This is a genomic window from Fructobacillus ficulneus, from assembly GCF_001047075.2.
GTDB classification, from domain to species: Bacteria; Bacillota; Bacilli; order Lactobacillales; family Lactobacillaceae; genus Fructobacillus; species Fructobacillus ficulneus.
Genome location: NZ_DF968001.1, coordinates 84,939 through 133,217, shown reverse-complemented (window position 1 = coordinate 133,217; position 48,279 = coordinate 84,939). Strand labels below are relative to the sequence as shown.

Sequence of the window (48,279 nt, the reverse complement as noted above, 5' to 3'; positions counted from 1 at the left end):
TGTCGGGCCTTTTCTCCTATGCTAAGTATTGTTTATGCTGTTCGATTTCTTGAGGGTTTAAGGCCACTCTAATGGTTGTTCCTGTTTCGTCATAGTCTTGGTCGAGCAAGACGTGGTTAGCTAAGATGCTTGCTACAACCCGTGAATCAGCAAATGGAATGTGAAGAGTAACTTCACTCATGTTTGCAAAGAGTTCTTTTTTGATATGGTCTAAGACAACATCTTGAGATTCACGGTCTTGGGCGGAAATGGTGATGTGATCACCGTCCACAATTGGAAAGGCCCATTCGGCCTTGTCAGCCTTGTTATAGAGGGTAATCATTGGCTTGTCCTTGATTCCTAGGCGAATCAAAGTTTCCTCTGTTGTCTTCATCATGTCGTGATAATGGTCATCTGAGATATCGACAACTTGAAGGAGTAGGTCGGCTTGAGCAGCTTCTTGCAAGGTTGATTCAAAGGCGGCCACTAAGTGGTGAGGTAGCTTGGAAACAAAACCAACCGTATCGGATAAGAGGAACTTGGTCTTATCTGGCAAAGTCAATTGACGGATGGTTGTGTTCAAGGTGGCAAAGAGCATGTCTTTTTCAAAGACTTGCTTGCTTTGGTCACTTTCGGCACCTTGGCCAAAGCGAGCCAAGAACTGGTTCATTAAAGTTGATTTTCCGGCGTTGGTATAACCAACGAGGGCGACAGTTGGCAATTCAGATGCCTGGCGCTTTTTAGATTGGATAGTTGCATCCTTTTGCAGTTCGCCAAGATCGCGCTTAATTGCGACCATTTCGTTGGTTAAACGACGACGTGATTGTTCCAACTTAGTTTCACCAGAACCACGACTTGTAAAGCCAGCGCCACCGGCACCGGTCTGCTGGTCCAAAGAAACAGACATTGATGTCCGCAAACGGGGAAGTTGGTATTGCAGACGGGCAAGTTGAACTTGCAACTTGGCGACCTTAGTCTGGGCCCGTTGGGCAAAGATATCTAAAATCAAACCAGTTCGGTCAACAACCGTTGCCCCGGTTTCATTTTCCAGATTACGGATTTGTGAGGGCGATAGTTCGTCGTTCGTTACAATCAAATCGGCATCGTAGGTCTGAACAGCAACCTTTAATTCCTCAACCTTACCCTTACCAAAGTAAGTAGCGGGGTTGGGACGGTCGAGAGCCTGCAAAAATGTTTCAACCGGCTGCAAGTTATTAGCCAAGGCTAGGTTTTTAAGCTCAGTTAGTTCGTAATCCAAGTTTTGTTTTTGATCGGTTTTAAGACCAGCCAAGAGGACCGGTCGGACCTGATCAAGGGTGGTATCTGTGTAATTGTTTGCCATAGTTACGCCTTTCTGTGTCTAAGCGCAAGAATAATTGAAAAACTTGGGCTGGGGATAAAAGTGGTGCATGCTGGTACTTATTCAAAGTTAGTGGTGATATCGTTAAAGGCAAGAATGTCGGCACCGTCGGCTGTTAATTTGAGATGCATAATACCACCGTTATGAACCGGCTGAGCAGCCATTTCAGGGTGACCCAAGTAGTCAGCAATTGCCCGAATGGTTGTGCCGTGAGAGACCAATAAGACCTTGTCACCATCTTGGTGTAGATCGCGTAGCTGGTTAAAACCGTTTTGAACTCGAGTCAAGAAGTCTTGGTATGATTCGGCCAAGTGGTAGGGGTCATGGGCAGCAAAATGGTCCATCACAGCTGGCATACCTAAGTCTTTTACCATGTCGGCGTAAGTGCTATAGGTTGCTGGTAAAGAAGCGTTGAGGTCGGTCAAAGTGACCTGTGAGTCGCGCCCTTCAAATGAACCAAAGTTTTCTTCGCGGAAGTTTGGCAAAGTAGTTGGTTCAACGGGTGAACCGGCTTGGTTTTCACTTAAAGCATAGCGAGCGGTGTGAATTGCTCGGGTTAAATCAGATGAATAGGCACCATCAAAATGAATCTTGGCAAGTCTCTGTCCAGCCTTGTGACCATCTTGAATACCAGATTCCGTTAAAGGAGCATCGGAAAATCCTTGGAATCGGCGCAAAAGATTGAAATAAGTTTGGCCATGACGAACCATGTAAATATCAATACCTGACATACGAAAAATAACTCCTTTTAAGTTGCAATTATGACTCTTCATTTATTAAGAATGTTCAGCTCTAGTGTACCACGAAAAATGCTGAGTCTAAATAAGGTCCTAGTTAATTTGGAAAAATAAAAACCCGCCTTAAGTCTGACTTAGGGCGGGTTTAAGAATTATTAATCGTTATCGGCATCTTTGCCTTTGAGCTGGAACTTTAGTCGGTCACGGTCCTTATCAGTCATTGAAGTCTTGTGCTCAGTGACGGTATGGTCACTGTCTTCTTCAGGTGCTTCAACTTCTGGTTCAGGGTCGAGTTCTTTAACAGCAAATTCAGGGATAAAGGCATTTTCGTAGTCTAAGGCTGTGACCTGGTAATCAGCAATCCGTAATGAATCACCGGTACGGAAGTCAGGGTCACGTTTTAAGACATAACCCGTTAAGGTTACGGCTTCATCCTCGTCTAGTTCCTTGACGTTGGTATGGAAGTAGCGTTGGAAGTCATACAAGGTTGTCTTACCAGAAACCTTGTAACGGCGGTCACCGAGCTTTTCGATGTATTCGTCGGACTCATCATCCATTTCATCACGGACGGAACCAAAGAGTTCTTCATAGATATCCTTGTCGGTAATAATACCGGCAGTTCCACCATATTCGTCGACAACAACTGCGATTGGTGATCGTTTGATGATCATTTCGTCCATGACATCGTGCAAGTCCATGTTTTCAGGAACAGCAGGGATGTCACGCATAATCCGAGCAACGGGTTGTTGACCAGAAATTCGGTTTTGACGGACAAGGTCGTAGTTAAAGACATAACCCAAGACCTTATCCTTATCATTGTCAGCGACAACTGGGAAGCGCGAGTGACGCTTTTGTAGGTACTCATCGAGACCAGTTGAAATGGTGTCATGGACATCGACGACATCCATTGATGTTCGGTCAATCATGACGTCAACAGCAACCTTGTCGTTCATTTCAAAGGCTCGTTGCATGAAGGTCAAATCTTCAGTATCCAACTCACCGGCTTCGGCAGCACTTTTTGAGAGTGACAAAATTTCGGTCTGTGAGTAGATGTCGTCATCATTGGTAACCTTGAAACCAAGCAACTGCGTCAAAGCATTTGAGAGGTGGTCAAGAATCCAAATGAAGGGGAAGAGCACAATATGAAAGAACCGCACAGGGCGAACAATTAAGAGTAAGACCTTAATCGGTTCTTGGATGGCGATGTTTTTAGGGACCAAGTCGGTAAAGACGGCATGGACAATCGTAAAGATCACAATTGCCGCAACTGATGAGACTGGTCGTGCCATGTCACTAGGAAGAACGTGGGTTGCGATAATTAAATCGGCCACAGTTTCTTCACCAATCCACCCTAAAATCAAAGAAGTCAGGGTGATTCCCACCTGAGCGGTTGAAAGAAACTCAGTCAGGTGGGAAACCATGTGGATGGCATGATTAATATTCTTAGATGGCTTGTCGCGGTCTTCTTGGAGAGCCTCCAAGGCTGATAAACGAACCTTAACCAGAGAATACTCCGTTAAAGTAAACAGCACCGCCAACAATAGGATGAAGATAATGATAAACGCATTCAATAAGAACGAGGGACCAGAATCCAAAGTTATTACCTCTCTTTTTTTAATAGATATTATTTCTATTATAACAAATTGTCTGGCATAACATACAGATTTATTAATTTTAGAATTGGTCTATTGGCGAATGGGGAGTTTTGTATTCACAAAGAAAAATTATTGATTATTATCTTTGATCGCAGGTTAGAGGACTTTTATGAGCGTTAAAAAACTGAGATTGGCCTGGGACTCCACTTTAGAAAAATAAAATTAATTTGTGAAGATAAAAATTTGTGATTTAAAAAGCCTATTAGAATGGCGTTTAGGCGAACAAATGTTTGTGCGGACAGTTTTAGGCCTTGAACTATCTAAGAAATCAGCTAAACTAGTAATTAGCCCAATTATTTCGGTGGTCGGAAAAGCCGTCTATACGAGTAGTTGACTGGAAAATATCGATAGAAAGTGGGACCTAATTATGAAACAAGTAACGGTCTTTACCAAAAATAACTGCATTCAGTGCAAAATGACAAAACGCTACCTAGACGGGATCAATGTTGCTTACCAAGAGATTAACATTGAAGAACAACCCGAATACCTAGCTCAACTAAAAGATGCCGGATTTAAGCAAACACCGGTTGTTCAAATCGAAGGGCAAGAAGCCTTTTCTGGTTTCCAACCAGCAGTCTTGCAATCATTAACAGCATAACCTGCTGAGAGTATCTTATTCCGCACTAGGTCATGATTGGTCTAGGCGGAATTTTTTCTTACATAATCTTTACCAAATAAATTGGAAGCTGGAGAATCTTCTATGTCATTACTTGACCTCGACCTGACAAAGGTCACATATTTTGATTTGAATAATGAAATCAACATCCCAAAGGATGGCCAAATTCAGCTGCAAAAGGACCAAGAGGCCCTCGCTGCTTTCATGAAGGAAAACGTTGAACCAAACTTGAAAAAGTTCGATTCAGTGGCAGACAAATATCAATGGTTGATTGACAATGCTTTTTTGGATGCAACCGTTGTTCATAAGTACGACATGGCTTTCATTGAAAAGCTCTATGACTTTTTGGATGAACAAGACTTCCAGTTTCAATCGTTCATGGCGGCATTCAAGTTTTATAACCAGTACGCTCAAAAGACAAATGATAAGGCTTACTATGTCGAATCATATACTGATCGGGTGGCCTTCAACGCCCTCTTTTATGCTAATGGTGATGAAAAGTTGGCCATGGACTTGGCCAACGAAATGATTCACCAACGCTACCAACCAGCCACACCTTCATTCTTGAATGCTGGTCGGGCCCGTCGTGGTGAATTGGTTTCATGTTTCGTCTTGCAGTCAAGCGATGACATGAACTCAATCGGCCGGATTATTAACTCGGCACTTCAATTGTCAAAGTTGGGTGGGGGAGTTGGAATCAATCTCTCAAACTTGCGTGAAGCCGGTGCACCCGTCATGGGCATTGCCAACTCTGCCGGTGGAATTGTTCCTGTCATGAAGTTGTTGGAAGATTCTTTCACCTTTTCATCACAGGTCGGAGCGCGTCAAGGGGCCGGAGTTGTTTATTTGAACATCTTCCATCCTGACTTGATGACCTTTATGGCCACTAAGAAGGAAAACGCCGATGAAAAGGTTCGTGTTAAGACCTTGTCATTAGGCTTGATTGTTCCTGACAAATACTACGACTTGATTGAAAAGAACGAGCCAATGGCCTTGTTCTCACCGGTCGATGTCGAACGCGAATACGGCGTACCATTTAACTATGTTGATATTACTGCCGAGTATGACAACATGTTGAAGAACGACAAGATTACCAAGAAGATGGTTTCAGCCCGCGCAGTTGAAGAGGAAATTTCAAAGCTCCAACAAGAATCAGGGTACCCATACGTAGTTAACATCGATACGGTTAACCGGGCCAACCCAGTTGCTGGAAAGGTTGTCTCATCAAACCTTTGTTCAGAAATCTTGCAGGTTCAAACACCATCAACTATTGATGATGAACAAGAATATTCAACCCTTGGGGAAGACATTTCATGTAACTTGGGCTCAATCAACATCGTTAACATGATGAAGACGCCTGACTTTGCTGGTTCAGTTGAAGCGATGATTCGTGCTCTGTCATTTGTTTCGGACCAATCAAATTTGAACGTGGTTCCTTCTATTGAAAACGGGAACCAAAAGAACCATGCCGTTGGTTTGGGTGCCATGGGTCTGGCGGCCTTCTTCGCTCAAAACCAAATGATGTATGGGGACGAAGAATCACTGGACTTTACCAAGACATTCTTCATGACTTTGAACTACTACTCATTGATGGCTTCAATGCACATCGCCATGGACCGCAAAGAAACTTTCAAGGACTTTGACAAGTCAGCCTATGCTGATGGTACTTACTTTGAAAAGTACTTGGACCAAGATTGGGGTCCAACGACTGCCAAGGTTCAAGAATTGTTTAAGGGTTTGCCAGTACCTGGTCCTGCCGAATGGGCAGAATTGAAGGCCCAAGTCATGGAACATGGTTTGTATAATGCTTACCGTCATGCCGTGGCCCCAACGGGATCGATTTCATACGTTAACAACACAACAGCCTCATTGTTGCCAATCGTTAACCGGATTGAAGAACGTCAAGAAGGGATGATTGGGAAGGTTTATTACCCAGCTCCGGGTCTTTCCAATGAAACCTTGCCATATTATGTCTCAGCCTATGATACGAATATGAAAAAGGTTGTTGATATCTATGCTGCTGCTCAACCACACGTTGACCAGGGAATGTCATTAACATTCTTCTTGCGGTCAACGATTCCAGCCGGTTTGTACGACTGGAAGGATGGTCGGACAGAAAAGATGACCACTCGTGACTTATCAAAGTTGCGAAACTACGCCTTCAAGCAAGGAATCAAGTCATTGTATTATGTTCGAACTTATACGGATGACAACCAAGAAGCTGGTATTAACGAATGTGAATCTTGTTCAATTTGATTCTTAGATAAAGTCTAATTTACCAGGGTTTATCGGATTTTTATTAGAAAATTTAAAATTATTTTCAATTTGTGAAAAACATTCTGGATGCCCAGGTGTCTGGGGATAGGGCTTCACAATCGGTCGAGTTATCCTCGGCCATACATATTGTGCGGTTGACTGTTGTCAACCATCCTGTTATTTTATTAATTACAGGCCCAACTTAACGATTTTGTTAAGGTAGAGGCAGGACGACCTGCCAAGAAAGGAACGGTCAATGGCAAGATATCGGCTTTTATTCGCCAGTATTGAAGGGAACACTCAGTCTTTTATCAAAAAAATTACAGCTGTCGCTGAAGAAAACGGGGATCAAATTGATGCCCAAGTAATTGGTGACGAAAGTGATTATCAAACTGAGCAAGGCCCCTTCGTTGCCGTTGTGCCGACCTATCTGACTGGTGGGACGGGAACCGGGCCAGAAGTAGTTGAAATATTTACCAATGCCCTCGCGGACTATATTGATTTTGAAGATAATGCTAAGTCATTAGTCGGCGTGGTTGGTTCAGGAAACCGGAACTTTAATGACCAGTACATTTTGACAGCTAAGCGCTATGCCGAAAAGTACCAGGTCCCAGTTTTGGGGGATTACGAACTACGGGGCAGTGTTTACGATGCGGAAAAGATTTATCGTAAGCTTCAGGAAACATTAGGAGAATAAGACAAATGGTAGAACACGTTAATAACGGCTCATATACAGCCATTAACTGGAATGACATCGAAGATGCTTTGGATAAGGCCACTTGGGAAAAGTTGACTCAACAATTCTGGTTGGATACTCGAGTTCCAATTTCAAATGACTTGCGCAACTGGCGTGGTGATTTGAACGATACAGAACGCCGAGTTTATAACTTGGTCTTTGGTGGGTTGACTACTTTGGATACCTTGCAATCACAAGACGGAATGGCTTCATTGCGCCGTGATGCGGTTAACCAAAAGGAAGAAGCGGTCTTGAACAACATCCAATTCATGGAATCTGTTCACGCCAAGTCTTATTCATCAATTTTTGAAACGTTGAACGACAAGTCAGAAATCGATGCGACTTTTGACTGGGCCGACCACGATGAATTCCTTCAATACAAGGCCAATAAGATTAATGATGTTTACCAAACGGGAACACCATTGCAAAAGAAGGTTGCCTCAGTCTTCTTGGAAACTTTCTTGTTCTATTCTGGTTTCTACACGCCATTGTACTACCTTGGCCACAACCGGATGTTGAACGTTGCCGAAATCATCAAGTTGATTTTGCGTGATGAATCAGTTCACGGTACTTACATTGGCTACAAGTTCCAAATCGGCTTCAATAAGTTGCCCGAAAACGAACAAGAAGAAATGAAGGCCTGGATGTACGACTTGTTGTACGATTTGTACGACAATGAAGAAAAGTTCACTCATGAAATTTATGACCAAATTGGTTGGACGGAAGATGTTTTGACATTCTTGCGCTACAACGCCAACAAGGCCTTGATGAACTTGGGTCAAGAACCATTGTTCCCAGATAATGCTGACCAGGTTAACCCGGTTGTCATGAACGGAATTTCAACATCAACATCAAACCACGATTTCTTCTCAGGAGTTGGAAACGGTTACCTCTTAGGACAAGTGGAAGCCATGGATGATGACGATTACAAGAATTAATTTAACTGGCAGTAACTCATGACGAGTTGCTGCTTTTTAATTTGCCATTAGAAAAGGCGATGTTGGGTGACCTACAACATGGCCGGTTGCTATCAAGGGCAAATTAAAACCGCCCCCTTCGCAATGGAAAGAGGCGGTTAGTCTTTAAAATGAATTAAGCTTCTTGGTCTTTAAAAATCCAGAAATGGTTCTTTAAGTAAGTTGCAATGGCTGGATAAAGGCTAGCACACAAGATAACCCAGGCGTAGGCAAGTAAGAAACCGGCAATAGTGTCTGAGAAAAAGTGGGCTGAGAAATACATCCGTGAAAGCATTGTCATCAAGGCCAAGGTAATCATCAACCATTTTGCAACAATTCGCAGAACAGCAGAATTAATATTTGGTGTAACTAACAGGAACATGATGAAAATCGTGACCCAAATAGCTGCAACGTGTTGTGAGGGAAATGATGATCCCGTATCTGAAAGCAAGTGACCAATTGGACGCTCGCGGTGGACGATAACCTTGACGATTTGTGTGACCACGACACCGCCAAAGGCAGTTAGGATAACCCAGAGGGCTGGCAAACGCAAGTTAGCCAAGAGTAAGACAATGGCTAAGATGATGGCATAGAGCAAGCTCATAAGGGGTGAACCCAAGAAGGTTGCCGCTGACATGATGGCATCACCATAATTCGTCTGAATGTCAGCCATAAATGAGCGAATCGATTCATCCATTTGACCGGGGAAAGAAGCATTAGTCCCAATTAAAACAGCTAAGATAATAAGGAGCAAGGTCGCAAAAACAGCTCGGCGACCTTGCTTATTTTCAACGTTAATAATCATGTATTAATCTCCAAGAGCATTAGAATGCTACCAATATTATAAACGATTAAAAGTTATTCTGACAATAACTCTATTAAATTTAAGAGAAAATAAAGAAAAAACTAGCACAGGGCTAGTTTTCTTACTTAGTGTTAGGGATTTCTGTTGTCTTTCCCTTAGCCCATTGTTGCAATTGAGCAACAGCGGCTTGGCGCTTTTTCTTAGCTGAATCATGTCCAACCTTGCGTCCGCGGGCGAATGAATTCAAGGGCGTCTTAACTGCCATAATAGTAACTCCTTATATTAGTTGATTTAAATGTTTCGTACAGAAGTAAATTATACCTGATAAGAACGTGGTTTTCAAGTGTTATAATATTACTTATGGAGAATTGGAATTCAAAAACAATTGCAGCATTTCGTCGAGACCTACTAGCTTGGTATGACCAAGAGGGTCGGTCAACTTTACCTTGGCGACAGGACACTGATCCGTACCGGGTCTTAGTCTCTGAATTAATGCTCCAACAAACTCGGGTCGATACCGTTATTACCTATTTTAACCGCTTTATGGCTGCCTTGCCAACTGTAGATGATTTGGCAGCGGCACCCGAAGACCAGGTCTTGAAACTCTGGGAAGGGCTGGGCTACTATTCTCGGGCCAAGAATTTACAGAGGGCAGCCAAGTATGTGGTCAATGACTTAGACGGCGTGTGGCCACAAACCTATGAGGGTCTGCAAGACTTGCCTGGCGTTGGGCCTTATACGGCTGCAGCAATTGCCTCCATCGCCTTCAACCAAGTTGTTCCAGCAGTCGATGGTAACTTCTTCCGAGTCTTTAGCCGTCTTTTAAAAATTAACGATGATATTGCTCAACCAAAGACTCGCAAAGTCTTCTATGAAGCGATTGCTCCGATTGTTGACCCTGACCGTCCTGGTGACTTTAACCAGGCCATCATGGATTTGGGTACTACTTATATGAAGGCAAAGAACCCAGACACTCTTAATTCACCGGTTAAGGCTTATAATGCGGCCTTTCGAGATGGGGTTGAAGACCAGTACCCGGTTAAGACCAAAAAGAAGAAGCCGGTCCGCCAGGTTTACCAAGCCCAAGTGACTTATGATGATCAGGGCCGGCTATTGTACGAACAGCGGCCAGAGACGGGCTTACTAGCCGGTTTTTGGACTTTACCACTCAAACAAGTGGATTCAATTGAAAATTTAGAGGGGCAACAATTAACCATTAAGCCAGTTGTCCATATTTTCTCCCATCGTCGGTGGGAGATTTGGTTAGTTGCTTTAGATAATGACAAAACGGCTGACTTAGCGGCTAACCAGGCTTGGTTGAGTGTTGCTGACCAAGAGGCCTTAGCTTTACCCAAAGTTCAACATAAGTTATTGGCACGGTTAAAGGAGATGGATGATGTTTCCCAATGATAAATTAAAAAATGTCTTTTTTTGGACAATAGAGGCCTTGGCCTTAGCTTGCTTAATCTTTTTGATTTTTAATTTTGAATTTTTGATGCACCCAATTGCGGTTTTTTTGAACACTGTCTTTATGCCATTGTTGGTTGCCGGCTTCTTTTACTATGTTTTGAAACCAATCATGAAATTAATCGAAAAAATTAATATCAAGGGCTGGCAGATGTCACGAACATTAGCGGTCTGGATAACTTTTTCTTTGTTTATGATTGTTTTTGTGGGATCAATCATTATTTTCGTACCACTGATTCTTGGTGAAATTACCAATTTGGTGAACTCAATCCCAGACTTTATCCAGCACGGACAGAATTTTGCTAATGATATTGTTAAGGAACCATGGTTCAAGCGTCTGCACATTTCTGTTTCGGATAAGGACATCAAGAACTCCGTCAGCAAGTATGGGACGTCCGTTCTGTCGATGACCGCCGGAACTTTGCAGTCAGTGATTACGGGCGCAACTTCCTTCACTATCAATGCTTTGATGGTCCCAATTATTCTCTTTTATATGCTCAATGATTCCAACCATTTTTTGCCGGCCGTGAAGAATTTCTTCCCTAAAAATAAAGTGAAGGATGTCTATGAATTAGGTCGACAACTTGATCGAACGATTGAACGGTACATTTCTGGTCAGGCCATTCAAATGGTCTTTGTTGGCTTTGCTATGAGTATTGGCTATCTCTTAACGGGGTTGCCATATATTTGGTTACTCGGCTTCATTGCTGGTGTGGCCAACATTGTACCTTATGTGGGTCCATTTATTGGGGTCATCCCAGCCGTGATTGTTGCCTTATCAATTTCATGGAAGATGCTAATTGGGATTGGGATTGCCATGGCCATTGTTCAACAGGTTAACGGTTCAATCCTTTATCCAGCGGTAATTGGAAAGAGCTTGCAGATTCACCCGCTAACAGTGATGCTGTTGTTACTGGGAGCAGGAAACCTCTGGGGGATTGTTGGGATGATTATTGTTGTCCCATTCTATGCGATTGCTCGGACAATCATTCTCTATGTATATAAGTTGCATATGCGGCAAAAAGAGAGTGAAAACGAGACAAAAACAGAAATTGAAATTAAAGAAGAAACAGTGGAATAAGAGTTTTTAAAGCCAGGACATAATAAGTCCTGGCTTTTATTCTAGGGTAGTGAAAAAACTTAGAAATTTGCTGAAGTTTTTCTTGACGAATGAACCAAAATCCAGTATTATTAAATGGTTGTCAAAGCGACTTAGGATTGTTTGAAAGTCTTAATAAGTGGCGAAAACAAAGCTTTGCGGATGTGGCGGAATTGGCAGACGCGCTGGATTTAGGTTCCAGTGGAGTAATCCGTGCAGGTTCGATTCCTGTCATCCGTATCGCAACATTTGTTGAAAATGTTGTTGATATATCAGCTTCTATATGATAATATAGTATGGTATTGGTTTTGCCGACTTAGCTCAGTTGATAGAGCACCTCACTAGTAATGAGGGGGTCAGCGGTTTGAGTCCGCTAGTCGGCATCTTTGCTAAAATACAGCACAATTTAAAAACCGCTTTATATCAGCCTTAATGGTTGGTGTAGAGCGGTTTTTCTTTGTTTTTGAATATCTATTTTTCAGACGTTTTAAGACGTTTTAAGTAGTTTTTATTATTTTTTTACACGTTTTTTGCACGGTTTTCACGTTAAAAAATAGAAGACATGATGTTGTATGTCCTTTCATCTTCAGTCACCTTTTGAGCATCTAAAAGATGTGTATAGGTATCAATTGTAGTCGATATATTCTTGTGACCTAAGCGCTTTGAAACGTATTTAATATCAACACCCTGTGATAGAAGAAGACTGCCATGAGAGTGGCGTAAGGCATGAAAAGTGACTTCTTTTATTCCTAATTCTTTAATTGCTTTTTTAAGTGTCTTACCAGCGCCATAATTACTGATGTTGGCCACTCTTCCATCGATGCCTTTTAGTTGTGCTAATAGGTCATCATCAACTGTAATCACACGATTACTATATTCTGTTTTTGTTGATTTAACATGTCCATACTGATCTAATGCTTTATTGACTGAAATCACTTTGTTTTTGAAATGAATATCAGATGAATCGAGTGCCATGATTTCGCCAATTCTCATACCAGTATGGATTGATATATAAATAGCAAGATAAGAACTAGCATGTGGATATTCAGCTAATTTAGTTAATACATAATTATTCAATTTAATCAGTTCATCTGTTTCAAGAAATTTATCATCAGCTGATTTACCATTTAATCCGACTAGCTTAATTCTGATAGTAGGGTCTTTGTCGATTATTCCATCAGCATAGGCATCTTTTAGCGATTGGCTGATATGGTTTTTTCGTTTAGCAACAGTTTCTTTGGAATGGTCTGAACCGAAATCATTGATAAAGTTTTGGAAATCAGAACGTGTAAAATCGGTCAATATAGTATGTGGTAAATATTTTTTGATGTTATCCAGTGTGTTTTGATACTGATAGATAGTGGCGCTTTCCAAATCGTTTTTATAAGTATCAACCCAGTTTTCAAAATAATCAGATAATAGCATATCTTCATATTTACTTTTTGATGATTCAGCAACACCAGATTCAATTGATGATGCCCATAATTGGGCTTCTTTTTTTGTCTTAAAACCTTGTTTGCTTGGGCGCTTTTTCTTTCCATTTACCGTGATTGATGTGAATGCTCTCCAATTATTTGGGCTTAATTTTACAAAACTAGCCATAATATCTCCTTTTTGGTACAAATAAAAAGGCTTGCGCCCTAATTTGTTATGTATGCCCACAAGGGGGCATTGATTAAATACCTAATATTTGTTTCTTCTTAGCTGTGAACTCTTCTTCAGTAAGCACACCAGCATCAACTAATTCTTTTAGTTTTGTTAGATCATCTATGTTATTTGAACTGCTATCAGATGATTGAATGGTGCTTTGGTTTGAATTGATAATTCCGTTTAAATGTACATATAAAGAATCGGCTTTTTTAATATCACTATTTGAACCAGAAAAACTAATTGAATAAACATAACCAGAATTAAATCTAATAGAAAAATCAATTGATTTTATTTCACGATTTTCAGTAGAACTGCTTTTTGCAGTTCCAGAACCAACAATTGCCCCTACTGGACCAGCAATAATATCACCTACAATTGCTCTTGTAATTCCGTTCTTTTTCTTTGTGTTATAAGATACATCTTCATCAATTTTACGATCAAACGTTTCAATATCAGAATATTGAAATACTCTATACCATGAAGAATTATTTTTCGTTAAAAGAATTTCTTTAGTATCATCACGCATTAAAACATCTGAATAAATTGATCCATTGATAATAAAATCATTTTTTACATCATTAAATTTTTCTTGCTGTTCGATTTCGTTTTTTAGCTCTTCTTCTTTTTCTGTAGAAGATTTTTCTAATTGAACGCTTGCGCTAAATTTTTCATTATTTTCAATTAGATTTTTTAAATCTTCAATATGAGAAAGTAGTAGTGCGTTTTTAGTTTCAGAATCAATTTTAGTAATACCAAGATTTGCTACACAATTACCGCATATTTTTCTAACAAAATCTTGCTTAACTTTATTTACTTTAAAACCCTGAAAAGACTTTAACTTATTACCACATATTGCACAGTTCATAATAATACCTCCCGTATTTAAATTTTAACTTTATTATAGCTAATCGTCACTTCATCTGATAACCAACTAGGAACTTTGAAATAGTCCATGAATGTTAGTGGGGTAGTTGGCCTTTCGATGCCCATCAATAATTCAATGGCATGTCGATGTGCACATAGTTCTTCACCACGTTTGCCACACTCGCTGAAATAGTAGACGTTTTGTGATTCTGGATTACCAAATAAAATGTGGCTAATCTCATGGGCCAATCTGAAAGCATATGAAACCTTATCATATGAATAGTTCATAAATATTGTTCTGACCGACATGATGGCACAGTCGGATGTTGATTTGTCTAAATCATACACATCAAGAATAGTGATGTCATTCTTGTATGCAATGTTTTCTAACTGATCAACAAATTCATTCATCTAATTCTTCCACGCTTTCCTTGCTTCCGTTGTTCCATAACATAGCGAGCATAATCAAGTAACTTTTCCTTATCTTCTTCAGGTATCTCCATACCGTCAAAAGCAAGGATAACTTCATCGTCTAAGATGTCAACTTTAGAAGGTTTATTTTTTGTTTCATCTTCACCAGTTATTTCTGATACTTTTACATTTAAAGTCTTGGCAACCTTGTTCAAAGAGTCAATTCTAGGCGTTTCATTTTTCCACCTGTAGATTGCGTTTTCTCCTAAACCAGACTTTTGAGCAACTGTTTTTAGATTCATTCCCCTTTTTTTAGCAATTATTTTTATGTTGTCAAATATAGTCATATCAACGGTTCTCCCATTTTTGACGAAATAAAATTACTGAAAACAGAAAAATAGTGTTGACATAATTACTGTTTACCGTTATTATTAATTCATCAAGTAATTAAGCAATAAATAACCAAGCAAAAAACAAGCGATTAAATAAATGATTTGGCGGTCATGCAGTAGTCGTATATGTTTTTCTTGTTTATTTATTATACCCTGATTGTACTGTAAACAGTAAAATCAGTCAACAACTTGATGAAAAAATTACTGAAAGGAGAATAAAAATGACGGAATTGGAAAGTCTATCACGTAATGTTGAAAAGAAATTCAAGGATGCCTTGTGGGAACGCAACATTAAGCAAGTTGAATTGGCTGAAATGTTGCACACGTCACCTGCTCAATTAAGCCGAGCGTTGAAGGGCAACACAACACCACGTGATATTGAGATTCAGAAGCAAGCTGCCAAGATTTTGGGAATTGATTTGTAAGAAAGGAAAACAATATGTCTAAAAAAGAATTCAACAAAGAATTCATTATGAACGCAACAATCAGTAATTATAGCGAATTAGAAAAGTCATTAAAAAAAGCACAATCTGCAGCGACTGTGCTTCGCGAAGCAATTGATGAAATCAATCAATTTATTCCTGAATTATCTGTAATTGAACCAGATAATGAAACGACTTCAAATTCAGAATCAGAAGAAAAATGATAGTCATCAAAAGTTGAACTATTGCTCAAAAATTGAACATTTCCAACTGACATTTCTGATAAATCAATATCAACATCAGTTGCAATTTCAATAATTAAATTGATTAAATCTTCGAAATTGCCAATTAAATATTTAAGTTTATCTTCTGAAAACGGGTGTGTAAATTTTTCAAGATGACTGTTAAAAATGTCACTTCGGGCTTTGCTATAGAAATTATTCAAGTGATCATTTTCTATCCAGTCTGCTTGAACAAATTGATTATTATAAGCAACAATAATTGAGCTGTTTTCATACTTAAAATTAATTTTTGCGTTTTCAGTCAATTCAGAAATTGTGTTCAAAGCAATCTGGGCAATCTTAATTTGGTTAAGGTTTAATTTCATAATCTAACTCCTTTCAATTTACTAGGCACATCACTACCAGTAATAAAAGGATAACAGAAAACAGAAAGGAGGTTTGATTTGAAACAGCAAAAAGAATTCAAGGAAAACACGTTGAAATCAATTGGCAGTTATTTTGAGGATTGGAATTTAGATCAAATAAACGTCAAACGAGTTTTTGATGAAAAAAATAAGCCAACCAATAAGGTTGACTATATTCTTTCAATGTCACGAACTGAAATCAGTGAGTAGGTATGAACGTCCAGATAAAGATAATTTATCATCAAATTTTACACTGATCCAATTATCTTTAAACAAAGCTTGGGAAGCATCTTGCATGTCTTCAAAAATAATATTTTGTTGGTCTTTAAACAAAATTTCTGCTTTGGAAACGCCATCTACAAATTTGTTTTCATTATTTGTTTTATTTAAAAAAATAAACATATTTTATCCTTTCTAATTTACTAGGCACGTCACTGCCAGTAACTAAAGGATAGCAAAAAAATAAAAAAGAGGGGGTGACTCACATGAAGAAAGAAATCGAACCACTGTCACGTAACGGAGCGAGATGGTTTAACAGTATTGGAGATTTAGCAGAAGCAATGGAAACAACGAGAGACAACGTTCAGATATTGATTAACATGCCTGGTTGTCCATACACGACAGTTCCTGGTCGAGAAAAACCATTCTACGTAGAGTTTAAAATTGCGGAGTTCTTGGACAGCATTACTAATTACAATCCAAAAATGTAGAGGAGAAATAATGAGCGAATTTAACCAATTATGGTCGATTGTAGCCACGTTGGTCACACTGGTAGTCATCACAGTAACTGCGTTTGAAATTGGCTACTCACTAGGATGTGATGACAAAAAGAAAGCAAAATAAAAGCCCGCTTAGCAGAGCGAGCTTAGGCATAAATTATCGGGAAATAATTTTATGCCTCTATTGTACCACGGAGGACGTATGAGTAAAAACAGATTGAAAGAAATGCGCAAGAAACAAAGTAAAACGCTCAAAGAAATTTCAGAAAAAACTGGAATTAGTGATGTGAATTTATCTAGATATGAAAACAATAAAATTGAACCAAAAAAATCAACATGGGAAAAATTAGCTAAGTTTTACGGAGTCAGACCAGCATATCTAATCGGATGGGAGGACTAAATATGGCAACAACAGGAAATAGGGTTGCAGATGGTTTAGAGCAACATCTAGCTGACGAAGCGAAATGGGAACGTGAACAAGAACGTGAAGAGGTGGCAGAACTATGACAGAAGCAATTACACTTCCGTCTGAATTAATCCAAGACGGCAAGATTGAGTTTAAAAACTTAGATCAGTACCTATCCATGGTCGATAAGTATGTTGAATATGGCAACAACTTTGTCGTGACAGAAGAAACCATGAAGGGTGCTAAGGACGAAAAAGCGCTGATTAACAAGATGGTTAAGGAATCGGCTTCCAGGCGTTCTGATATTGAAAATAACATGCTCGCTCCTTGGCTGCCAGTCAAAGAAAAGATGATGAATGCCGAAAAGCAGTTGAAGTCGGCTTCGGACAACATCAAGGTTCAACTTGATAAGTATACAGAAGAGTGGAAAGAAAAGTGGCGTGCCAAAATCAAGCTGTACATTGACAGTCAGTATCAAGATACGCCATATGAACCACGGATTCCCATTGATGAAAAGTGGCTATACAAGAAGAACTTCAACGGAACTGAACCAAAGGACAGTTTCATTGATAACGAATTAACACTATCCATCATGACTGACAAAGCAAACCAGAAGACTGAACAAAATGAAATCAAGATGGTTAAGGAGTTTGCTAGTCAATTAAATGTCAACCCAGCCCCTTACATCAAACAGTTGGATAATCATTCGATGCCTGATGTGATTGAAGGCATGAAGTTCGATGTGCGGAGGGCTAACCAACAACGAGAAGCACAGGAAGCAGCGCAACGTGCAGAGCGTGAAAAAGCCATCTCACAAGCGCAAACAAAGCAAGTTGACGAAGAAACAGGCGAAGTAATCAAACCGGTTGAAGAACGCTATGATCGTTCGTTTAAGGTGTTTGCATGTACTCGTGATGAGTTGCAAGAAATTGCTGACTTCTTGAATGGAAAGGGTATCCAATTTCAAGGAACTAGTGAAGGTTAGGAGGTATCATGACTGAAACAAAATCAGTATTTAAGACACTGAGTGAAATTGATGTCAAAGACCATATCGAAAAAAAAGGAAACTTTAATTACTTGTCATGGCCATGGGCTATCTCAGAAGTTATGAAGAATTACCCTGACACAACTTATGAGGTTAAAGAAGCCGAAGATGGCGGATATTTATTCGGAAATCCTCAACGGGGATACTCGGTTAAGACGTCTGTCACAATTCAAGGGCGGACGCTTGGTATGTGGTTGCCTGTGATGGACATGCGTAACAAGTCACTAATGAAGCCGACTTCAACAGACGAGAATAAGGCTGTTATGCGGTGTCTTGTAAAGAATTTGGCTATGTTTGGTCTAGGCCTTTACATCTATGCAGGAGAAGACTTGCCAGACGTTGAACCTGAGAAGGTTTCAGAAGAACAGGTCAACATCTTAAAAATTACGATTAGTAATGCCGAAAAATTGACAGGGACAACACTCACCAAGTACGTCAATGATCATCTAAATGTTAGCAACTTAAATAACCTAACAGTCAATGACTATCCACGGGCAGAAGCGTTGGTGAACGACTTATTAGAACGAGCTAAAGCAAAGGCAGAAAGAACAGATAAAGAGGAGGGAACAGCATGATTAATCGAGTGGTATTGATTGGACGAATGACCCGTGATGTAGAACTTCGCTACACCCAATCAGGGGTAGCTGTTGGTTCGTTCTCATTGGCCGTCAATCGGGCATTTAAGAACAATGATGGCGAACGTGAAGCAGACTTCATCAACGCTGTTATCTGGCGAAAGTCGGCCGAGAACCTGGCTAACTTTACTGGTAAAGGTGCAATGGTAGCAATCGAAGGTCGGTTGCAAACACGTAATTATGAAAACAATTCCGGCCAACGTGTTTATGTCACAGAAGTCGTCGTTGACAACTTTTCATTGCTTGAAAACAAAGCGGAAGCGGAAAAGCGACGAGCAGAAAATGAATCATCACAGCATACCCAACAAACGGCAGTAAATAATACTGAAATCGACATCTCAGATGATGATCTGCCATTTTAAGGAGTAACAAATGGCACAGAGACGAATGTTAAGTAAAAAAGTGACTGATACAGATATATTTTTGGAAATGCCTTTGTCAGCACAAGCACTATATTTTCACTTGAATATGCACGCCGATGATGATGGATTCATATCAAACGTTAAGACAATTCAGCGGATGGTTGGATCTAGCGAAGATGACCGAAAATTGCTGGAAGCAAAACAATTCATACTCCCTTTTGATAGCGGAGTTGTTGTCATCAAAGATTGGAGAATTCACAACTATATCCAAAAGGATAGGTACAACAAAACCATCTACACCAGTGAGCGAGAGCAATTGGCCATCGATGAAAATGGTTCGTATACAAAATGTATACAAGTTGTAGACGGAATGGAGACACAGGTTAGGTTAGGTAAGGATAGGTTAGGTAAGGATAGGTTAGGTAATAGTAATACCACCATTCCCCTGAAGGGAAATGATATTCCTCCCAAGAAACCAGCCAGTAAGAAATTATCAAAAGATTTGGAACAAGAGAAAGCTGACTTTGAAGCGCTTTGGAAGTTATACCCTCGAAAAGAAGGTAAAAAGCCAGCATTCAAGCACTATCAAAAAGCGATTAAAGATGGAGTTACTAATAATCAGATTCAAGATGGAATCATTGCTTATAGCAAAACAGTGGCGAACACAGAAAAGTCTTATATCAAGCAAGGAGAAACATTCTTCAGCAAACGGTCTTGGGATGATGACTACAGTGTTGCTGGTGGAGAAGACCAGGAACGTTTGAAGAGTGCTTATGGTGATTGGGACTTCTGATTGGAGGTAACAGATGGACAGCCTATCAACAGCAGTTAAAAAAATGGATGAGGACCTTAGTAGCGTTGAAGCTTACAAAAAAGCTAAGGAACATCTGAGCGGTCTAACTCCAGAAGAAATGCAGACTTATATAAAAATGCGTGAAATGAAGGTTGATCAAGAGGCTTATCAAAAAATGATGGATGCTAAGCGCAAGACATTTGATACTTGGAGCGTTTGGGGTGGCTCTGGCCGACAAAAGTTCAGCTTAGATTTGTGGGACCCAAGCCAACAGGTAAACCGAGCCAAAGCTGAAGAGTTGAAATTACGCGCTAGGAAGCTCTCTAAGCGAATTATTGATGGTTCTGGTATCAACGTACTCCTGGCGGGTAAAGCTGGCACAGGGAAGACCGCAATGGCTCTGGCGATGGTTGAAGCGCTACGGGTTCACTCAGATAAAACAGTGATGTTTGTCAGCACGATTGCGCTATCAGATAAGATCCATAACTTTTACGACAATCAAGTACAGGAAATGGTTAATTACACCAAGAAATTGATGAAAGAGGTTGATGTCTTGGTGCTTGATGATTTCGGTTCAGAAGCTGGCGGAATGGGCAACAGTGATAAGACAGCTAGTGAACCGCTGCAGAAGTTTTTCTTCGAGGTTGCTGACGCTCGTCAGGCCAAAGATGAATTTGGTAAGCGGATCAAGACCAACATTGTCACGACAAACCAGAAGATTACAGGCGGTAACAACAGCCTGGAACATTCTTACCACGAAAAAATTATCAGCCGCTTAATTGCGAAGAAAGAAGCCAATCAACTTATCTTTGGCGGCATGGAGGACTTGAGGGAATGAAAGAACCAAAATTTGCCAAAAATTCTGAATTGCAGGAGATGGCAGAAAAACAGCCACACGATAGCCAAGAAGAACTGATGGCTAAGTTGATTTTCAGGAAGACACACCTATGATGAATCGACTAAGAGAACTGCGACAGGAGAATCATTACTCACTTGCAAACGTTAGTCGCTATGCAACCTCAAAGGGGTTGAAGATGAGTACATCTAGCCTGTCCAACATGGAAACGGGCGTGACGAGCGTGAGAGACGTACATCTGGTGTTACTAGCAGAGTTATATGGCGTTTCTGTCGATTATATCTTGAAAAACGAAAAGGAATCACTAGATGACGAAGAGGATGAGCGGATTTAATCTAGTTAATTTAAACGAATCGGCAGGTAAAGAACCAACTGTATCTGCACGAGAACTCTACAAAGCGCTGCAAGTTAATTGGCGTTTCCAAGAATGGTGGAAATCAGCTAGTCGAACACTAGTTGAAAACCAAGATTATACATGTGTAGGTGTACCTACATATGTTGGAAATGGCGGTAAGAGGGTAATTCAAGACTACCAACTTGACGTTCGGTCAGCTAAGCATATTGCCATGATGAGTCAAACAGATGTTGGCCATCAGATTCGTAACTACTTTATCGACATTGAAGAGCGCTTCAATGATCCAATGTACAAGATGAGCCAGATGGTTATCTTTGCGCAAAACCAGATGAAGTTAGTCATGGATGATGCCAACTTTGGAAAGCGTATCAAATCGAGTAAGGACACAAGCAGCATTAAAACACTGGCTGAGTTCTTAACTCAGAACGGCTTCCGAATTGGACAAAACACGCTATTCCAGTTGTTGCGAGATGAAGGTTATCTGTGCAGACGAAAGGGCGAGTCGTTCAATTTGCCCAATCATCAATTTGTGAAGCAAGGATTGTTCGAGGTCAACACGACCGAAACAATCATGGAAAACGGACAGGTTCGAGTCAATCGGACCACTAAAGTTACCCAAAAGGGTATGGATTACTTTTTGAAAAGGTATTGCACTAACGCAGTAGCTGAGGCGTAAGAGGTAAGAATGGAAGTTGCAGGCAAGTTGCTTAGCAAACGAGGCAACGTGGTCACAATTGAATTATCAGAGCCAGATAAGCTCATAGAACTCGATAAATTTGGTTCGAGTGTAGTTAGCCTGCTTTTCACAGACGGTCGCTCTGTGAGCCTGAAACAGCGTAATTTTGCCTATGCACTGATTGGCGATATTGCTAAGTCTGAGATAGGTGGTAAATACGCTGGAGAGCCTGAATTGATTAAGCGGGCGTTCTACTTCGCCATGGACAAGTTCTATGGAGTTGAGAACTTTAGCCTATCGAAATCAAAGGGAAACATGTCGGATGCCAATTCATTTATCGACATGCTACTGGATTTCTGTTTCAAGCACGATGTGACGTTAAGTTATCGACCGCTTGAATGGCTAGATGATCCATACATTGCCAAATTCGAGTATGCCTGCATGATGAAAAAGATGTGCGTTATCTGCGGTAGGCAAGCCGAGTTGGCCCATATCGACACAGTTGGATTTACCAACAGCCGAAAACAGATGGACCATGTTGGGTTGCGGGCCATGGCATTATGTCGTGAACATCATACGCAGCAGCATAATTGGGGCGATAAGAAGTTCCTAGGTATGTATCATTTGCAAGGTATCAGGATAACTGAAGAAATTGAAAAGCTTTATCCATCAGCAACTGGTTACAGTGATAAAAAAAGAGATGAGCGACATGAGAGGGAAGAAAATGACTAAGGCTACATTTTGGGTAAACAAGAACGGAGATGGATATTTTCCATTGTCTCCAGAAATTAATACGTCTGCTAATGAAACTGGATGCGTAACTGATATTACCGAAGCGCTTGGAGAAATGTACCAGGATGAAAAGCTACTTCTTGATTCTTATACGGGTCTTGATAATCGGATGAAAGAGCAAGGAATTGCTTATAGATTTACGACAAAATTGTTAGAAAATTTTGAACCTAAAATAATTGATCTAACAGACGAACAATACAAAAAGTGGAATATGAATTTGAAGATGTTGGAGGTCGAATAAATGGGCGAGTATGCAGCGAGACAAATAGCGGCCGAAATGATGGGATATGAATTTGAATATGATATCCCAGCCAATAAATTAGGCGAGTGGAACGATTTAGTAAACGACCTAGCATAAGGCTAAATACGGAAGAGGTGGAGTGATGAGAGAGATTAAGTTTAGGGCGTGGAACATAGAATTCGAAAAATACATTGGTAGCGCTGAATATGTAATTGACCCGTACAACGGCGAAGTTGGCGAATTGTCAGGTTATGAAATATTAGCAGTTGATCATAATGCTGTACTTGAACAATTCACAGGACTGCATGACAAGAACGGTAAGGGAATCTATGAGGGCGATATTGTAAAGTTGCACGTTGTTATCTTATCGCCTGATGACAAAATTGGAATTGTTGAATACATTCCAAAGTATGGGTACTGCATTAACTTTGCCGGCAAAGTTGCTCGGCAAGAATATTGGGCCGCTAACGATAATCACACCATTGAAGTGATTGGCAACATTCACGAGAATCCTGAACAATTGGAGGAGAAGTGATGGCATTACCAATTACCGCAATCGCTCTAGTAATCATTGTGACTATGTATCTGCTCACAGTAGTGGCCTATCTCATTTATAAGGGCATTGAGTGGGCTATTGAGTTAGTTGCTGAACTTGAAAGGCAACGACCAAAGGTGGCGGTTCACGAGTTTAAGTCCGATAATGGTGACATAAAATGAGAATTGAGTTTGATATTAAACCACAGCAACAAGAACGACCACGTATAGGCATGAAGAGCGAGTATAACCGTTCAAAAACATATACTAAGCGGAAACCTTTCCTGTACGATCCAAAAAATACTGTTGAATACAAAAAGAAGCTGGCATATTTAGCCAACCTTGAAAAGAGTGTGAACTATTTTGAGCCATTGAGCGGTGCTCTAGAGTTGAACGTGACTTTCTACATTCTTCCGCCTAAGTCACTAAGCAATAAGAAGCGTGATATGGCCGTTTCAGGGGAACTGTTGCCCAATAAGAAGCCAGACCTGAGCAATTACATTAAGAGTACCGAGGACGCCTTAAACGGCATTCTGTGGAAGGATGATGCCATGATATGCGACATCAACGCCAAGAAGCGATTTAGTGACGAAGAGAAGATTGTCGTTGAGGTTTCAAAGATTAACGATAATCAGTATTAGAAGTTAGGAAATGTAAGATGATTGAGATATTTTTTAGACCTCTGAATAGAGCAACATCAGAGAACGCCACTTTACTATCAGGTGTTGTTAAAAGTATTGACAAGCCCGATAAGAATTTTTTTAGATTTACTGCAAATCATCAAAACACTAAGATATTTAAAAAAATAAATAATACTTTATTTGAAGACACTGAAATCGAAATTTTGATTATTGATGTTACCGATAAATCCAATGACCAGTACGCTGTTGGACGGTTAGTTGGTATTGAGCAGGTTAGTGATGAATATTATTCTTTTAGGATTTTGTTAAAAGGTGGTGATAGATTTGGGATATACGGTGGATCAGTTATTTACTGATTATTTCTCTGGAACAATCAAAAAGCAGATTGATTGGCGCCGCTTTGAATTGCGGTTTGATAATCCTGTTCGTGATGAAAATGTTGGTGGCGGGAAAAAACAAAATGAAGTCAATCGAGCTCTTGATAATCAGATTATTAGGGAAGAGTCTGATCCCGAAATGATTCAGCTTACCATTCGCTATGAATCGGTTAAGCAGTTTATGCAAACAATTGACCGACAGCTCGTCACGATGTTGGATTATCATTATGACGAACAAAAGAATTATGTGTGGCCCAAGATTGCCGAGATGGTCTATAAATCTAAGAGTCAGTGCATTCGTGATGTGCAACATGCTAAAGAAAAGTATTACAATTCTCATTGGTCAAGACCTGTGGAAAACTTGACCCTCTGAAAACATGCGACTATCATGCGACTTTTTACCCTAAAAAACGTGTTATATTTGTAGTATAGAAATTTTGCAAAAGAATTTCTGCGGGGTGCGGAAACACCTACGCTCCTTTGAAATAGCCGGCCTGGAATGGTTGGCAGATGATTCTATAGCTCAATGGTTAGAGCAGCGGACGGTTAATCTGCAGATGATGGTTCGACTCCATCCAGAATCATAGCTTGCCGTGACCAAGATTAGATACCTTGTTAGCGAGCCTGTGGTTGCTTCCTGGCGGAAAGCAACTACGTACATATCGAACTGTTTCCATTTTGGAAATGGTTCTTTTTATTTAGTGGTTAGTGCAAATAATGCACTGACCATTTTTATTTGGGAGGATAGTAATGCTTGAAAAAATTGGAGAAGTTGTTGGTTGGGTTATCGGTACAACGTTTATGACACTATCAGGGGTAGCGTTAATTGCTTTGATTGCCGGTGGTACATTTGCTGGGTTCGCTATCTTAGTCACGGGATTTAAGTTCTTGATGAGTGCTCTAGCGTTGTGAGGTGCTTATGGAATCAAAAAATGAGCGTATCAAACGCCACAAGCAACAGGCGACCGAAGTGAACGAACATTTTGCTAGTCGTACAGATGAACACCCTGAAAAGCACAATTACCGCCATGCGAATATGCGGGCAGGTTTTCGATTTGGTGCGATCAATTACGGAAAGCATATGAAGTGGATAGATAAATGAAAAAAGTATACTTAGTTACTGGTGAGGAAACAGGGGATGATTGGGGAGATAGCCTTTGGGTTGAAGGTGTATTTTCAAGTCCTGATAATGCTTCCGAGTACATTAATCAAAATAAAGATAAGCCAATGGAATTTTCTGTTACAGCAATGACCGTTGATGATACTAGAGAAAACGATGAACTGCTTTATCCTTTCGCTAGTTATTTTGAATAGGAGATAAACAATGGTAATTTTTAAAAGAAAGATTCAGAACCCAGAAGGTAAGATTCATGACCAAGCAAGGGCGATTACATCATTACGGAAGCAGACGGTAACCGTTATCCATTGAATCCTGATGACTTCAAGAAGAATTACGAAATCATTTAGACGGCATGTAGCTGCCTTTTTTAATACATAAAAAATCAACATGAAAGGAGGAGCGACAATGACATGAAACTGACACCAAAGCAACTTAAATGGGCAGATGAATACATTGAGTCAGGCAATGCTACTCAGTCCGCTATTAAAGCGGGTTACAGCAAGAAAACGGCTAGACAAATTGGACAGCAAAACTTGTCAAAGCTTGTCATCAAAGAATACATAGACAAGCGCATGGCTGAAATTGATTCTAAGCGCATTATGAGCGCCAAGGAAGCCGTTCAACTATTGACTAGTATAGCTAGAGGTGAGATAAAGGAAACGGTCGTCATGTCCACGCCATTTGGTATTGAAGAAACCGAGAAAGAAGCAGATTTAAAGACACGAATCAGTGCTACCAAAGAAATCCTTAAACGTTATCCTGGTTCAGACAAAATGGCCGAGCAGCAGTTGCGCAAGGTGACCGCTGAAGCAGACATCTTGTCAGCTAAGGCTAAGGAGTTACAAGGTGGCGGAAATCAGCAAGACAATTTGCTTGGCAGCATCGCAGAAAGCTTAGGTGAAATCAATGAAACTGACGGCTAAGCAAAAGTACGTGGTGTCTGATGTCAACCGGATTATGGACGACTTGAAGTTGCTGATTATTTACGGGGCTAAACGTTCGGGAAAAACATTCCTGAACAACTTACTTTTCATCATGATGATTGCCAATGCTAAGCGTAACGCAAATGAAGTTGGTGTTGAAAATCCGCAATACATCTTGGCTGGTTATACATTATCTAACATCCAGCGAAATATCATTGCTGAACTAAACAACATGGGTATCAAAATCAAGACTGATAGATACAACGGCTTTGATTTAATGGGTGTTCACGTGGTGCAGACATCGACCGGTTCAGTAGGTGGTATCGGAAGAATTCGTGGAATGACGGCCTTCGGTGCGTACATCAATGAAGCGAGTCTTTGTAATCAAGAAGCGTTCAACGAAATTAGATCACGTTGTTCAGGTAAAGGTGCGGTAGTAATTTGTGACACCAACCCTGACAACCCTGAACACTGGTTGCTAAAAGACTATATTGAAAAGTCAGGACATGACGGTATTCAGGCATATCATTTTACCTTTGACGATAATGAAATGTTGGATGAAGGGTATAAAAAGAACTTCAAGGCAACTGTGCCAAAGGGTGTGTTTTATGACCGGGACATCCTAGGATTGTGGGTATCTGGTGAAGGTGCTGTGTATGGAGAGTTTGACAAAGACACTATGACGATTAGCAAGCAACAGGCCTTTGATGATACGTATGAACGTTTTATTGTTGGAGTCGACTGGGGGTTCAACCACCCGACCGCTTTTGCTGTGATGGGTTACAAGAATGGTAAGTATACATTGATGGAAGAACACGTTGCCAACAAAAAGCCTATCGACCACTGGATTAATGTGGCGAAAGATATTCAATCACGATTCGGCAACATTATATTCTACTGTGATACGGCAAACCCTGAACACATTCACGACTTGAAACAAAGCGGAATCCGAGCAGTGTTTGCTGACAAGAACGTTTCAAATGGAATTGAAGCAGTCGCTGAAAAGATACACAACAATAAATTCAATGTTGTCTATGATGACTGCCCGACATTCAGGAGCGAAATCTATCGTTACGTTTGGGGCAAGAATGGTGACGTTGTCAAGGAAAACGATCACTTAATGGATGCAATTCGTTATGTCATTTATAACGACAAGTTAGCAATCGAAAAGGGAAAGTCAACCATGTCAATTGACGACTTATCAAAGCTGAAAGGATATATCTAAATGGCGCAAGTAAATAATTTTGAAAAGGGAATTGGCCTGTTTAATCAGAGTCAGTTCCCTTTTTCAACGGAATCAAATATCAACTATCGTGTGAACTCGATTGACGATTTGACGGCTAACAACTATGAATTGTTGGCTAAGATGATTAGTCACTTCTTTGCCAAACAAGTTCCACGATTGCAAGTTTTAGATCAGTATTCTAAAGGTCTAAATACTGACATTTATAGTCGACCTAGTCGCAATGAAGACAGCAAAGCTGATTATCGCCGGGCACACAATTTCGGAAAGATTATTGCACAGTTCGTTGCTGGTTATTCAACATCAGTGCCGGTCAAATATTCAGTACCTGATGATAAGCAACAAGAAGCAGTTGATGAATTCAATAATGATAATGACGTGGCAACGCTTGATAATGAATTAATGTATGACGTGGCTAAATTTGGCCGGGCTTATGAGTTGCAATATCGTGATGGAAATTCACAAAACAATGTGAAACTATCAAATGCTTTTGAAACGTTTGTTGTTTATGACAATACCATTGAGAAAAATCCGGTCGCTGGTGTTCGCTTGGTGCAGTTGCAAGATTTGCAGAATTCAGGTGTGCCACAGTACACGGTTAGTTTGTACACGACTAACAGCATTATCACTTTCAAAAATATTACTGAACAAGTCGGCGGTTCAATGACGGTTGTCGATGAAACACCACACTTCTATAATTCATTGCCAATTGTGGAATACAACAGCAATCGTTATCGGACAGGTTGGTATGAAGATGTGATTTCTTTGATTGATGCTTACGATGCTGTCAATTCAGACACATCAAACTACATGACTGATGTGGTCAACTCATTATTGGTTATCAGTGGTGATTTTCAAGCACCAGATGGTGATGGTGTCAATCAATTGATTAAGAACATCAAGAAATATGGTGTGTTGGCCTTGCAATCAGGTTCAGACCGTAACGGAAACACAACCAGTGTTGATGCCAAGTATATCAACACTGAATTTAATTCAGAAGCTTCAGAAAACTATCAACAAAGACTGTATAAAGACATCTTCACGCTCTCAAACGTTCCTAATCTTTCAGATGAAAGCTTCAGTGGAAACGCAAGTGGCGTGTCAATGCGGTACAAGATTTTTGGTTTTGAGCAGGCCATTGCACAGACTATCAACTCATTCAAGCGGTCTTTGTCTAAGCGTTATCAGTTGCTTGGCAGTCTGAGTTCAAACCTATCTAATGGATTAGCAACCGTTGGTCAAGTAACAGCAACATTCACACCTAACTTGCCTTATGCCGTTTCTGAAGAAGTGCAAATGCTGACAAATGCTGGTATTCCATTGTCACGCCAGACGATGTATGACCAGACACACTTCACGGATGCCACCAATGAAGAGAACAATCTTGCTAAAGAACAAGAAGAAGGTCTTGACCAGTCTGAACCCATGAATAACGTCAAGTTTGACAGTGACAAAGGGGATGAAGTAGATGGTGGACAAGAGTAAGTCATATTGGGTGCAACGTGAGTTAGACCACGCTGAAGATATCAAGAAAGCAGTCAATGACGAATTAAAAGTGACTAATGGCTCATATGAACAGGCTTTGCAAGACATCCAAGACGATATTGTCAGGAATTATGCCCGTTATGCAAGCGGACAAGGAATGACGATGGCAGATGCCATGAAATTGGCTGATAAGACAGATGTGACACGTTTTGAGAAGAAAGTGAAGCAATATGTTGCTGAAAAAGACTTTTCTGAACAGGCAAACAAGGATTTGAAGCTGTACAACCTGAAAATTAGGGTAAGCCGGTTGAAATTGTTGGAATTGGAAATGCAATTAGAAGTTGACCGGCTAAACGGCAAAGTAACAAGCCAAACGGAAGACTTTTTGATGAGTCAGGCCATGGAAGAGTACAAACGGCAGTCAACTATCCTTGGTTCAAGTGTTGGCGCTACAGAAACGGCTATTAAGTCAATGGTAAACGCTAATTATTCACTAGCTGGTAAGGGTTCTTACTCATTTAGTGATAATATCTGGAATAACCAAGAACAACTTAAGAATAAGTTATCTGAAACGCTGAACCGAGTGATTTTACAAGGTAAAAACCCTAATCAGTTCAACAAGGACTTCAGAGACGTGTTTCAAGCACAACCAGCGCAAGTTGGAAGGCTTTTAATTACGGAAACGGCCCGTGTGCAGGGTGAAGTACAGCAAGACAGTTACAAACAGACTGGCATTGATATGTATGACATTATTTATGAACGCAAGGCGTGCCAGGTATGTATCAGCATTGCAAAAGACGGGCCATATAAGATGTCAGATGCTGAAATTGGTACAAACATGTACCCGTTCCATCCAAATTGTATGTGTTCAATTGTGCCGGCACTAGATAACTAATCATGCGACCTAAGCAAGTCGCCATAAAAGGCTTGTAAAACAATTATCGTGCATGGGCTAGTATTTGATAGCTGTGTGAACAAAAAGACGTGTATGGGGCTGAAAAGCCGTGTATGGGTCTTTTTGTTTTGCTGTCAATTAAGCGTTTGTGGGAGGAGTAAAAAAATGGAAAACGATGCAACACAAAGTGAAGCTGTTGAAGGACAAGTTGACGACAATGCTGAAGAAGTCAAGCAAGACGGAATCAATTTTGAAAGTCAATCTGAACTAGATAGTTTCATGGACAAGCGAGTTTCAAAGGCAATTGAAACAGCTCGAGGCAAGTGGGAAGAAGAAGCCAAAGCACGTGAAGACAAGGCTAAGCAATTAGCAAAGATGACAGAAGCGGAACGGACAAAGGCCGAACAAGCCGAACGTGAAAAGACGTTGACCGAACGTGAAAAGTCATTGCAAATGCGTGAATATTCCATTCAGGCCAAGTCAACATTGGCTGAAGCAGGTCTTCCAAACACTGACGAACTAACAGATTTGGTGTTGTCAGAAGATGTGGAAAAGACAAACAACAATATCAATTATCTAAAGGCCGTCATCGCTGATGCTGTGAAATCAAAGGTCGATGAACTCTCTAAGCAATCAACACCAAAAGACACGGGTTCTTTTGGTTCAGTTACTGGCCGATCATTTATGGAATTGGCAGAAAAAAATCGTGTAATCAAATAAGGAGAAATACACATGGTTCAATCATTTAACCCAGCAAATGTAACAACTACATCACAAGTACCTGCAAACGTTCAGACAACTGTTTTGGAACGTTTGATGGGACAATCAGCCGTATTGCAACTGGCAAAGCCGATCGACATGGCAGGACAAAAGGAAAAGTCATTTTCATTTATGACCGGCGTTTCTGGTGCTTACTGGAACGGTGAAACGCAACGTATTGCAACAGGTAAGCCATCATTGCTTCCTGCTAAGTTGACGGCTCAAAAGTTGGCCGTTATCGTGCCAGTTTCTAAGGAATATTTGAAGTATTCAGAACCTGACTTCTTCAATGCTGTTACGCCACTCATTGTTGAACAATTTGACAAGGCAATTGATTTGGCGGTTATCAAGGGTGTAAATTCGCCTTATGGTCAATCGTTGGCTGACAACGCCACTAAGAACAGCCTGACTGTAACTGGTGACATCAACTATGACAACATCTTGTCACTTGAAGACAAGCTTTATGCTAAAAACATTGAAGGTAATGCATTCATCTCTACTTTGATGAACCAACCAGCCTTGCGTACTGCTGTTCAACCAAACGGCGGACAATATGCAGACCACTTGTATAACACAGCAACTGGACAGTTGGACGGTCGCCCTATTGTTAACACTCAATCAGGTATCTTGAACCGTGGTGAATTGGTCTATGGAAACTTTGACTACCTGTACTATGGAATCCCTGGAGATTTGGAAGTCGAGGTGTCAACTGATGCACAATTGTCAACTTTGACAAATGCTGATGGTTCACCTGTCAACTTGTTTGAACAAGATATGGTGGCATTGAAGGCTACTATGTCAATCGCCGTTTTGCCTGTACGTCCTGATGCCTTTGCCACTATCAACGTGGCACAATCACCTGACGATGTATTGGGAACAGTACCAGGTGATGGTGTAGATTCTACTGACAAGAACGCAAAGAAGAACACTAAGAAGGCTTCAGCTTCAGCATCAACCGATGCATCAGCAACACCTTCAAAGTAAGGAGGCCTTGAATGGGTGATACACCAAGTGTTCTTGATACTGTCAAGACGTTAGCTGGTATCACAGACAACGTTCAAGACAATGTCATCACGACACTAGAAACGATGACAAGAAGCCAACTAGCTATGTTGGTTGATGAAACGACCGTTCCTGACAAATTAGAACCAATCATTCAGCATGTTGTTTTGGCACGTTACAACCGTCTTGGAAATGAGGGTTATTCTTCATTTTCACAAGAAGGGGAATCAATTAGCTATCCTAATAGCGACTTTGATGAATACGCAACGACCATTGCCCGATACATGTCTGAACGAAATCGTGGAAAGATTATCATGTGGTGACTAACTATGAGATATAACCAACGATTGACATTTGTCAGGCAAGAAAAAGGTTCGTTAGTTCATCAGCCACAAATATACCCAGTCAACGTGACTAGTTTAGGTTTTCAAGCACAGAATTTGGTGTTTGGATCCGCACAACGAGGTAGCGTTGCTGTTCGATTCCAAAATAAAGTTGATGTTCGGTCTGGTTTCTTTACAGTTGCTGGTAAGAACTATGAAATCAAGAATAGTAACTATACTGACCGGTCATCGACCATTTATGGGGTGGAATATCATGGCAGATTATAGTGTGAAGTTTCAAGGAATGGACGACTTAATCAAGCACATCGAAGAGATTGGCAAGATGAACACTGCACGAAAAATCGTGAAAGAATCGACTGTCAATGTTGCCAGAAAAAGTGCTGAACTTGTTCCAGTTGGATGGGGTGAACGTTATGAGGTTAAGACCAAAAAGCCAAAGGGCTACGTTGGTGGTACATTGAAACGTTCGCAAGTAATTAGTTATACCGGTTTGACCGGTGAAATTAAGTTTGGAACTGATTACGCTCAATACCAAGAATACGGGACACGTTTTATGCCGGCTAGGAAGTTTCTTGGAACACCGTTTATCAAAGAAAGAACTAGTTTCATAGCGAAACTAAAGAGGTTGGCGCAATGAGCAATAACCCGTACAACGAAATATTTCAGACAATAATAGAGCTGTCTCAGAAACAAGGATATGACACATTTGACTATTTGCCAGATGAAAATCAGTCATATCCTTTTGTTTTTGTCGGAAATCAGCAAAACACAGATATTCCAACCAAAGACAGGACACTTGGAACGACACACATCCAAATTGATGTGTATGCAGAGTTCAATTATCGGTCAGAAGTTGCGGACATTATTGATGATTTGCAGACAGCCATTGCTAGTAATGACACAACCGAACATTTCAAATACCGAGTGACGGACACAAGTAGTCAGATGATTCCTGATAGGACAACTGAAATTGCTTTGTGGCACGGAATTCTGGAAATGGATGTTCGTTATCTATAAAGGAGATTAAAGCATGAATACACCTGTTCAAGGTAAAGACAAAGTGTTGATGTTCCGCCTCTTTCAAGACAAAGATAAGGCAGATGCAACACGTTTAGCATTGCAAACGACTCATTCAATTAAGAACAGTCGTAAGAATGATACAACGGCCACGAAAGATGGTTCAGTTGTTTCAGTTGGTTCACTTGAAACGACCATCGACATTGAAGCCATTGCTTCTGATGACTTGACCAACCAAGTGTTGGCCTATGCACAGAAGAAGGGCTTGGCTTTGGAAGCATGGGAAATCGACTTTTCTCAAGCACCACAAAATGGCAAGTATGTAGCACAGTATGGTGTTGGATATTTGTCAGATTGGGAAACACCAGCTGATGTTGAATCTAACACGACTATCAAGACTACATTGACTATCAATGGTGAATTGGTCAAGGGACTTGCTACTGTTTCGGCAGTCGATGTTGCCACTGTGAAGAACTACTACCGTGACACGGTTAAGGGTGCTGTTGAAGTTGCACCAATTGATGAAACACCTGTTTACACATCAAACAGTTCATCAACGTCAACTGTTACACCATCTAAGTAACTGAAAATTTAATCGCCATTGAAATACACAATTCCTAACCGGGGCGGTTTTGATCGAAAGGATTTATTTATGACTCTTGAAATTAACGGACACGATTACGAATTGAAGATGACGTTTAAGGCACTAAAGGCTTTTGATATCGTCAATGATGATTTTCAAAAAAATACGGAAAAGATTGGAAACATTGTCATGGGCATTGTAGGTGGTGATGTGTTCGCTTTGAAATCTGCTTTGGTAGCCATGACAGGCAATTCATCAAACACGGTCCAAGAAGATTTGGAAAACGCTGACAATTTAGATGATGCATTTGGTGCGGTTGAAAATTTATTACTGGAAAGTCCACTAACAAAGAAGACAGTCAAGATGGTTTACGAACCAATCAAGGATGGGTTCAAGCAAGCGGAAGAGAAAATGATGAAAGCCGTTCAAGAAGCAAAATAAATTACTCTACGTTATTGCGTAGGGCTTTTTTTGTTTGCCCAACTTTTACGCTCGAGCAGGTCGAAATGATGACCGTTGATGAATTGCTAATTCGTGAGAAAGCTAATGCTTTACATGAAATTGATAAGCAAGAGCTAATGACTAATTTTGCCTTTATTAATGCCACTGTTAATGGTTCAGATAAGAATGGTAATCCACTTGTTAAAAAGCCAACTGATATAGCTGATTACGATAAATTGAGAAATCAAATCACTGGCGAACACAAGAATGACGATTCAAAAAAGGTAAATAAGTATAAAAAATTATCTGATCGTGCAAAACGAGCACGAGAGGAAGCAATTAAAGAATTAAAGAAAGGGGGATGATAAATGGCTGAAAGTTATGGTATTTCAGCGACATTCTCGCTGAAAGATATGTTTTCTGGTCCGCTCGATAAAATCAATCGGAGCATGCAAGATGTATCAGAACAACCCAAGAAAATAACAGCTAGTCTAATGGACATGGCTAAAGGAGCTGGTGTTTTCACTGTTGTTCAAAAAGGTTTAGACGTTGTTAAAGACAGCGTTTCAAGTGCCGTTGGTCGATTCGATACATTGAACCAATATCCAAAAGTCATGAAACAGATGGGATATACCACCAATGACACACAAGAAGCTGTCAAACTGTTAAAAGCTGGAATTGATGGTTTGCCAACTACATTGCAAGATATCACTAAGAATGCACAAAGCTTTTCAATCTTAACTGGTTCAGCAAAAGCTGGTGCTGAAACTGCCAATGCTTTGAATGATGCTTTTTTGGCATCTGGAGCAAGTTCAGCTGATGCCAGTCGTGGGGTTGAACAGTATAGTCAAATGCTGGCGGCCGGAAAAGTTGATATGCAGTCTTGGCGGACATTGACTGAAACAATGCCATACGCTTTGAATGAGGTTGCTAAGTCATTTGGCTTTACTGGAAAATCGGCACAGAAAGATTTGTATAACGCTCTTCAAAAAGGAACGATTACAACTGATCAGATGAACCAAAAGTTCATTGAATTAGATGGTGGTGTCAATGGTTTTGCAAGTACGGCACGAACAGCAACAGGTGGTATCGGTACTTCATTCACCAACATGCGTAATGCAGTTGTCAATGGAATGGCTAACACTATCACAGCTATTGATAACGGTATTAAGTCAGCTGGTGTAAATGGTGGTATTGCTGGTATTTTCAACCAAGCAAAAGTTGCTATCAATGATAGTTTCAAAACTATCAACGCTTCAATTCAAGGTGCTATGCCGACAATTGTTCAAGCGTTTAAGCAAATAGCTGATGTTATAGCTGGATTAGTTAGCTTTGTTAAAAGCAACAAAGATTGGATAACACCACTAATCGCTGGAGTAGTTTCGGCAACACTTGCATTTAAGGGATTTGTTGCTGTCACAAAAACAATTGCTGTTATTAGTAGCGTTTCTAAAGAAATCCAATTAGTTGTTTTTGCTTTTAAGAATGTAAAGCAAGAAATAGGTGCAGCCAAGGCGGCCATGGTTGCTTTTAATGTTGCTACTGGTGCAAACCCATTTGTGGCAATTGGTATGGCAATTGTGGCAGTTATCGGTGCATTAACATGGTTCTTCACTTCAACAAAAACCGGGCAACAAATGTGGTCCGGATTTGTAAATTGGCTGTCAGGCGCTTGGAAAGGATTGGTAAACGTTGCAACGACGGTTTGGAATGCTATTACTGATGTATTCACTTCAGCAGTTAAATTTATTCAACCAGTATGGCAACCGGTTGCTGAATTTTTTGGAAAATTGTGGAACGGTATTGTATCGGTAGCCGTTAACACATGGAAATCATTTGTAGAAAGCGTTAAGCCACTGGCCGATTCATTTATGAATATCTGGTCAGCTATTAAGCAAGCTTTCCCGGTCATTTTAGCTGGAATAGCAATTGCTTTTGCACCAATTATCGTGTCGATTACAGCTTTGGTGGGTTATATAACTCTTGCATTTAATTTCTTAGTTCCATTCTTACAAGGAGTATGGCAGGCCATTCAGATGGTAATTGTTCCAATCCTTGGAGCAATTGTAAATGGAATTGGAATGTGGTTAAGTGTTGCGTTTAATATCATTTCAACAGTATTAAATTCAATCATGATCACATTTACAACGGTATTCAATATCATTGCAACCGTTATTTCAGTCGTATGGAATAACATTGTTATTATCATCTCTACTGCAATCAATATCATTGCTAACATCATCAGTTTCATCACTAATCTTCTGACTGGAAATTGGTCAGGTGCAATGAACTCACTGGCTAATATCGCCACAGCTATTTGGAACGCCATCAAGGGTATCTTTACAAATAGTTTGAACGGTATTGTTCAGATTGTCGGCGCAATCGGCGGTTGGATTTCTAGCCAGTTTTCAAATGCAATCAGTGGAATGGGCGCAATTGTTAATTCGATTGTCAATGGTGTCAAAAACACATTTAGTTCATTGTCACATATTGATTTGCTTGGAGCTGGTAAAGCAATTATTGATGGCTTCATTAAGGGACTTACATCAGCATGGGATGCTGGTAAGAAGTTTGTGTCTGGTATCGCTGATTGGATTAAAGAACATAAAGGGCCGATCAGTTATGATGCCCGTCTTTTGATTCCGGCAGGTAATGCCATCATGGACGGACTGAACCAAGGATTGAATGACTCCTTCAAGGATGTTCAGTCAAATGTAGCTGGTATGGCGGACGATTTGCAGACTAACTTCAGTGGACAGCTAAGCGCTAACACAACAGCAACAAGTAGTAACTATAGTTCGGTTGAACTAAATGCAAATGGTTCAACAAATGGACTATTGCAAGAATTAGTTCAAGCAGTGAAAAATGGTCATGTTATCGCAATTGACAGTCAAAAGCTCATCGGCGCAACAGCTAATGGCTATGATGGTGCGTTGGGTAACATTATGACAGACAGGAGTCGGAATCAACTATGATTGAAATCACTGAATATATTGAATTTGGTCAATTCAACTCAAAAGATGAAGGCTTTTATCTTATCGACCGGTCAGCTGATACGCCATCTGAAAAGACGGTGACAGAAAATCTGAACTACTCAAATGGTGTCTTGGATTTTTCAAATATCACGGGCGAGCGGTTTTATAATCAACGGACTATCACTTATAAATTTTCAATCTTCAATGTCGATTACGACACACGAAAAGCAATTGAAAACAAGTGCAAGCGGTTGTTGATGCAACCAGTCGATACACGATTATACGATAGCCATGACCGAGGATATTACTGGGTTGGTAAGGTGCAGTCCGTGAAAGCTGACGATGATGCCGGCGGTAGAACATTGTCACTGACAGTTGATTTTTCATTATATCCATTTGCTATAAAGAACAATACTGATGTTGATACGTTTGATGATTGGGATAATTTCGACCTGATAAACGACTTCATGCAACCATTTTCGTACAGTGTTCAAAACACCATGGATATTGATTTGATGAACATCGGCGAAAACTCATTAAGTCCATCAGTTGTTACTAGTGGGCCAATTACTATCGTCAAAAACGGTCAATCATACACGTTTGATGCAACAAAAAGCAAGGATTATTTGTTTAGTTTAGAGTCAGGCAATAATCACATTACGGTGCATGGAACGGCTACAGTTCGTTTTGTCATTCAAAGTGAGGTGTTGCTATAAATGTATCGAGTAATTGTATATAAGAATGCTAACGACACGACTGGACAGGTTTTACACGAACCAAAGAACTTTGGGAACAAGGTGTTAGATGGTTCAGTCGATTTGCTGTTCAACGGTGTATCGACTGCTTCATTCACTATCGCCATGGATAACAGCCTGTATCGGCAATCAGAGGCCATTGCGAACCTGGTTAAGGTGGTTGATACTGGCACAGGTAAAGCGGTGTTTGATGGCCGTATCGTCAAGATAGACGGTTCATTTAGCAATACACACACACAAGTTATCCAAGCGGAAGACTGTTTGGCGTATTTGCATGACAGCACGCAAGTATATCGCAAGGTGCAAAACACGAGCATTCGTGACTTCTTGCAAATGATTATCGACACACACAACAGCCAAGTTGAAAGTTGGAAACAGTTCAAACTAGGCAGTGTGACTGTGACTAATTCAACTGATAATGTGTATCGGTTCACTGATGATGCAACGGACACTTTTGACACAATTAAAGACAAACTGATAAGTCGCTTAGGTGGCTTTTTAATTTGGCATCGTGATGATAGTGGCCAGTTAGTGTTGGACTATCTAAGTTCAGTTGGTGAACATATCGACACACCCATTAAATTAGGTAAGAACTTGAAAAGTGCGAAACGTGAATATGATGTGCGTGACATCATCACAAGATTAGTGCCAGTCGGTGCAACTATTCAAGAAACATCAGATAATAGTTTATCAGGTGATTCTGCACAGCCGCACGTGACGATTGAGTCAGTGAATAGCGGTGTTCGGTATTTGTCTGATAGCGCCTTAGAAAATCGGTTTGGGATTATCCAAAAGGCGGTCAGCTGGAATAATGTCAATGTGCCAAGTATCTTGATGTCGAAAGGTCAGGACTATTTAACAAACCAACGTGTTGGATTGCTGACATGGACAGTCGATGTGGTGGATATTTCACTACTTGATGATAGTTATAAGACCTTTGACTTGGGTAATTATTATCCAATTCGTGACGATTTTATCAATGTGACTGAAGAACTACAGGTAGTGGAAAAGAAAATTGACATCACACGGCCACACGCCTTGTCGTTGAAAATTGGTACACAGAATCGGACATTTTCACAGTACCAATTAGACTACCAAGCATCTATCAACTACATGCAAGAACAGATTAAGCAGTCAATGCAGAATAATACTGTTCAATATTACGATGGCAACATCATTGATGTATCGGAATGGCAGAAAACGATAGACTGGCAAGCAGTTGTTGGCGCTGGGTTAGGGTTGGCCATTGTTCGAGTTCAGTACGGTTCAGGGCATGAAGACCTGACGTATAAGGACAACATTAAGGGGCTGATGCAGTTATCGGCTAACTATGCTGTGTATTCTTATATGACAGCAGGGACAGCGACTGAGGCCGTGACAGAGGCTACTAATTTATATAACCGTACACAAGCGGTTGTTGGTACTGGTAAACAACCGCGGTTCTACATGATAGATGTGGAGGCTGCCAATGGTTCAGATATGAGAGGTGCTGTAGAATCCTATATGAACCAATTGAACAGCCTGGGTGTGCCAGATAACAAGATAGTCTTGTATGTTGCTAACCAGCTATACACACAATTGAACCTGAATGTTAGTCGTGCGGGGTCTGTAATTGTTCCGGCATACCGTGACACACCACCTGACCACGATTATGATTTGTGGCAGTACACAAGCACAGGTTCAGTCAGTGGTATTACTGGCAACGTTGATATGAGTAAGAATTATTCAGATAGGTTTAAGAACCAATATTTGAGAAAGGAGTAATTGAATGGCTGACAATAACACATTTGTTGACACAACACCAACAGCTGGTAATGGTGATGAATATCGTGACCCGTCACATATTCCTGACCAAAATGGATTTACTGGCGACATTCAAAACGGTATTGTCGATGCAAAAAGCCGGACATTGGCAACTTGGTTGCGACAAAAGCAGTGGGGCATTGATGTTCGTGAAGCAATGGCGCTGTTCGTGGAATGGCTCTCCACCAAGTGGGCCAGCAACAAAGCCATGATTGACGATAACGTCAGTCGACAAACGGCCGTTGAACAACGCCAGACTGATTTGGAAGGTAAGTTCACCAACGTCATCAGTTCGGCAACAAGTGATAGTGAAGTGATTGATGCCCGTGACAGTGCCAATTTCGGAAAGTTTGGCACGATAGATGCGCGCTTTGAAAATATTGAAGCACTAATTACTAAATACGTGCCACAAGGGTTTGAAGTCGCTATCAACCACAACTTAAACCGCATGCCACAGGTAAGTGTATTCACTTACGATTGGGCAATCGGAACGGAAACAAACGGTCTTGATACTGCACCTAGTGGACTATTTGGAGGTTCGCAACCGGTATCAGTATCAAATCAAGTTGTCTATTCTGACGTGAACAACGTCAAGGTGATTTTGCCCGCTGACTATCAGCAAGGCGGAACACTAGAACATCACAACGGCGTTTGGTACTTAATTGACGGAATCAAGACATTAAAATTTGTCTTATCTTAAGGAGGTAAAACATGCAACAGATTTTTAAAGGTATGGATAATGGTGCATCCACTATTGATGCCAATTTCAAAGAGCTTACAAGTACCAGTTATAGTCCAACGGTTCAAGACTTGACTGTAAATGGTCAATTAGTAGTAAACCCTAACCAAACAGAAAAAATAGCTAAATTCATGGACAATTCATCAAAGCTAATGGTTGAAGCGCATCGGATGAATAATACTGTTTCTGTTAAATTTAACGGGTACGTCCAGGGTCTTAGTGCAAATAATTTGATGGGAACAATGCCGATCGGATATCGTCCATCTGTTGAAACAAGATTCCCAGTTATTTCAGTTTGGTCTAAATTTATGATGTTTGTTATCAAGACCGATGGAACAATTATGACAACATCACTTGCTGAAGACGACAACACCCACGGTGTTGAAGGTTCAGTTATCTATCAAACAAAAGATAGCTTCCCATCTTGATAGAAAGGAATAAAACATGGCAGAAAAACAATGGTATTTTAAATTTGACCCAGCAACCAAAGAATTTATTCCTGGTGCTGTTTTCACAGAAGAACAGCCAGATAATTCAACAACGGTTGACCCAGCAACGTCTGGTTATATTGAACCGACATGGAACGGTTCAGCATGGACTGGTACTGTGACACGTGAACAATGGGTGCAACAGCAACAAGCACAACAACAATCAACACCAGACCCTTATCAGCAACAGATAAGCACGGTTGCTAACCAATTGTTGAAGCAAAACATTACCTTATCACAACGGGTAGCTGTACTGGAGAAGGAGGCTAAGTAATGTTTGATATTTTAAAGTCGTGGTATGAAATGGGCCTACAGACTAACGATAGTTTGAAAGATTGGGTTATCGTTCAAGCAATTACTGCTGACCAGTTCCAACAAATTACTGGTGTTGTTTACCAGTAGAATCAGAAAACGTGGGGGAAGGAGGACAGATATAAGATGTTATCTGTTCAAAATATAGGGGATGTTTCATCACTGGTGACTATCTGTGGTGCAATCCTTGCCGGCTTGGGATGGGGATTTAAGGCAATTGTCTTGAATCCCCTTTTACGTGAAATCAAATACCTAACCGACCAATTCAAGGGTTTAAATGACACGTTACGGGAAATCCGTTCACATTCTGATGAACTGGAAGACCGTGTAAACACTCATGAAGTTCAAATTGGACGGTTACAGGTATTAATAGGAAAAACGGAGGAATAATAATGGACACAAATTTGCTTACTGCATTGGCTACAATCTTAACGCCATTCTTGGCATACGTATCACACAGCGCTGTTCAGTTTTTGAAGACAAAAACTAAGAATGGCAATTTGCAAATGCTTCTTACTTGGGCGGATCAAGCTGTCTCGATGGCAGAATCAACTACATTGGCTGGCCCTGATAAGAAGGCACAGGCCATGCAATTGGTCACTAGTCGCCTAGTGGCTAATAAGTTGACTGGCAAGTTCTCACAAGAACAAATCGGCGCTGTGGTAGAACAAGCGGTTATTCGTTTGAACGCCATCGGCACAACTAAATAATTGAACACTAGGACATCCATTTATTGGATGTCTTTTTTATATAGGAGGAAAAAACACATGACAGTATCAGGATTGGCAACGCCTTACGGATTTCAGTCGTTTCCTAATTACACGGCAGGTCGTCAGGGAAACTCAATTAATAAAATTGTAATCCACCACATGGCGACTACTGATTATGATTCAGTTCCCGGTATTTGGAACAGTCGCCAGGCTTCAGCACATTATGGTATCGGTAAGAACGGTGAAATTCGAGCATATGTTGATGAAGATAATACAGCTTGGCATGCTGGTGACTGGAATGCTAACTTGACATCAATTGGAATTGAACATTGTAACATCAACGGCGCACCAACTTATGACATTGCACAAGCAACGGTGGAAGCATCGGCTAAATTGGTAGCAGACATTGCTAACCGTTACGGTTTGGGTCTAGTTGTACCTGGCAAGAACTTGTTCCCACACTCTGACTTCACTTCAACTGCATGTCCTGGACAATTGCGTGGTAAGTTGCAAGAAATTGCCGACCGAGCAAACGCCATCAATGCAGGCGGTAACTATGTGCCATCACAATCAGCACCAACATCAACTTCACAGCCAACGGCATCTAGTTCAACTGGTAAGACTTACATCGACAACTTCAAGAACGGTGGTGACCGTTTCGTCTTGCAAGGCACGATGGTCAACAACCACACGGAATTGCAAAACGGAATCTACCAATCAGAAATTGATGAATTGACTGCCGACCCGTTTGACTGGACAGATAACGGTATTCCAACTAAATTGTTGGATGATTTATCTGATCCCGCTGGTCGGTCGTTCAACGATGGTGCAACGGTTCGTTTCAAGGCTGAATATCAACGTGGAACAATTGACAAATATTTGCCAAATGTTGGTGACAACGGGGCAGTCGGAATTGATTTCTTAGACGGTAATGGAATCATTTGGTTCGATGCCAAGAAGTTCTGGGAACATGCGTAATCAATGGGGCATTGCCCCGTAAATATGATACAATTTAGATAACTCTTTTCGAGAGTTCTTGACTATGAGGCCTGCAATTGTGCGGGTCTTTTTTTGTTGCCTAAAAATAAATAAAAAAACTTTCGCAAAAGGTGTTTACATTATAGTACTTATGTACTATACTATACATATAGTCAAGAACAGAAAGAAAGAGGAAAATATTATGAACGAACGATACGTGTTGAAGACAGTTACACCTGAAAGAATTAAGGATTTAATTCGTGCCACTTATGAAGGTGAAGAATTGATGATGCTTGATGGATGTGAAATGAAGATTTGGCGCGACTGTGGTCGCCGTCAAGTATCAGACGATGAATTGTTTCATACACTAGACATGATGGTATGTAGCATGGTCTAAAGCCTTAGGGCTTTTTTATTTGGGGATTACTATGGAAATTAAACAAAAAATTGAAATACTATTCAATAGCGGATTAAGTGGATATGCTATCGCTAAGGAAACAGGTGTCAACCAGTCTTCAATTAGTAAATTTATGAATGGCACACGTCCAATTGAAAATATGACACTTGAAACGGCTCAAAAACTATCTGACCTATACGACAAAAGAATCAACGATGTTGAACTGCCAGCAAATTACGATGTCATCAAGAAAGTGTTCCGATTGGAATTTAAAGAAATTCTTGAAAGTCAATTGGACTTATACAAGGAATCACCAAACACTGACGACAAGTTGATGTTCAATTATTTGTATCATGAATTTGATAAAGTGATGCACGATAATCAAACCATTTATGAAATCGGTGATTTGGTCAACAATATGGTTGAACCAAGTCAACAAATGATTGATGAATTATAATGCACGGTATTTACACGTATTTTTGTTAAAACACTGATAAATGTACATTTTCAATACCGCTAGTCGGCATTTTGCATAAAAACGTTAATACAAGTAAAACCGCTTTATACCGGGTGAAGGCCTGGTGTAGAGCGGTTTTTCTGTGGTTTATTGAATTGTTTTTTTAGACATCCTCCACACTAGTTGCAATAAAAATAATAATATTTTATACTTTAGGCGTCAGATAACTTGAGAGGGATAAAGCTGGGTTCGCGGATGCGAGTAGGTTGGCGTTGCTAACTAAGAATTCCTTTGCTCCCGGGGTTATCTTTTTTTATTTGATATTTTTTGCAGCGTTCTTGCTACGTGAAATGGACTCATATTCCGTGAGATATACAACTTTCGGGTGCAAGCTATGAACAACGAATTTTCATCAAAGGAATAAATGGTGAACAAAGGATTGTAACAACTGGCTGGATATTAGACGATGATGGACTGAGACTTACTAGTGCATATATTAATACCAAAAAGGATGGTTAGTATGATTTTTAAACAATATGATTATGTTGAATTAAATGATGGCCGTAAGATGGTGATAGTTGAACCTTTGGCTGACAAAGATCACTATGTTGGAGAAGTCATGGATAATGATGGTAATACACTAGATTTAGCGATTGTTGCTATTAGAGATGTTATCCGAGTTATTTCTTAATAACTAACAAGCACTCACGTTTGTGAGTGCTTGTTCTATCGGAAATCGAAAAAATGACGTTCTCAGCCACCGCATCAACCTATAAAGACAGGTTGGATTCTTGGGCCGTAGGATTTTAGGTTGACTAGTATCTATATTGATATGAAAGGACGAAGTTAATGATAATCCATGAAAATGATGTTGTTCGCTTAAAAGATGGGCGAACAACAGTAATCGCAAATGTTCTTAGTAATGGTTTTTATCTTGCTGAATTTGTGGCTGATAATAATCTTGGCGATGAACCGACTGGTTACGAAGAAATTGAAAAAAGTGATATTGAAGAAATAACATATCATGCAAAGTGTTGATATTTTGTAGCATTATTCCATTTGATTTTTGATGAATCTATTTCTATTTTATTAGCCACATAATTAGTGTGGGTAACATGCCTCCTATAAGACCAAGGACTGATGGAACGACAATATTCCAGACGATTTTATTGTTAAAATTGATCTTTTTTTAAATCAAAATATGTTGATCCAGAAGTGGTTATACAGTATACAGCCGTCATTTTTTCTATGTATTTTGCGTCTGTCAGTTCTGATAATGCAATTTCTGTTCTCTTTTCTCCTTTGATAGGAGATTTACTAAATATTTCACCTTCAGAAAAATAAGAAACATGGGGGTTAATGGGGTCAAAGTTATTATTTATAAAACTTTTAAGAAGTAGTTCAGCATTTTTGGTAAGCACGATATTCTCCATATTCTAAATAATTAAAGCATATCAGAAGGTCGATAAACGTCATAATTGTAGTTAATTTTAAGTTAATGGATATTTTAGTTAAATCAATGATTTCGGTCTCAATAGTGTAAAAACAATTTAATATATTGACAATATATTGAAAAATATTAAAATCATAGGTAGATGAATATACGACTGGTTAAGATTGCATTTACAAAATTAATTGTTAAGTTAAATTAAGAGGGAATGAAAATGACGTATTCCATTCCGGTATATCATATTGATACTAACGATAGGATTGATAAATATATCAAAGACGAAATTTTTTTGAAATCTCTTGAAGATGGTGATTGGCTTGGATCCGGTATGTATTTTTGGGATAATAGGGCTAATATGAATTACTGGTATCGAATTAAAGCAAAGAAATTTCCATCAAAAAATTTTGCCGGTGTTCAAGTTCAACAAAATTTTTTAGAGGAAGAATTGCTGGATTTAACAGATACTGAAACTTTATCAAAGATTCTTGGCTACGTTGATTTTATCGGTAAAATGCGATCAAGTACTGCTGATATTGAAAAACATTTCGGGGCGCTGTTAAACGCCCTGTATAAAATGATAGAATTGAAGCCTGAATTATTTGATTTTTCGTTTTCTGTGATTCGGGGTAGTGGAATGTATGGTAAAACTAAAATCAGGAATAATGAAAAACAGCTGATTGACGAAAAATTAACAACATTTCCCCATTTGACAGCACAAGTGAAAACAATTTATCTGTTTAAACATGATGACTTTGCTGTTAAAGGGACAAAGAAAAAAATAGATATATCAACAAAGTAGTTAGGAGGAAATATGAAATTACCAACATTAAAAGAGTTTGAACACTCAATAGCAAAATTGAACCAAGCCGATTTGGATAACATTTTAAATCAATTAGACGAAGAAATACGTAAAATTGACGAAGATAATGATTCTGAGTCAAGATTCACTTTGTATTTTCCCAGAGATTCAAATATATCAATGTTATCAGGACAATTGAATAATAAGACCAAGTTTTTATTATCAAAAAATACTTTTTATACACAAGAAAAGATAGAAATTAATAACTATGATTATTTTTTTGAAAATAGTTATAATTTTCTGAATATAAAAAATCTTATTTTACGGCCTATTAATTTTAGATTCGAAAGCAATCAAGAGGTTTGGAATTTTGAAGAAGGGAAAGTAGATGACAAGACTTTTGTATTCTAAAAATAGGGTTTATAACATTAATTATAATTTCAATCCTGATAAAAGTTTTGAAAACCACGAGAAAGTCAAAATTTCTTTGATTAATGCTAAAGTTGGGTTTCCAGATAAGGGGCCATGGGATGAAGCTATAATCAATATTGATGTTGGTGTAGAAACTAAAGTAAACGAAGAAATGTTTCGTACTTTATCTTTTTCAGTGAGATTCTTCTTTAAAATTAAAGGCGATATTGAAAATGTTACTGAAAAATTTGTGATGGATCAAGGTTACGGTACGATTATGAGCAATATTCAAGCACTAATTAAATCTATTTCAGAAATTGGTGGTAATATACCTATTATCATCAATGATATAAATCCTAATATTGAAAATATAACCGATGTCGAATAAAGTAATTATTTTTAAAGACCAATTAAATTTTTGACTTGAACCTCGGAATTTGGATAACCAAATTCGGGATTCATAGCAAGCACTCAAATTTTGAGTGCTTTTTTGATCATTCTATGGCTTTTTTCCATACCTAAGTAGAGTCATCTTTATTCTCATTACAAATTACTTGTCATTTATTTCACATTTAGGTTATAATTGATAAATAAACGAAACAAAAGGAGAGAGTGAAATGCAAGATGATTTTGCAATGAAGATGAAGCGAACAGTTGGTTTTGATGGACTGATTTCAACATTGATTGGGGCCTTTATCGTATTCTGGCCAGGGGCCAGCGTTAAACTTTTGGCCAGCATAATCGGAGTAGCGTTATTGATTCTTGGAGGAGTTAAGTTACTCTTTGCCTTGAATGGTAGTGAAACAAAGAAGAGTACTAAGCTTTATGATGTTTTGGTTGCAATTCTTTATTTGGTCGCTGGATTATTTGTTTTCATCGACATGGAAGCTGCATCATTCTCATTATTGTTGGTTGTCGGCGTTTTGACCGGAATTACCTGGTTAGTTGAAGGAATTATTCAAATCGTTGTTGTTAACCGCTTGGGCGGCAACCACGTCTGGCACTTTATTTCAGCCTTAATCAGTGCCTTAGCCGGAATGTCTTTGATTTTTAGTCCCTTTGTTGGTGGACTCTTAGTTTGGATGTTCTTAGGAGTTATGTTGCTAATCGTGGGAATCTTCAAGTTGGTCCACTACTTTACGATTGGTAAGTAAGACTAGTTAGGATAAAATCCTATCAAATTAACGAGTGCCTTGATGTCCTGCAACCATTAAGCGCTAACTTGAATTCAAGTTGCAAATGAGGGAAACAAATGCGGTTATGGCACTATCAGTTGATCAAAGATTTATCGCGCAACCATATTCTTGGTCAGTGGCGTGAGTGCTTGGCCATTACGGGCGCAATTGCGAAACATGGTCAAGTTAACCATGCAACTGTTAATCGGTTGAATGATTATCCGATTGAGCATTTACAGGTCTATATTCAACTTGTTAAAGACGAGATGGGGCGGCGTGGCTATCGAGTGACAGAAAAGTCCCATCAAAAGCTAATCAATGATATTGCCTTCGATTGGGACCAACCGGTTTCTTACACTCAGAATCAAGACGGTGTCGTGACCTTACCTGATGGACAGAATTTATTTGCTGGTTTTCATGATCGACGGTACTGGTTACAAAACCTTTATATGATGCAGGAAAAGTATGATACCCAACAAATCGAAGCTGAGGTCTGGCAGGACATGATTCGTGATTATCCAGGTGATGAATTTTC

The 48,279-nt window shown here is 39.8% G+C and carries 71 protein-coding genes and 3 tRNA genes; 62 read left to right on the top strand and 12 right to left on the bottom strand.

The features are described 5' to 3' along the window. Positions 1 to 16: 16 nt before the first annotated feature. The 3 genes from hflX to AOQ29_RS04055 all read right to left on the bottom strand — a co-directional run bounded on the left by hflX (position 17) and on the right by AOQ29_RS04055 (position 3,671). On the bottom strand, positions 17 to 1,321 hold the full coding sequence (gene hflX, locus AOQ29_RS04065) for a GTPase HflX (RefSeq protein WP_061993258.1): 1,305 nt from the start codon (positions 1,319 to 1,321) through the stop codon (positions 17 to 19). A 77-nt stretch (positions 1,322 to 1,398) separates the two neighbouring features. Next, a complete protein-coding gene (locus AOQ29_RS04060; RefSeq protein WP_061993257.1) occupies positions 1,399 to 2,070 on the bottom strand; it encodes a histidine phosphatase family protein in 672 nt (223 codons plus the stop codon). Between the two features lie 161 nt (positions 2,071 to 2,231). Further along, positions 2,232 to 3,671 (bottom strand): hemolysin family protein, encoded by a 1,440-nt coding sequence (locus tag AOQ29_RS04055; RefSeq protein WP_061993256.1) that lies wholly within the window; start codon positions 3,669 to 3,671, stop codon positions 2,232 to 2,234. A gap of 427 nt (positions 3,672 to 4,098) precedes the next feature. Here AOQ29_RS04055 and nrdH point away from each other — a divergent pair, with 427 nt between their 5' ends. The 4 genes from nrdH (at position 4,099) to nrdF (ending at position 8,277) form a co-directional block, all read left to right on the top strand. Next, positions 4,099 to 4,329 (top strand): glutaredoxin-like protein NrdH, encoded by a 231-nt coding sequence (gene nrdH, locus AOQ29_RS04050; protein WP_061993255.1) that lies wholly within the window; start codon positions 4,099 to 4,101, stop codon positions 4,327 to 4,329. A 102-nt stretch (positions 4,330 to 4,431) separates the two neighbouring features. Further along, positions 4,432 to 6,603: a class 1b ribonucleoside-diphosphate reductase subunit alpha gene (gene nrdE / locus AOQ29_RS04045; RefSeq protein WP_061993254.1), complete on the top strand. Its 2,172-nt coding sequence runs from the start codon at positions 4,432 to 4,434 to the stop codon at positions 6,601 to 6,603. Between the two features lie 256 nt (positions 6,604 to 6,859). Next, positions 6,860 to 7,300: a class Ib ribonucleoside-diphosphate reductase assembly flavoprotein NrdI gene (locus tag AOQ29_RS04040; protein ID WP_061993253.1), complete on the top strand. Its 441-nt coding sequence runs from the start codon at positions 6,860 to 6,862 to the stop codon at positions 7,298 to 7,300. Positions 7,301 to 7,305: 5 nt separating this feature from the next. Next, complete coding sequence (nrdF, locus tag AOQ29_RS04035) at positions 7,306 to 8,277, top strand: class 1b ribonucleoside-diphosphate reductase subunit beta (protein ID WP_061993252.1); 972 nt, start codon at positions 7,306 to 7,308, stop codon at positions 8,275 to 8,277. A gap of 154 nt (positions 8,278 to 8,431) precedes the next feature. Here nrdF and AOQ29_RS04030 read toward each other — a convergent pair whose 3' ends face one another. Both AOQ29_RS04030 and AOQ29_RS07785 read right to left on the bottom strand, forming a co-directional pair. Then, positions 8,432 to 9,100, bottom strand: a complete 669-nt coding sequence (locus tag AOQ29_RS04030) for a phosphatase PAP2 family protein (protein WP_061993251.1) — start codon at positions 9,098 to 9,100, stop codon at positions 8,432 to 8,434. A 121-nt stretch (positions 9,101 to 9,221) separates the two neighbouring features. Then, on the bottom strand, positions 9,222 to 9,365 hold the full coding sequence (locus tag AOQ29_RS07785) for a hypothetical protein (protein WP_170124542.1): 144 nt from the start codon (positions 9,363 to 9,365) through the stop codon (positions 9,222 to 9,224). A 95-nt stretch (positions 9,366 to 9,460) separates the two neighbouring features. Between AOQ29_RS07785 and mutY the strand changes: the two genes are divergently transcribed. The 4 genes from mutY (at position 9,461) to AOQ29_RS04010 (ending at position 12,049) form a co-directional block, all read left to right on the top strand. Next, on the top strand, positions 9,461 to 10,510 hold the full coding sequence (gene mutY / locus AOQ29_RS04025; protein WP_061993250.1) for an A/G-specific adenine glycosylase: 1,050 nt from the start codon (positions 9,461 to 9,463) through the stop codon (positions 10,508 to 10,510). Then, a complete protein-coding gene (locus AOQ29_RS04020) occupies positions 10,497 to 11,648 on the top strand; it encodes an AI-2E family transporter (protein ID WP_061993249.1) in 1,152 nt (383 codons plus the stop codon). The genes mutY and AOQ29_RS04020 overlap by 14 nt, the downstream gene beginning before the upstream one ends. A 176-nt stretch (positions 11,649 to 11,824) precedes the next feature. Then, positions 11,825 to 11,906: transfer RNA gene (locus AOQ29_RS04015), tRNA-Leu, on the top strand. 70 nt (positions 11,907 to 11,976) lie between these two features. After that, positions 11,977 to 12,049 (top strand) — tRNA-Thr (locus AOQ29_RS04010). A 163-nt stretch (positions 12,050 to 12,212) separates the two neighbouring features. Here the strand turns inward: AOQ29_RS04010 and AOQ29_RS04005 are convergent. The 4 genes from AOQ29_RS04005 to AOQ29_RS03990 all read right to left on the bottom strand — a co-directional run bounded on the left by AOQ29_RS04005 (position 12,213) and on the right by AOQ29_RS03990 (position 14,938). Continuing rightward, entirely contained in the window at positions 12,213 to 13,268 is a 1,056-nt protein-coding gene (locus tag AOQ29_RS04005) for a tyrosine-type recombinase/integrase (RefSeq protein ID WP_061993248.1), read from the bottom strand. Positions 13,269 to 13,341: 73 nt separating this feature from the next. After that, positions 13,342 to 14,181, bottom strand: coding sequence for an SHOCT domain-containing protein (locus AOQ29_RS04000; protein ID WP_061993247.1), 840 nt, complete (start codon positions 14,179 to 14,181; stop codon positions 13,342 to 13,344). Positions 14,182 to 14,198: 17 nt separating this feature from the next. Further along, on the bottom strand, positions 14,199 to 14,591 hold the full coding sequence (locus AOQ29_RS03995; RefSeq protein ID WP_061993246.1) for an ImmA/IrrE family metallo-endopeptidase: 393 nt from the start codon (positions 14,589 to 14,591) through the stop codon (positions 14,199 to 14,201). Beyond that, entirely contained in the window at positions 14,588 to 14,938 is a 351-nt protein-coding gene (locus tag AOQ29_RS03990) for a helix-turn-helix domain-containing protein (protein ID WP_061993245.1), read from the bottom strand. Before AOQ29_RS03990 ends, AOQ29_RS03995 begins: the two co-directional genes overlap by 4 nt. 266 nt (positions 14,939 to 15,204) lie before the next feature. Between AOQ29_RS03990 and AOQ29_RS03985 the strand changes: the two genes are divergently transcribed. Then, the gene (locus AOQ29_RS03985) at positions 15,205 to 15,408 is read left to right on the top strand and encodes a helix-turn-helix domain-containing protein (protein WP_061993244.1); all 204 of its coding nucleotides are present in this window, start codon (positions 15,205 to 15,207) and stop codon (positions 15,406 to 15,408) included. 145 nt (positions 15,409 to 15,553) lie between these two features. On the opposite strand, the gene AOQ29_RS03980 is transcribed toward AOQ29_RS03985, so the two are convergent. Then, positions 15,554 to 16,012: a hypothetical protein gene (locus tag AOQ29_RS03980; protein ID WP_061993243.1), complete on the bottom strand. Its 459-nt coding sequence runs from the start codon at positions 16,010 to 16,012 to the stop codon at positions 15,554 to 15,556. 78 nt (positions 16,013 to 16,090) lie between these two features. Here AOQ29_RS03980 and AOQ29_RS07695 point away from each other — a divergent pair, with 78 nt between their 5' ends. Beyond that, a complete protein-coding gene (locus AOQ29_RS07695; protein WP_158530747.1) occupies positions 16,091 to 16,261 on the top strand; it encodes a hypothetical protein in 171 nt (56 codons plus the stop codon). Here the strand turns inward: AOQ29_RS07695 and AOQ29_RS03975 are convergent. Further along, a complete protein-coding gene (locus tag AOQ29_RS03975) occupies positions 16,238 to 16,453 on the bottom strand; it encodes a hypothetical protein (protein WP_061993242.1) in 216 nt (71 codons plus the stop codon). The two genes, AOQ29_RS07695 and AOQ29_RS03975, sit on opposite strands and share 24 nt — an antisense overlap. An 83-nt stretch (positions 16,454 to 16,536) precedes the next feature. Between AOQ29_RS03975 and AOQ29_RS03970 the strand changes: the two genes are divergently transcribed. The 47 genes from AOQ29_RS03970 to AOQ29_RS03755 all read left to right on the top strand — a co-directional run bounded on the left by AOQ29_RS03970 (position 16,537) and on the right by AOQ29_RS03755 (position 44,947). Then, positions 16,537 to 16,761, top strand: a complete 225-nt coding sequence (locus AOQ29_RS03970) for a hypothetical protein (protein WP_061993241.1) — start codon at positions 16,537 to 16,539, stop codon at positions 16,759 to 16,761. A 10-nt stretch (positions 16,762 to 16,771) separates the two neighbouring features. Further along, complete coding sequence (locus AOQ29_RS08360) at positions 16,772 to 16,894, top strand: hypothetical protein (protein ID WP_275936576.1); 123 nt, start codon at positions 16,772 to 16,774, stop codon at positions 16,892 to 16,894. Positions 16,895 to 16,972: 78 nt separating this feature from the next. Beyond that, on the top strand, positions 16,973 to 17,170 hold the full coding sequence (locus AOQ29_RS03965; protein ID WP_061993240.1) for a helix-turn-helix domain-containing protein: 198 nt from the start codon (positions 16,973 to 16,975) through the stop codon (positions 17,168 to 17,170). A gap of 103 nt (positions 17,171 to 17,273) precedes the next feature. Then, entirely contained in the window at positions 17,274 to 18,161 is an 888-nt protein-coding gene (locus tag AOQ29_RS03960; RefSeq protein WP_061993239.1) for a DUF1351 domain-containing protein, read from the top strand. An 8-nt stretch (positions 18,162 to 18,169) separates the two neighbouring features. Then, positions 18,170 to 18,796 (top strand): Sak single strand annealing protein, encoded by a 627-nt coding sequence (locus AOQ29_RS03955; protein WP_061993238.1) that lies wholly within the window; start codon positions 18,170 to 18,172, stop codon positions 18,794 to 18,796. Then, the gene (ssb, locus tag AOQ29_RS03950; protein WP_061993237.1) at positions 18,793 to 19,218 is read left to right on the top strand and encodes a single-stranded DNA-binding protein; all 426 of its coding nucleotides are present in this window, start codon (positions 18,793 to 18,795) and stop codon (positions 19,216 to 19,218) included. Before AOQ29_RS03955 ends, ssb begins: the two co-directional genes overlap by 4 nt. Before the next feature lie 10 nt (positions 19,219 to 19,228). Next, positions 19,229 to 20,011 (top strand): hypothetical protein, encoded by a 783-nt coding sequence (locus tag AOQ29_RS07965; RefSeq protein ID WP_061993236.1) that lies wholly within the window; start codon positions 19,229 to 19,231, stop codon positions 20,009 to 20,011. Positions 20,012 to 20,024: 13 nt separating this feature from the next. Then, positions 20,025 to 20,849 (top strand): AAA family ATPase, encoded by an 825-nt coding sequence (locus tag AOQ29_RS03940; RefSeq protein ID WP_061993235.1) that lies wholly within the window; start codon positions 20,025 to 20,027, stop codon positions 20,847 to 20,849. Between the two features lie 109 nt (positions 20,850 to 20,958). Next, positions 20,959 to 21,201 carry a helix-turn-helix domain-containing protein gene (locus AOQ29_RS08355; RefSeq protein ID WP_061993234.1) on the top strand — a complete coding sequence of 81 codons (243 nt, stop codon included), beginning with the start codon at positions 20,959 to 20,961 and terminating at the stop codon, positions 21,199 to 21,201. Further along, the gene (locus AOQ29_RS03930) at positions 21,188 to 21,898 is read left to right on the top strand and encodes a phage antirepressor KilAC domain-containing protein (protein WP_158530746.1); all 711 of its coding nucleotides are present in this window, start codon (positions 21,188 to 21,190) and stop codon (positions 21,896 to 21,898) included. Before AOQ29_RS08355 ends, AOQ29_RS03930 begins: the two co-directional genes overlap by 14 nt. 9 nt (positions 21,899 to 21,907) lie before the next feature. Continuing rightward, positions 21,908 to 22,630, top strand: coding sequence for a putative HNHc nuclease (locus tag AOQ29_RS03925; RefSeq protein ID WP_061993232.1), 723 nt, complete (start codon positions 21,908 to 21,910; stop codon positions 22,628 to 22,630). After that, a complete protein-coding gene (locus AOQ29_RS03920) occupies positions 22,623 to 22,931 on the top strand; it encodes a DNA binding protein (protein WP_148666486.1) in 309 nt (102 codons plus the stop codon). Before AOQ29_RS03925 ends, AOQ29_RS03920 begins: the two co-directional genes overlap by 8 nt. A gap of 142 nt (positions 22,932 to 23,073) precedes the next feature. Next, positions 23,074 to 23,466, top strand: a complete 393-nt coding sequence (locus tag AOQ29_RS03915; protein ID WP_083989273.1) for a YopX family protein — start codon at positions 23,074 to 23,076, stop codon at positions 23,464 to 23,466. After that, on the top strand, positions 23,466 to 23,648 hold the full coding sequence (locus tag AOQ29_RS03910; protein ID WP_061993230.1) for a hypothetical protein: 183 nt from the start codon (positions 23,466 to 23,468) through the stop codon (positions 23,646 to 23,648). The genes AOQ29_RS03915 and AOQ29_RS03910 overlap by 1 nt, the downstream gene beginning before the upstream one ends. Further along, entirely contained in the window at positions 23,645 to 24,106 is a 462-nt protein-coding gene (locus AOQ29_RS03905; protein ID WP_061993229.1) for a RusA family crossover junction endodeoxyribonuclease, read from the top strand. The genes AOQ29_RS03910 and AOQ29_RS03905 overlap by 4 nt, the downstream gene beginning before the upstream one ends. Before the next feature lie 17 nt (positions 24,107 to 24,123). Then, positions 24,124 to 24,462 carry a hypothetical protein gene (locus AOQ29_RS03900; protein ID WP_061993228.1) on the top strand — a complete coding sequence of 113 codons (339 nt, stop codon included), beginning with the start codon at positions 24,124 to 24,126 and terminating at the stop codon, positions 24,460 to 24,462. Continuing rightward, the gene (locus AOQ29_RS03895) at positions 24,443 to 24,856 is read left to right on the top strand and encodes a DUF722 domain-containing protein (RefSeq protein ID WP_061993227.1); all 414 of its coding nucleotides are present in this window, start codon (positions 24,443 to 24,445) and stop codon (positions 24,854 to 24,856) included. The genes AOQ29_RS03900 and AOQ29_RS03895 overlap by 20 nt, the downstream gene beginning before the upstream one ends. Before the next feature lie 139 nt (positions 24,857 to 24,995). Continuing rightward, a tRNA-Asn gene (locus AOQ29_RS03890) sits at positions 24,996 to 25,067 on the top strand. A 166-nt stretch (positions 25,068 to 25,233) separates the two neighbouring features. After that, positions 25,234 to 25,395, top strand: coding sequence for a hypothetical protein (locus tag AOQ29_RS07690; RefSeq protein WP_158530745.1), 162 nt, complete (start codon positions 25,234 to 25,236; stop codon positions 25,393 to 25,395). A 7-nt stretch (positions 25,396 to 25,402) separates the two neighbouring features. After that, positions 25,403 to 25,585 (top strand): hypothetical protein, encoded by a 183-nt coding sequence (locus AOQ29_RS03885; RefSeq protein WP_061993226.1) that lies wholly within the window; start codon positions 25,403 to 25,405, stop codon positions 25,583 to 25,585. Next, the gene (locus tag AOQ29_RS03880; protein ID WP_061993225.1) at positions 25,582 to 25,797 is read left to right on the top strand and encodes a hypothetical protein; all 216 of its coding nucleotides are present in this window, start codon (positions 25,582 to 25,584) and stop codon (positions 25,795 to 25,797) included. Before AOQ29_RS03885 ends, AOQ29_RS03880 begins: the two co-directional genes overlap by 4 nt. Positions 25,798 to 26,013: 216 nt before the next feature. Next, a complete protein-coding gene (locus tag AOQ29_RS03875; RefSeq protein WP_061993224.1) occupies positions 26,014 to 26,526 on the top strand; it encodes a terminase small subunit in 513 nt (170 codons plus the stop codon). Further along, positions 26,510 to 27,751 (top strand): PBSX family phage terminase large subunit, encoded by a 1,242-nt coding sequence (locus AOQ29_RS03870; protein ID WP_061993223.1) that lies wholly within the window; start codon positions 26,510 to 26,512, stop codon positions 27,749 to 27,751. Before AOQ29_RS03875 ends, AOQ29_RS03870 begins: the two co-directional genes overlap by 17 nt. Then, the gene (locus AOQ29_RS03865) at positions 27,752 to 29,254 is read left to right on the top strand and encodes a phage portal protein (RefSeq protein WP_061993222.1); all 1,503 of its coding nucleotides are present in this window, start codon (positions 27,752 to 27,754) and stop codon (positions 29,252 to 29,254) included. Between the two features lie 10 nt (positions 29,255 to 29,264). Next, positions 29,265 to 30,149, top strand: coding sequence for a minor capsid protein (locus tag AOQ29_RS03860; RefSeq protein ID WP_158530744.1), 885 nt, complete (start codon positions 29,265 to 29,267; stop codon positions 30,147 to 30,149). A gap of 165 nt (positions 30,150 to 30,314) precedes the next feature. After that, positions 30,315 to 30,869 (top strand): DUF4355 domain-containing protein, encoded by a 555-nt coding sequence (locus tag AOQ29_RS03855; protein ID WP_061993220.1) that lies wholly within the window; start codon positions 30,315 to 30,317, stop codon positions 30,867 to 30,869. A gap of 12 nt (positions 30,870 to 30,881) precedes the next feature. Beyond that, a complete protein-coding gene (locus AOQ29_RS03850; RefSeq protein ID WP_061993219.1) occupies positions 30,882 to 31,892 on the top strand; it encodes a phage major capsid protein in 1,011 nt (336 codons plus the stop codon). Between the two features lie 11 nt (positions 31,893 to 31,903). Further along, positions 31,904 to 32,233, top strand: a complete 330-nt coding sequence (locus AOQ29_RS03845) for a phage head-tail connector protein (RefSeq protein WP_061993218.1) — start codon at positions 31,904 to 31,906, stop codon at positions 32,231 to 32,233. 274 nt (positions 32,234 to 32,507) lie between these two features. Beyond that, the gene (locus tag AOQ29_RS03840; protein ID WP_158530743.1) at positions 32,508 to 32,891 is read left to right on the top strand and encodes an HK97-gp10 family putative phage morphogenesis protein; all 384 of its coding nucleotides are present in this window, start codon (positions 32,508 to 32,510) and stop codon (positions 32,889 to 32,891) included. Then, positions 32,888 to 33,271, top strand: a complete 384-nt coding sequence (gene gp17 / locus AOQ29_RS03835) for a tail completion protein gp17 (protein ID WP_061993216.1) — start codon at positions 32,888 to 32,890, stop codon at positions 33,269 to 33,271. The genes AOQ29_RS03840 and gp17 overlap by 4 nt, the downstream gene beginning before the upstream one ends. 13 nt (positions 33,272 to 33,284) lie before the next feature. Continuing rightward, positions 33,285 to 33,854, top strand: coding sequence for a phage major tail protein, TP901-1 family (locus AOQ29_RS03830; protein WP_061993215.1), 570 nt, complete (start codon positions 33,285 to 33,287; stop codon positions 33,852 to 33,854). Positions 33,855 to 33,923: 69 nt separating this feature from the next. Then, entirely contained in the window at positions 33,924 to 34,295 is a 372-nt protein-coding gene (locus AOQ29_RS03825) for a tail assembly chaperone (RefSeq protein ID WP_061993214.1), read from the top strand. 65 nt (positions 34,296 to 34,360) lie between these two features. Next, positions 34,361 to 34,660 (top strand): hypothetical protein, encoded by a 300-nt coding sequence (locus AOQ29_RS03820; protein WP_061993213.1) that lies wholly within the window; start codon positions 34,361 to 34,363, stop codon positions 34,658 to 34,660. A gap of 3 nt (positions 34,661 to 34,663) precedes the next feature. Beyond that, the gene (locus AOQ29_RS03815) at positions 34,664 to 37,270 is read left to right on the top strand and encodes a phage tail protein (RefSeq protein WP_061993212.1); all 2,607 of its coding nucleotides are present in this window, start codon (positions 34,664 to 34,666) and stop codon (positions 37,268 to 37,270) included. Further along, positions 37,267 to 37,986, top strand: a complete 720-nt coding sequence (locus tag AOQ29_RS03810) for a hypothetical protein (protein ID WP_061993211.1) — start codon at positions 37,267 to 37,269, stop codon at positions 37,984 to 37,986. Before AOQ29_RS03815 ends, AOQ29_RS03810 begins: the two co-directional genes overlap by 4 nt. Continuing rightward, on the top strand, positions 37,987 to 39,789 hold the full coding sequence (locus AOQ29_RS03805; RefSeq protein WP_061993210.1) for a phage tail spike protein: 1,803 nt from the start codon (positions 37,987 to 37,989) through the stop codon (positions 39,787 to 39,789). Positions 39,790 to 39,793: 4 nt separating this feature from the next. Then, the gene (locus tag AOQ29_RS03800; protein ID WP_061993209.1) at positions 39,794 to 40,528 is read left to right on the top strand and encodes a hypothetical protein; all 735 of its coding nucleotides are present in this window, start codon (positions 39,794 to 39,796) and stop codon (positions 40,526 to 40,528) included. A gap of 11 nt (positions 40,529 to 40,539) precedes the next feature. Further along, positions 40,540 to 40,995 carry a hypothetical protein gene (locus tag AOQ29_RS03795; RefSeq protein ID WP_061993208.1) on the top strand — a complete coding sequence of 152 codons (456 nt, stop codon included), beginning with the start codon at positions 40,540 to 40,542 and terminating at the stop codon, positions 40,993 to 40,995. A 16-nt stretch (positions 40,996 to 41,011) separates the two neighbouring features. Beyond that, the gene (locus AOQ29_RS03790) at positions 41,012 to 41,329 is read left to right on the top strand and encodes a hypothetical protein (RefSeq protein ID WP_061993207.1); all 318 of its coding nucleotides are present in this window, start codon (positions 41,012 to 41,014) and stop codon (positions 41,327 to 41,329) included. Next, positions 41,329 to 41,457 (top strand): XkdX family protein, encoded by a 129-nt coding sequence (locus AOQ29_RS03785; protein WP_083989267.1) that lies wholly within the window; start codon positions 41,329 to 41,331, stop codon positions 41,455 to 41,457. The genes AOQ29_RS03790 and AOQ29_RS03785 overlap by 1 nt, the downstream gene beginning before the upstream one ends. A gap of 36 nt (positions 41,458 to 41,493) precedes the next feature. Further along, the gene (locus tag AOQ29_RS03780) at positions 41,494 to 41,757 is read left to right on the top strand and encodes a hypothetical protein (protein WP_061993206.1); all 264 of its coding nucleotides are present in this window, start codon (positions 41,494 to 41,496) and stop codon (positions 41,755 to 41,757) included. A gap of 2 nt (positions 41,758 to 41,759) precedes the next feature. Next, a complete protein-coding gene (locus AOQ29_RS03775) occupies positions 41,760 to 42,077 on the top strand; it encodes a phage holin (protein WP_061993205.1) in 318 nt (105 codons plus the stop codon). A 57-nt stretch (positions 42,078 to 42,134) separates the two neighbouring features. After that, positions 42,135 to 43,055 (top strand): N-acetylmuramoyl-L-alanine amidase, encoded by a 921-nt coding sequence (locus tag AOQ29_RS03770; protein ID WP_061993204.1) that lies wholly within the window; start codon positions 42,135 to 42,137, stop codon positions 43,053 to 43,055. A gap of 202 nt (positions 43,056 to 43,257) precedes the next feature. Further along, complete coding sequence (locus AOQ29_RS07630) at positions 43,258 to 43,452, top strand: hypothetical protein (protein WP_148666484.1); 195 nt, start codon at positions 43,258 to 43,260, stop codon at positions 43,450 to 43,452. Positions 43,453 to 43,483: 31 nt separating this feature from the next. Next, entirely contained in the window at positions 43,484 to 43,909 is a 426-nt protein-coding gene (locus AOQ29_RS03760) for a helix-turn-helix domain-containing protein (protein ID WP_061993202.1), read from the top strand. Positions 43,910 to 44,429: 520 nt separating this feature from the next. Further along, the gene (locus AOQ29_RS07685) at positions 44,430 to 44,600 is read left to right on the top strand and encodes a hypothetical protein (RefSeq protein WP_158530742.1); all 171 of its coding nucleotides are present in this window, start codon (positions 44,430 to 44,432) and stop codon (positions 44,598 to 44,600) included. A gap of 158 nt (positions 44,601 to 44,758) precedes the next feature. After that, positions 44,759 to 44,947: a hypothetical protein gene (locus tag AOQ29_RS03755; RefSeq protein ID WP_061993201.1), complete on the top strand. Its 189-nt coding sequence runs from the start codon at positions 44,759 to 44,761 to the stop codon at positions 44,945 to 44,947. 134 nt (positions 44,948 to 45,081) lie between these two features. Here AOQ29_RS03755 and AOQ29_RS03750 read toward each other — a convergent pair whose 3' ends face one another. Next, positions 45,082 to 45,330 carry a hypothetical protein gene (locus AOQ29_RS03750; RefSeq protein WP_061993200.1) on the bottom strand — a complete coding sequence of 83 codons (249 nt, stop codon included), beginning with the start codon at positions 45,328 to 45,330 and terminating at the stop codon, positions 45,082 to 45,084. Between the two features lie 243 nt (positions 45,331 to 45,573). On the opposite strand from AOQ29_RS03750, the gene AOQ29_RS03745 reads away from it, so the two are divergent. From AOQ29_RS03745 to AOQ29_RS03725, 5 genes are all read left to right on the top strand, one after another. Further along, complete coding sequence (locus tag AOQ29_RS03745) at positions 45,574 to 46,158, top strand: alpha-mannosyltransferase (RefSeq protein WP_061993199.1); 585 nt, start codon at positions 45,574 to 45,576, stop codon at positions 46,156 to 46,158. Positions 46,159 to 46,170: 12 nt separating this feature from the next. After that, a complete protein-coding gene (locus AOQ29_RS03740; RefSeq protein WP_061993198.1) occupies positions 46,171 to 46,569 on the top strand; it encodes a hypothetical protein in 399 nt (132 codons plus the stop codon). After that, a complete protein-coding gene (locus tag AOQ29_RS03735; RefSeq protein ID WP_061993197.1) occupies positions 46,547 to 46,957 on the top strand; it encodes a hypothetical protein in 411 nt (136 codons plus the stop codon). Before AOQ29_RS03740 ends, AOQ29_RS03735 begins: the two co-directional genes overlap by 23 nt. Positions 46,958 to 47,186: 229 nt before the next feature. Further along, entirely contained in the window at positions 47,187 to 47,723 is a 537-nt protein-coding gene (locus tag AOQ29_RS03730) for an HdeD family acid-resistance protein (RefSeq protein ID WP_061993196.1), read from the top strand. 98 nt (positions 47,724 to 47,821) lie between these two features. Continuing rightward, on the top strand, positions 47,822 to 48,279 hold a 458-nt coding region (locus AOQ29_RS03725), incomplete at its 3' end, for a pyrimidine dimer DNA glycosylase/endonuclease V (protein WP_061993195.1).

Bases quoted from the DNA above. Each gene is read 5' to 3' on its own strand.
- hflX (WP_061993258.1), bottom strand. From the start codon at position 1,321: ATGGCAAACAATTACACAGATACCACCCTTGATCAGGTCCGACCGGTC.
- AOQ29_RS04060 (WP_061993257.1), bottom strand. From the start codon at position 2,070: ATGTCAGGTATTGATATTTACATGGTTCGTCATGGCCAAACTTATTTC.
- nrdH (WP_061993255.1), top strand. From the start codon at position 4,099: ATGAAACAAGTAACGGTCTTTACCAAAAATAACTGCATTCAGTGCAAA.
- nrdE (WP_061993254.1), top strand. From the start codon at position 4,432: ATGTCATTACTTGACCTCGACCTGACAAAGGTCACATATTTTGATTTG.
- AOQ29_RS04040 (WP_061993253.1), top strand. From the start codon at position 6,860: ATGGCAAGATATCGGCTTTTATTCGCCAGTATTGAAGGGAACACTCAG.
- nrdF (WP_061993252.1), top strand. From the start codon at position 7,306: ATGGTAGAACACGTTAATAACGGCTCATATACAGCCATTAACTGGAAT.
- AOQ29_RS04030 (WP_061993251.1), bottom strand. From the start codon at position 9,100: ATGATTATTAACGTTGAAAATAAGCAAGGTCGCCGAGCTGTTTTTGCG.
- AOQ29_RS07785 (WP_170124542.1), bottom strand. From the start codon at position 9,365: ATGGCAGTTAAGACGCCCTTGAATTCATTCGCCCGCGGACGCAAGGTT.
- mutY (WP_061993250.1), top strand. From the start codon at position 9,461: ATGGAGAATTGGAATTCAAAAACAATTGCAGCATTTCGTCGAGACCTA.
- AOQ29_RS04020 (WP_061993249.1), top strand. From the start codon at position 10,497: ATGTTTCCCAATGATAAATTAAAAAATGTCTTTTTTTGGACAATAGAG.
- AOQ29_RS04005 (WP_061993248.1), bottom strand. From the start codon at position 13,268: ATGGCTAGTTTTGTAAAATTAAGCCCAAATAATTGGAGAGCATTCACA.
- AOQ29_RS04000 (WP_061993247.1), bottom strand. From the start codon at position 14,181: ATGAACTGTGCAATATGTGGTAATAAGTTAAAGTCTTTTCAGGGTTTT.
- AOQ29_RS03995 (WP_061993246.1), bottom strand. From the start codon at position 14,591: ATGAATGAATTTGTTGATCAGTTAGAAAACATTGCATACAAGAATGAC.
- AOQ29_RS03990 (WP_061993245.1), bottom strand. From the start codon at position 14,938: ATGACTATATTTGACAACATAAAAATAATTGCTAAAAAAAGGGGAATG.
- AOQ29_RS03985 (WP_061993244.1), top strand. From the start codon at position 15,205: ATGACGGAATTGGAAAGTCTATCACGTAATGTTGAAAAGAAATTCAAG.
- AOQ29_RS03980 (WP_061993243.1), bottom strand. From the start codon at position 16,012: ATGAAATTAAACCTTAACCAAATTAAGATTGCCCAGATTGCTTTGAAC.
- AOQ29_RS03975 (WP_061993242.1), bottom strand. From the start codon at position 16,453: ATGTTTATTTTTTTAAATAAAACAAATAATGAAAACAAATTTGTAGAT.
- AOQ29_RS03970 (WP_061993241.1), top strand. From the start codon at position 16,537: ATGAAGAAAGAAATCGAACCACTGTCACGTAACGGAGCGAGATGGTTT.
- AOQ29_RS08360 (WP_275936576.1), top strand. From the start codon at position 16,772: ATGAGCGAATTTAACCAATTATGGTCGATTGTAGCCACGTTGGTCACA.
- AOQ29_RS03965 (WP_061993240.1), top strand. From the start codon at position 16,973: ATGAGTAAAAACAGATTGAAAGAAATGCGCAAGAAACAAAGTAAAACG.
- AOQ29_RS03960 (WP_061993239.1), top strand. From the start codon at position 17,274: ATGACAGAAGCAATTACACTTCCGTCTGAATTAATCCAAGACGGCAAG.
- AOQ29_RS03955 (WP_061993238.1), top strand. From the start codon at position 18,170: ATGACTGAAACAAAATCAGTATTTAAGACACTGAGTGAAATTGATGTC.
- ssb (WP_061993237.1), top strand. From the start codon at position 18,793: ATGATTAATCGAGTGGTATTGATTGGACGAATGACCCGTGATGTAGAA.
- AOQ29_RS07965 (WP_061993236.1), top strand. From the start codon at position 19,229: ATGGCACAGAGACGAATGTTAAGTAAAAAAGTGACTGATACAGATATA.
- AOQ29_RS03940 (WP_061993235.1), top strand. From the start codon at position 20,025: ATGGACAGCCTATCAACAGCAGTTAAAAAAATGGATGAGGACCTTAGT.
- AOQ29_RS08355 (WP_061993234.1), top strand. From the start codon at position 20,959: ATGATGAATCGACTAAGAGAACTGCGACAGGAGAATCATTACTCACTT.
- AOQ29_RS03930 (WP_158530746.1), top strand. From the start codon at position 21,188: ATGAGCGGATTTAATCTAGTTAATTTAAACGAATCGGCAGGTAAAGAA.
- AOQ29_RS03925 (WP_061993232.1), top strand. From the start codon at position 21,908: ATGGAAGTTGCAGGCAAGTTGCTTAGCAAACGAGGCAACGTGGTCACA.
- AOQ29_RS03920 (WP_148666486.1), top strand. From the start codon at position 22,623: ATGACTAAGGCTACATTTTGGGTAAACAAGAACGGAGATGGATATTTT.
- AOQ29_RS03915 (WP_083989273.1), top strand. From the start codon at position 23,074: ATGAGAGAGATTAAGTTTAGGGCGTGGAACATAGAATTCGAAAAATAC.
- AOQ29_RS03910 (WP_061993230.1), top strand. From the start codon at position 23,466: ATGGCATTACCAATTACCGCAATCGCTCTAGTAATCATTGTGACTATG.
- AOQ29_RS03905 (WP_061993229.1), top strand. From the start codon at position 23,645: ATGAGAATTGAGTTTGATATTAAACCACAGCAACAAGAACGACCACGT.
- AOQ29_RS03900 (WP_061993228.1), top strand. From the start codon at position 24,124: ATGATTGAGATATTTTTTAGACCTCTGAATAGAGCAACATCAGAGAAC.
- AOQ29_RS07690 (WP_158530745.1), top strand. From the start codon at position 25,234: ATGCTTGAAAAAATTGGAGAAGTTGTTGGTTGGGTTATCGGTACAACG.
- AOQ29_RS03885 (WP_061993226.1), top strand. From the start codon at position 25,403: ATGGAATCAAAAAATGAGCGTATCAAACGCCACAAGCAACAGGCGACC.
- AOQ29_RS03880 (WP_061993225.1), top strand. From the start codon at position 25,582: ATGAAAAAAGTATACTTAGTTACTGGTGAGGAAACAGGGGATGATTGG.
- AOQ29_RS03875 (WP_061993224.1), top strand. From the start codon at position 26,014: ATGAAACTGACACCAAAGCAACTTAAATGGGCAGATGAATACATTGAG.
- AOQ29_RS03870 (WP_061993223.1), top strand. From the start codon at position 26,510: ATGAAACTGACGGCTAAGCAAAAGTACGTGGTGTCTGATGTCAACCGG.
- AOQ29_RS03865 (WP_061993222.1), top strand. From the start codon at position 27,752: ATGGCGCAAGTAAATAATTTTGAAAAGGGAATTGGCCTGTTTAATCAG.
- AOQ29_RS03855 (WP_061993220.1), top strand. From the start codon at position 30,315: ATGGAAAACGATGCAACACAAAGTGAAGCTGTTGAAGGACAAGTTGAC.
- AOQ29_RS03850 (WP_061993219.1), top strand. From the start codon at position 30,882: ATGGTTCAATCATTTAACCCAGCAAATGTAACAACTACATCACAAGTA.
- AOQ29_RS03845 (WP_061993218.1), top strand. From the start codon at position 31,904: ATGGGTGATACACCAAGTGTTCTTGATACTGTCAAGACGTTAGCTGGT.
- AOQ29_RS03840 (WP_158530743.1), top strand. From the start codon at position 32,508: ATGGCAGATTATAGTGTGAAGTTTCAAGGAATGGACGACTTAATCAAG.
- gp17 (WP_061993216.1), top strand. From the start codon at position 32,888: ATGAGCAATAACCCGTACAACGAAATATTTCAGACAATAATAGAGCTG.
- AOQ29_RS03830 (WP_061993215.1), top strand. From the start codon at position 33,285: ATGAATACACCTGTTCAAGGTAAAGACAAAGTGTTGATGTTCCGCCTC.
- AOQ29_RS03825 (WP_061993214.1), top strand. From the start codon at position 33,924: ATGACTCTTGAAATTAACGGACACGATTACGAATTGAAGATGACGTTT.
- AOQ29_RS03820 (WP_061993213.1), top strand. From the start codon at position 34,361: ATGATGACCGTTGATGAATTGCTAATTCGTGAGAAAGCTAATGCTTTA.
- AOQ29_RS03815 (WP_061993212.1), top strand. From the start codon at position 34,664: ATGGCTGAAAGTTATGGTATTTCAGCGACATTCTCGCTGAAAGATATG.
- AOQ29_RS03810 (WP_061993211.1), top strand. From the start codon at position 37,267: ATGATTGAAATCACTGAATATATTGAATTTGGTCAATTCAACTCAAAA.
- AOQ29_RS03805 (WP_061993210.1), top strand. From the start codon at position 37,987: ATGTATCGAGTAATTGTATATAAGAATGCTAACGACACGACTGGACAG.
- AOQ29_RS03800 (WP_061993209.1), top strand. From the start codon at position 39,794: ATGGCTGACAATAACACATTTGTTGACACAACACCAACAGCTGGTAAT.
- AOQ29_RS03795 (WP_061993208.1), top strand. From the start codon at position 40,540: ATGCAACAGATTTTTAAAGGTATGGATAATGGTGCATCCACTATTGAT.
- AOQ29_RS03790 (WP_061993207.1), top strand. From the start codon at position 41,012: ATGGCAGAAAAACAATGGTATTTTAAATTTGACCCAGCAACCAAAGAA.
- AOQ29_RS03785 (WP_083989267.1), top strand. From the start codon at position 41,329: ATGTTTGATATTTTAAAGTCGTGGTATGAAATGGGCCTACAGACTAAC.
- AOQ29_RS03780 (WP_061993206.1), top strand. From the start codon at position 41,494: ATGTTATCTGTTCAAAATATAGGGGATGTTTCATCACTGGTGACTATC.
- AOQ29_RS03775 (WP_061993205.1), top strand. From the start codon at position 41,760: ATGGACACAAATTTGCTTACTGCATTGGCTACAATCTTAACGCCATTC.
- AOQ29_RS03770 (WP_061993204.1), top strand. From the start codon at position 42,135: ATGACAGTATCAGGATTGGCAACGCCTTACGGATTTCAGTCGTTTCCT.
- AOQ29_RS07630 (WP_148666484.1), top strand. From the start codon at position 43,258: ATGAACGAACGATACGTGTTGAAGACAGTTACACCTGAAAGAATTAAG.
- AOQ29_RS03760 (WP_061993202.1), top strand. From the start codon at position 43,484: ATGGAAATTAAACAAAAAATTGAAATACTATTCAATAGCGGATTAAGT.
- AOQ29_RS07685 (WP_158530742.1), top strand. From the start codon at position 44,430: ATGATTTTTAAACAATATGATTATGTTGAATTAAATGATGGCCGTAAG.
- AOQ29_RS03755 (WP_061993201.1), top strand. From the start codon at position 44,759: ATGATAATCCATGAAAATGATGTTGTTCGCTTAAAAGATGGGCGAACA.
- AOQ29_RS03745 (WP_061993199.1), top strand. From the start codon at position 45,574: ATGACGTATTCCATTCCGGTATATCATATTGATACTAACGATAGGATT.
- AOQ29_RS03740 (WP_061993198.1), top strand. From the start codon at position 46,171: ATGAAATTACCAACATTAAAAGAGTTTGAACACTCAATAGCAAAATTG.
- AOQ29_RS03735 (WP_061993197.1), top strand. From the start codon at position 46,547: ATGACAAGACTTTTGTATTCTAAAAATAGGGTTTATAACATTAATTAT.
- AOQ29_RS03730 (WP_061993196.1), top strand. From the start codon at position 47,187: ATGCAAGATGATTTTGCAATGAAGATGAAGCGAACAGTTGGTTTTGAT.